At 69.4% G+C, this 57,671-nt stretch carries 47 protein-coding genes, 1 pseudogene and 1 riboswitch (1 of these 49 running past the window's edge); of the genes and pseudogenes, 29 read left to right on the top strand and 19 right to left on the bottom strand.

Translation table 11 applies throughout. The features are described from left to right. Both aqpZ and N803_RS15295 read left to right on the top strand, forming a co-directional pair. On the top strand, window positions 1–751 hold the 3' portion of the coding sequence (aqpZ, locus tag N803_RS15300; RefSeq protein ID WP_156969815.1) for an aquaporin Z. It extends 83 nt beyond the left edge of the window; 751 of the gene's 834 nt are visible here — the last part of the coding sequence; its start codon lies off the left edge, out of view; it ends in the stop codon at window positions 749–751. 176 nt (window positions 752–927) lie between these two features. Then, on the top strand, window positions 928–3,138 hold the full coding sequence (locus tag N803_RS15295; RefSeq protein ID WP_035906908.1) for an NADP-dependent isocitrate dehydrogenase: 2,211 nt from the start codon (window positions 928–930) through the stop codon (window positions 3,136–3,138). 154 nt (window positions 3,139–3,292) lie between these two features. Here N803_RS15295 and N803_RS15290 read toward each other — a convergent pair whose 3' ends face one another. Then, window positions 3,293–3,766, bottom strand: coding sequence for a GNAT family N-acetyltransferase (locus N803_RS15290; protein ID WP_245617318.1), 474 nt, complete (start codon window positions 3,764–3,766; stop codon window positions 3,293–3,295). Further along, window positions 3,763–4,776: a UDP-glucose 4-epimerase GalE gene (gene galE / locus N803_RS15285; protein ID WP_035906907.1), complete on the bottom strand. Its 1,014-nt coding sequence runs from the start codon at window positions 4,774–4,776 to the stop codon at window positions 3,763–3,765. The genes N803_RS15290 and galE overlap by 4 nt, the downstream gene beginning before the upstream one ends. Window positions 4,777–4,882: 106 nt before the next feature. On the opposite strand from galE, the gene N803_RS15280 reads away from it, so the two are divergent. Beyond that, window positions 4,883–5,872 carry a malate dehydrogenase gene (locus tag N803_RS15280; RefSeq protein ID WP_035906906.1) on the top strand — a complete coding sequence of 330 codons (990 nt, stop codon included), beginning with the start codon at window positions 4,883–4,885 and terminating at the stop codon, window positions 5,870–5,872. Window positions 5,873–6,119: 247 nt separating this feature from the next. On the opposite strand, the gene N803_RS15275 is transcribed toward N803_RS15280, so the two are convergent. The 4 genes from N803_RS15275 to N803_RS15260 all read right to left on the bottom strand — a co-directional run bounded on the left by N803_RS15275 (window position 6,120) and on the right by N803_RS15260 (window position 10,711). Continuing rightward, on the bottom strand, window positions 6,120–6,986 hold the full coding sequence (locus N803_RS15275; RefSeq protein ID WP_035906904.1) for a bifunctional methylenetetrahydrofolate dehydrogenase/methenyltetrahydrofolate cyclohydrolase: 867 nt from the start codon (window positions 6,984–6,986) through the stop codon (window positions 6,120–6,122). A gap of 109 nt (window positions 6,987–7,095) precedes the next feature. Then, window positions 7,096–8,526 (bottom strand): YlbE family protein, encoded by a 1,431-nt coding sequence (locus N803_RS15270; protein ID WP_211253530.1) that lies wholly within the window; start codon window positions 8,524–8,526, stop codon window positions 7,096–7,098. Further along, complete coding sequence (locus N803_RS15265; protein WP_035906903.1) at window positions 8,523–10,019, bottom strand: AllF/FdrA family protein; 1,497 nt, start codon at window positions 10,017–10,019, stop codon at window positions 8,523–8,525. Before N803_RS15265 ends, N803_RS15270 begins: the two co-directional genes overlap by 4 nt. Further along, window positions 10,016–10,711: an oxamate carbamoyltransferase subunit AllH family protein gene (locus tag N803_RS15260; protein WP_084764594.1), complete on the bottom strand. Its 696-nt coding sequence runs from the start codon at window positions 10,709–10,711 to the stop codon at window positions 10,016–10,018. The genes N803_RS15265 and N803_RS15260 overlap by 4 nt, the downstream gene beginning before the upstream one ends. A 35-nt stretch (window positions 10,712–10,746) precedes the next feature. Between N803_RS15260 and N803_RS15255 the strand changes: the two genes are divergently transcribed. Next, entirely contained in the window at window positions 10,747–12,174 is a 1,428-nt protein-coding gene (locus N803_RS15255) for a PucR family transcriptional regulator (protein ID WP_035906900.1), read from the top strand. 101 nt (window positions 12,175–12,275) lie between these two features. Further along, a complete protein-coding gene (locus N803_RS15250; RefSeq protein WP_245617316.1) occupies window positions 12,276–13,586 on the top strand; it encodes an ArsB/NhaD family transporter in 1,311 nt (436 codons plus the stop codon). 12 nt (window positions 13,587–13,598) lie between these two features. On the opposite strand, the gene N803_RS15245 is transcribed toward N803_RS15250, so the two are convergent. After that, window positions 13,599–14,246 carry a response regulator gene (locus tag N803_RS15245; RefSeq protein ID WP_035906897.1) on the bottom strand — a complete coding sequence of 216 codons (648 nt, stop codon included), beginning with the start codon at window positions 14,244–14,246 and terminating at the stop codon, window positions 13,599–13,601. Further along, entirely contained in the window at window positions 14,243–15,217 is a 975-nt protein-coding gene (locus tag N803_RS15240; RefSeq protein WP_211253529.1) for a sensor histidine kinase, read from the bottom strand. The genes N803_RS15245 and N803_RS15240 overlap by 4 nt, the downstream gene beginning before the upstream one ends. A 184-nt stretch (window positions 15,218–15,401) precedes the next feature. Here N803_RS15240 and N803_RS17670 point away from each other — a divergent pair, with 184 nt between their 5' ends. Both N803_RS17670 and N803_RS15230 read left to right on the top strand, forming a co-directional pair. Beyond that, window positions 15,402–15,977 (top strand): SPFH domain-containing protein, encoded by a 576-nt coding sequence (locus N803_RS17670; RefSeq protein ID WP_052112355.1) that lies wholly within the window; start codon window positions 15,402–15,404, stop codon window positions 15,975–15,977. Beyond that, window positions 15,974–17,623 (top strand): potassium/proton antiporter, encoded by a 1,650-nt coding sequence (locus N803_RS15230; RefSeq protein WP_084764591.1) that lies wholly within the window; start codon window positions 15,974–15,976, stop codon window positions 17,621–17,623. The genes N803_RS17670 and N803_RS15230 overlap by 4 nt, the downstream gene beginning before the upstream one ends. On the opposite strand, the gene N803_RS15225 is transcribed toward N803_RS15230, so the two are convergent. Continuing rightward, window positions 17,542–18,828 (bottom strand): DUF1479 domain-containing protein, encoded by a 1,287-nt coding sequence (locus N803_RS15225; protein WP_035906895.1) that lies wholly within the window; start codon window positions 18,826–18,828, stop codon window positions 17,542–17,544. The two genes, N803_RS15230 and N803_RS15225, sit on opposite strands and share 82 nt — an antisense overlap. A 106-nt stretch (window positions 18,829–18,934) precedes the next feature. Between N803_RS15225 and N803_RS15220 the strand changes: the two genes are divergently transcribed. The 11 genes from N803_RS15220 to N803_RS15170 all read left to right on the top strand — a co-directional run bounded on the left by N803_RS15220 (window position 18,935) and on the right by N803_RS15170 (window position 32,827). After that, window positions 18,935–20,089: an ROK family transcriptional regulator gene (locus tag N803_RS15220; RefSeq protein WP_035906892.1), complete on the top strand. Its 1,155-nt coding sequence runs from the start codon at window positions 18,935–18,937 to the stop codon at window positions 20,087–20,089. Between the two features lie 158 nt (window positions 20,090–20,247). Further along, on the top strand, window positions 20,248–21,714 hold the full coding sequence (locus tag N803_RS15215) for a uracil-xanthine permease family protein (protein WP_035906890.1): 1,467 nt from the start codon (window positions 20,248–20,250) through the stop codon (window positions 21,712–21,714). Window positions 21,715–21,742: 28 nt separating this feature from the next. Then, window positions 21,743–22,609 (top strand): FAD binding domain-containing protein, encoded by an 867-nt coding sequence (locus N803_RS15210; RefSeq protein ID WP_035906888.1) that lies wholly within the window; start codon window positions 21,743–21,745, stop codon window positions 22,607–22,609. Beyond that, complete coding sequence (locus N803_RS15205; protein WP_035906886.1) at window positions 22,609–23,127, top strand: (2Fe-2S)-binding protein; 519 nt, start codon at window positions 22,609–22,611, stop codon at window positions 23,125–23,127. Before N803_RS15210 ends, N803_RS15205 begins: the two co-directional genes overlap by 1 nt. Further along, a complete protein-coding gene (cutA, locus tag N803_RS15200; protein ID WP_035906885.1) occupies window positions 23,124–25,547 on the top strand; it encodes an aerobic carbon-monoxide dehydrogenase large subunit in 2,424 nt (807 codons plus the stop codon). The genes N803_RS15205 and cutA overlap by 4 nt, the downstream gene beginning before the upstream one ends. Further along, window positions 25,544–26,215, top strand: a complete 672-nt coding sequence (locus tag N803_RS15195; protein WP_035906884.1) for an SRPBCC family protein — start codon at window positions 25,544–25,546, stop codon at window positions 26,213–26,215. Before cutA ends, N803_RS15195 begins: the two co-directional genes overlap by 4 nt. Next, a complete protein-coding gene (locus N803_RS15190) occupies window positions 26,215–27,147 on the top strand; it encodes a carbon-nitrogen hydrolase family protein (protein ID WP_035906882.1) in 933 nt (310 codons plus the stop codon). Before N803_RS15195 ends, N803_RS15190 begins: the two co-directional genes overlap by 1 nt. Window positions 27,148–27,320: 173 nt before the next feature. After that, entirely contained in the window at window positions 27,321–29,471 is a 2,151-nt protein-coding gene (locus N803_RS15185; RefSeq protein ID WP_035906880.1) for a hydantoinase/oxoprolinase family protein, read from the top strand. After that, window positions 29,468–31,423 (top strand): hydantoinase B/oxoprolinase family protein, encoded by a 1,956-nt coding sequence (locus N803_RS15180; protein ID WP_035906878.1) that lies wholly within the window; start codon window positions 29,468–29,470, stop codon window positions 31,421–31,423. The genes N803_RS15185 and N803_RS15180 overlap by 4 nt, the downstream gene beginning before the upstream one ends. Window positions 31,424–31,427: 4 nt before the next feature. Continuing rightward, on the top strand, window positions 31,428–32,258 hold the full coding sequence (locus N803_RS15175; RefSeq protein WP_035906877.1) for an NmrA family NAD(P)-binding protein: 831 nt from the start codon (window positions 31,428–31,430) through the stop codon (window positions 32,256–32,258). A gap of 71 nt (window positions 32,259–32,329) precedes the next feature. Continuing rightward, complete coding sequence (locus N803_RS15170; RefSeq protein ID WP_035906876.1) at window positions 32,330–32,827, top strand: hypothetical protein; 498 nt, start codon at window positions 32,330–32,332, stop codon at window positions 32,825–32,827. 198 nt (window positions 32,828–33,025) lie between these two features. Here N803_RS15170 and N803_RS15165 read toward each other — a convergent pair whose 3' ends face one another. Continuing rightward, window positions 33,026–33,661, bottom strand: a complete 636-nt coding sequence (locus N803_RS15165) for a hypothetical protein (RefSeq protein ID WP_052112353.1) — start codon at window positions 33,659–33,661, stop codon at window positions 33,026–33,028. Between the two features lie 196 nt (window positions 33,662–33,857). Between N803_RS15165 and N803_RS15160 the strand changes: the two genes are divergently transcribed. The 6 genes and pseudogenes from N803_RS15160 (at window position 33,858) to bar (ending at window position 40,869) form a co-directional block, all read left to right on the top strand. Then, window positions 33,858–35,033 (top strand): CaiB/BaiF CoA transferase family protein, encoded by a 1,176-nt coding sequence (locus N803_RS15160; RefSeq protein ID WP_035906875.1) that lies wholly within the window; start codon window positions 33,858–33,860, stop codon window positions 35,031–35,033. Then, entirely contained in the window at window positions 35,030–36,559 is a 1,530-nt protein-coding gene (locus tag N803_RS15155) for an acetyl-coenzyme A carboxylase carboxyl transferase subunits beta/alpha (RefSeq protein ID WP_035906874.1), read from the top strand. The genes N803_RS15160 and N803_RS15155 overlap by 4 nt, the downstream gene beginning before the upstream one ends. Further along, the gene (locus N803_RS15150) at window positions 36,549–37,643 is read left to right on the top strand and encodes an alpha/beta fold hydrolase (protein WP_035906872.1); all 1,095 of its coding nucleotides are present in this window, start codon (window positions 36,549–36,551) and stop codon (window positions 37,641–37,643) included. The genes N803_RS15155 and N803_RS15150 overlap by 11 nt, the downstream gene beginning before the upstream one ends. A gap of 144 nt (window positions 37,644–37,787) precedes the next feature. Further along, window positions 37,788–38,633: a class I SAM-dependent methyltransferase gene (locus tag N803_RS15145; RefSeq protein ID WP_035906870.1), complete on the top strand. Its 846-nt coding sequence runs from the start codon at window positions 37,788–37,790 to the stop codon at window positions 38,631–38,633. 125 nt (window positions 38,634–38,758) lie between these two features. Beyond that, window positions 38,759–39,700 (top strand): carbamate kinase, encoded by a 942-nt coding sequence (locus N803_RS15140; RefSeq protein ID WP_211253528.1) that lies wholly within the window; start codon window positions 38,759–38,761, stop codon window positions 39,698–39,700. Window positions 39,701–39,724: 24 nt separating this feature from the next. Further along, a pseudogene (gene bar / locus N803_RS15135) lies at window positions 39,725–40,869 on the top strand (barbiturase). 212 nt (window positions 40,870–41,081) lie between these two features. On the opposite strand, the gene purH reads toward bar, so the two are convergent. From purH to N803_RS15120, 3 genes are all read right to left on the bottom strand, one after another. Beyond that, complete coding sequence (purH, locus tag N803_RS15130; RefSeq protein WP_035906867.1) at window positions 41,082–42,737, bottom strand: bifunctional phosphoribosylaminoimidazolecarboxamide formyltransferase/IMP cyclohydrolase; 1,656 nt, start codon at window positions 42,735–42,737, stop codon at window positions 41,082–41,084. Window positions 42,738–42,791: 54 nt separating this feature from the next. Next, window positions 42,792–42,870, bottom strand: a riboswitch (ZMP/ZTP riboswitch). Between the two features lies 1 nt (window position 42,871). Then, a complete protein-coding gene (gene purN, locus N803_RS15125; protein ID WP_035906943.1) occupies window positions 42,872–43,471 on the bottom strand; it encodes a phosphoribosylglycinamide formyltransferase in 600 nt (199 codons plus the stop codon). A 14-nt stretch (window positions 43,472–43,485) separates the two neighbouring features. Then, window positions 43,486–44,745: a cell division protein PerM gene (locus N803_RS15120; RefSeq protein WP_169743107.1), complete on the bottom strand. Its 1,260-nt coding sequence runs from the start codon at window positions 44,743–44,745 to the stop codon at window positions 43,486–43,488. 127 nt (window positions 44,746–44,872) lie between these two features. Between N803_RS15120 and N803_RS15115 the strand changes: the two genes are divergently transcribed. Together N803_RS15115 and N803_RS15110 are read left to right on the top strand one after the other, a co-directional pair. After that, window positions 44,873–45,406 (top strand): RNA polymerase sigma factor, encoded by a 534-nt coding sequence (locus N803_RS15115; protein ID WP_035906864.1) that lies wholly within the window; start codon window positions 44,873–44,875, stop codon window positions 45,404–45,406. After that, complete coding sequence (locus N803_RS15110; RefSeq protein WP_035906862.1) at window positions 45,399–46,412, top strand: hypothetical protein; 1,014 nt, start codon at window positions 45,399–45,401, stop codon at window positions 46,410–46,412. Before N803_RS15115 ends, N803_RS15110 begins: the two co-directional genes overlap by 8 nt. 104 nt (window positions 46,413–46,516) lie before the next feature. On the opposite strand, the gene sucD is transcribed toward N803_RS15110, so the two are convergent. Both sucD and sucC read right to left on the bottom strand, forming a co-directional pair. Beyond that, window positions 46,517–47,407 (bottom strand): succinate--CoA ligase subunit alpha, encoded by an 891-nt coding sequence (sucD, locus tag N803_RS15105; protein WP_035906861.1) that lies wholly within the window; start codon window positions 47,405–47,407, stop codon window positions 46,517–46,519. Between the two features lie 39 nt (window positions 47,408–47,446). After that, window positions 47,447–48,622 (bottom strand): ADP-forming succinate--CoA ligase subunit beta, encoded by a 1,176-nt coding sequence (gene sucC / locus N803_RS15100; protein WP_035906859.1) that lies wholly within the window; start codon window positions 48,620–48,622, stop codon window positions 47,447–47,449. A 204-nt stretch (window positions 48,623–48,826) separates the two neighbouring features. Here sucC and N803_RS15095 point away from each other — a divergent pair, with 204 nt between their 5' ends. Both N803_RS15095 and N803_RS15090 read left to right on the top strand, forming a co-directional pair. Continuing rightward, window positions 48,827–49,780, top strand: coding sequence for an esterase/lipase family protein (locus tag N803_RS15095; RefSeq protein WP_052112361.1), 954 nt, complete (start codon window positions 48,827–48,829; stop codon window positions 49,778–49,780). Between the two features lie 261 nt (window positions 49,781–50,041). Next, window positions 50,042–50,740 (top strand): M23 family metallopeptidase, encoded by a 699-nt coding sequence (locus tag N803_RS15090; protein ID WP_052112352.1) that lies wholly within the window; start codon window positions 50,042–50,044, stop codon window positions 50,738–50,740. Between the two features lie 193 nt (window positions 50,741–50,933). Here N803_RS15090 and pcrA read toward each other — a convergent pair whose 3' ends face one another. From pcrA to N803_RS15070, 4 genes are all read right to left on the bottom strand, one after another. After that, window positions 50,934–53,453, bottom strand: coding sequence for a DNA helicase PcrA (gene pcrA, locus N803_RS15085; RefSeq protein ID WP_035906856.1), 2,520 nt, complete (start codon window positions 53,451–53,453; stop codon window positions 50,934–50,936). Between the two features lie 63 nt (window positions 53,454–53,516). Beyond that, entirely contained in the window at window positions 53,517–55,103 is a 1,587-nt protein-coding gene (locus N803_RS15080) for an ABC-F family ATP-binding cassette domain-containing protein (protein WP_035906854.1), read from the bottom strand. Window positions 55,104–55,196: 93 nt separating this feature from the next. Next, window positions 55,197–55,817, bottom strand: a complete 621-nt coding sequence (locus N803_RS15075) for a hypothetical protein (protein WP_156969813.1) — start codon at window positions 55,815–55,817, stop codon at window positions 55,197–55,199. Between the two features lie 61 nt (window positions 55,818–55,878). Next, window positions 55,879–56,226 (bottom strand): PadR family transcriptional regulator, encoded by a 348-nt coding sequence (locus tag N803_RS15070; protein WP_035906851.1) that lies wholly within the window; start codon window positions 56,224–56,226, stop codon window positions 55,879–55,881. Between the two features lie 323 nt (window positions 56,227–56,549). Between N803_RS15070 and N803_RS15065 the strand changes: the two genes are divergently transcribed. Next, the coding region (locus N803_RS15065) for a DUF222 domain-containing protein (protein ID WP_035906849.1) at window positions 56,550–57,671 on the top strand (1,122 nt) is incomplete at its 3' end.

Here is a 57,671-nt window from a genome sequence, read left to right as displayed (position 1 = left end):
TGGCGCCGCGATCTTCGCCGCCGGCTTCCTGTCGACGCCGACGCTCGGCTCGGGGTCCCCGGTTCACCTCGGCATCGGCTTCCTCGGTGTTGCGCTCGCCTTCGGTCTGACCGTCGTGACGATGGCGTATGCCGTGGGGCACGTTTCCGGTGCCCACTTCAACCCGGCCGTGACGATCGGCGTGACCATCGCCCGGCGCTTCGAGTGGAAGGACGTCCCCGGCTACGTCGTCGCCCAGGTCCTCGGTGGTCTGGCTGCCGGTGGCGCGCTGTGGGCCATCGCGGGCGGCCGCGAACTCTTCGACGCGACGGGCAACATGGCGGCCAATGGCTACGGCGCGCACTCCCCCGGCGGCTACTCGCTCGTGGCGGTGCTCTGCGCCGAGGTGCTGCTGACGATGTTCTTCGTCTACGTCATCCTGGGCGTGACCCGCGACAGTGCTCCGACCGGCTTCGCACCTCTCGCCATCGGTCTCTGCCTCACCCTCATCCACCTCATCTCCATCCCGATCTCCAACACGTCGGTCAACCCTGCCCGCTCGACCGGTGTGGCCTTCTTCAACGGCAACGGCGCCCCGGGCCAGCTGTGGCTCTTCTGGCTCGCCCCGATCATCGGTGCCGCCATCGCCGGAGCGACGTTCCACCTCATCACCGGCGTCGACCGTCGTGACCGCGACATCACCGGCCAGGTGCGTGCCGAGGACGAGCTCGTCCCGGACGGCGTCGACCCCGACGCCCCCCGCCCCGCCTGAGAGCGGACCGACCGCCCCAACATTTGCTCCCCATGAGGGAACCTGAAGGGTCCGGAGGCTTATGTGCCCTCCGGACCCTTCATCTTTCCTCCGGTGCCAACGACCACCGCGCGGCTCCCGCGGACGGTGAGCGGGCGGCATACGGGATGTTCGTCGACGTTCGATAGATTTCGCCCATGGCGAAGATCATCTACACCCTCACGGACGAGGCTCCCCTCCTCGCGACCTACTCCTTCCTCCCGGTGATCGAGGCCTTCGCCTCCACCGCTGGCGTCGACGTCGAGACCCGCGACATCTCCGTCGCCGCGCGCATCCTGGCGGCGTTCGCGGACCAGCTCCCGCAGGACCAGCAGACGGCTGACGCACTGGCCGAGCTCGGCGAACTGGCCAAGACGCCCGAGGCCAACATCATCAAGCTCCCCAACATCAGCGCCTCCGTCCCGCAGCTCAAGGCCGCGATCAAGGAGCTGCGTGCGCAGGGCTTCGACCTGCCGGACTACTCCGACGAGCCGACGACGGACGCCGAGAAGGACGCCAACGCCCGCTACGACAAGGTCAAGGGCAGCGCCGTCAACCCGGTCCTGCGCGAGGGCAACTCCGACCGCCGTGCACCCGCCTCGGTCAAGAACTACGCCAAGGCCCACCCGCACTCGATGGGCGCCTGGAGCGCCGACAGCAAGACGAACGTCGCGACCATGGGCCACGACGACTTCGCGAGCAACGAGCAGTCCGTCGTCCTTCCGTCCGACGACACCCTGACCATCCAGCTCGTCACGGACAACGGCACGACCGTCCTCAAGGACGGCCTCGCGGTCCTCGAGGGCGAGGTCGTCGACGCGACCGCCATGCGTGCCGCGGCCCTCGACGCGTTCCTCGCGGAGCAGGTCGCTCGCGCCAAGTCCGAGGGCGTCCTCTTCTCGGTCCACCTCAAGGCGACCATGATGAAGGTCTCCGACCCGATCATCTTCGGCCACGTCGTCCGCGCCTTCCTGCCCGAGGTCTTCGAGAAGCACGGCGCCGCCCTCGACGCCGCCGGCCTCTCCCCCAACAACGGTCTGGGCGCCATCCTCGACGGCCTGACGGCCCTCCCCAACGGTGACGAGATCAAGGCCGACATCGAGGCCGGGCTCGCCGCCGGTCCCGAACTGGCGATGGTCAACTCCGACAAGGGCATCACCAACCTGCACGTCCCGAGCGACGTCATCATCGATGCGTCGATGCCGGCGATGATCCGCACGTCCGGCCACATGTGGGGCCCGGACGGCGAGGAGGCCGACACGCTCGCCGTGATCCCGGACAGCTCCTACGCCGGGGTCTACCAGGCCGTCATCGACGACTGCCGCGCGAACGGCGCCTACGACCCGACGACGATGGGCTCGGTCCCCAACGTGGGCCTCATGGCGCAGAAGGCCGAGGAGTACGGCTCGCACGACAAGACCTTCGAGATCGCCGAGGCAGGCCGAGTCCAGGTCGTGAACTCCGCTGGTGACGTCCTCATGGAGCACGAGGTCGCCCCCGGTGACATCTGGCGCGCCTGCCAGACCAAGGACGCCCCGATCCGCGACTGGGTCAAGCTGGCCGTCACCCGCGCCCGCGCCTCGCAGACGCCCGCGATCTTCTGGCTCGACGAGAAGCGCGCCCACGACGCCAACCTCATCGCCAAGGTCAACACCTACCTGGCCGATGAGGACACCGACGGTCTCGACATCCAGATCCTCAGCCCGGTCGAGGCCACCAAGGTCTCCATCGAGCGCATCCGCAAGGGTGAGGACACGATCTCGGTCACCGGCAACGTCCTGCGTGACTACAACACCGACCTCTTCCCGATCCTCGAGCTCGGCACCTCCGCCAAGATGCTCTCGGTCGTGCCGCTCATGAACGGTGGTGGCCTCTTCGAGACCGGCGCCGGCGGCTCCGCACCGAAGCACGTGCAGCAGCTCATCGAGGAGAACTACCTGCGCTGGGACAGCCTCGGTGAGTTCATGGCACTGGCCGAGAGCTTCCGCCACCTCGCGACGTCGACGGGCAACGCGAAGGCCCAGGTCCTCGCCGACACCCTCGACAAGGCCACCGAGACCCTCCTCCAGGAGAACAAGGGCCCGGCGCGCAAGGTCGGACAGATCGACAACCGTGGCAGCCACTTCTTCCTCGCGCTCTACTGGGCGCAGGAGCTGGCCAAGCAGACCGACGACGCCGACCTGGCTGCGGCCTTCGCGGGTGTCGCCGAGAAGCTCACCGCCGACGAGCAGAAGATCAACGACGAGCTCATCGGCGTCCAGGGTTCGCCGGTCGACATCGGCGGCTACTACCGCCCCGACGCCGAGAAGACCGGCGCCGTGATGCGTCCGTCGGCGACCTTCAACGAGGCCCTCGCCAGCCTGCGCTGACCCCAGCACCTGCGGCGCCATCCCGTATGCCGTCCGCTCGCCTCCTGAGGTGAGCGGACGGCATACGCGTTCTCACGGCCGACAGGCCGACCTCTTGGCCCGTTGGGACACGCGAGCGCCAGCGAGCCCGTCCCAACGGGGCAAGAAGTCGAAGTCAGAGGGGAAGCTTCATCCCGGCGTGGGTCGCCACGAAGCCGAGGCGCTCATAGAAGCGGTGCGCTCCCTCGCGACTGAGGTCCGTTGTCAGCTGCACGATGACGGCACCACGACGCCGCGACTCGTCGATGGCCCACCGGAACAGGAACTCGCCCAGCCCTGCGCCACGCCGGCTCGACGCGACGCGCACCGCCTCGATCTGCGCTCGAAGCGCACCACCGCGCGAGAGGCCGGGGAGGATCGTCAGCTGGAGGGTGCCAACGATCTCACCACCGTCGTCGAGAACGACGAGGTCGTGTGCCGGGTCGGAGTCGATCGCCTCAAAAGCCGTGAGGTATGCCGTGTCGTCGGCGCCCGTCTCCCGGGTCGCCCCGAGCGGGTCGTCCGTCAGCAGCGCGACGATCGCCGGGACGTCATCCCGGGTGGCCGTGCGGACGGTGACGCCCTGCGGCGAGGTCGCGCCGGCGATCACGGGTAGCCGGCGGGGTTGTTGCTCTGCCAACGCCACGTGTCGGCGCACATGTCGTCGATGCTGCGGGTCGCCTTCCAGCCGAGGTCGGCCTCGGCGCGACGGGGGTCGGCGTAGGACGCGGCGATGTCACCGGGGCGGCGGTCGACGATCTCGTAGGGCAGTTCGCGCCCGACGGCGCGCTCGAAGGCGTGCAGCAGCTCGAGCACCGACGTGCCCCGCCCCGTGCCGAGGTTCCACGTGCTGACCGGCTCGTCGGTGGCACCGAGGCGGTTGAGCGCGGCAACGTGCCCGGCCGCGAGGTCCTCGACGTGGATGTAGTCGCGCACGCCCGTGCCGTCGGGCGTCGGGTAATCGTCACCGAAGACCGAGAGCTTCTCGCGCCGACCCACCGCCACCTGCGCCAGGAAGGGCATGAGGTTGTTGGGGTAGTCGCTCGGGTCCTCGCCAATGGTGCCGCTCTCGTGGGCGCCGACCGGGTTGAAATAGCGGAGGAGCGCGATGCGCCACGTCGGGTCGGCGACGGCCATGTCCCGCAGCACCTGCTCGTTCATGACCTTGGTCCAGCCATAGGGGTTCGTCGCCGACGTGGGCGCGTCCTCCGTCATCGGCACGACCGGCTCGGCCCCATAGACCGTCGCGGAGCTCGAGAAGACGAGCTTGCGAACGCCGTGGCGGTCCATCGCCCGCAGCAGCGACATCGTCGTGTCGAGGTTGTTCTCGTAATAGCTGAGCGGCTTGTCCACGCTCTCCCCCACGGCCTTGAACCCGGCGAAGTGGATGACGGCGTCGATGGGGGTGTCGACGAACGTCGCCTCGGTCTTGTCCCGGTCGGTGAGGTCGAAGGAGCGCACGTCGAGGGGCTTGCCCGTCAGGGCCTCGAGGCGGCCCACGACCGACGGCTTGGCGTTGGCGAACGAGTCCACCACCGTGACGTCGTGCCCCGCCGCGACGAGCTGGACGACGGTGTGGGATCCGATGTAGCCGGCACCGCCGGAGACGAGAACGCGCATCCCCCCACCCTAGGGCGCACACCTCGTGGGCTGTTGTCCGCCCGCTGTGCCCGCGCTGATAGCGTCACGATCGACCAACACTGCCCCGCACGAAGAGGTATCCATCGTGAGCCAGACCCCCGTCAAGGTGGCCGTGACCGGCGCCGCCGGTCAGATCGGCTACAGCCTGCTGTTCCGCATCGCTTCCGGAGCCCTCCTCGGCCCCGACACCCCCGTCGAGTTGCGACTGCTCGAGATCACCCCGGCGCTCAAGGCCCTCGAGGGCGTCGTCATGGAGCTCGACGACTGCGCCTTCCCGACCCTGGCCGGTGTCCAGATCGGTGACGACGCCGAGAAAGTCTTCGACGGTGTCAACCACGCCCTCCTCGTCGGCGCCCGTCCCCGTGGCCCGGGCATGGAGCGCGGTGACCTCCTCGAGGCCAACGGCGGCATCTTCGCCCCGCAGGGCAAGGCCCTGAACAAGGTTGCGGCCGACGACGTGCGCATCACCGTCACCGGCAACCCGGCCAACACCAACGCGCTCATCGCGATGAGCAACGCGCCCGACATCCCCACCGAGCGCTTCTCCGCGCTGACGCGCCTCGACCACAACCGCGCGATCAGCCAGCTCGCGGCCAAGCTCCAGGTGCCCGTCACCGAGATCCGCAAGATGACGATCTGGGGCAACCACTCCGCGACGCAGTACCCCGACCTCTTCCACGCCGAGGTCTCCGGCAAGAACGCTGCCGAGACGGTGAACGACCAGGAGTGGCTGGCCAACACCTTCATCCCGACCGTCGCCAAGCGCGGCGCGGCCATCATCGAGGCGCGCGGTGCGTCCTCGGCCGCGTCCGCCGCCTCCGCGACGATCGACCACGCCCGCACCTGGGTCGAGGGCACGGCCGACGGCGACTGGGTCTCCATGGCGGTCCGCTCCGACGGCTCCTACGGCGTCGAGGAGGGGCTCATCAGCTCCTTCCCCGTCACCGTCAAGGACGGCCAGTGGAGCATCGTCCAGGGCCTCGACATCGACGAGTTCTCCCGCGGCAAGATCGACGCCTCCGTGGCCGAGCTCGCCGAGGAGCGCGACGCGGTCAAGGGCCTCGGTTTGATCTGAGCCTCATCCGAGGCGAGCGCACAGCGCTCGGTGAGCACCCGGCATACCAACTTTCGGTATGCCGGGTGCTCCCGTTTCCGGGACACGTCACCGTCACGAAGGTATGGACTTCACAAAATTCTGTGCAGAACCATGGACGACACCGAACGTCGCTGGCAGGGTGCTCCGGAGAGGTGTGATCCATCCGGATCGACGAGGCCCGTGTCCCCTCCCTGGGGGACACGGGCCGTGTCGATGGCGGCGCGGCTCAGCGCAGGCCGGCCTGCTTCTCGGCGATCTCGACGACGTTAGTCAGGAGCATGGCGCGGGTCATCGGACCGACGCCTCCGGGGTTGGGGCTGACCCAACCCGCGACGTCGGCCACATCGGCCGCGACGTCGCCGGCAATGACCGACCGGCCGTCGTCCTCGACCACGCGACTCACACCGACGTCGAGGACCGCGGCGCCGGGCTTGATCATGTTGCCCGTGATGAGACCGGGGACGCCCGCGGCAGCGATGACGATGTCGGCGCGACGGACCTCGGCCGCGAGGTCAACCGTGCCGGTGTGGCACTGGACGACCGTGGCGTTCTCCGAGCGTCGGGTGAGGATGAGCGACAGCGGGCGTCCCACGGTGATGCCGCGGCCCACGACGACGACGCGAGCACCGGCGATCGGCACGTCGAAGCGACGGAGCAGCTCGATGCACCCCACGGGCGTGCACGGCAGCGGCGCCTCCTGACCGAGCACGAGCCAGCCGAGGTTGGTCGGGTGGAGTCCGTCGACGTCCTTGGCCGGGTCGACGGTCGCCAGGATCTGGTTCTCGTCGAGTCCGGTGGGCTGCTGGACGAGGAAGCCGGTGCATGCCGGGTCCTCGTTGAGTTCGCGCACGACGGTGAGGACGTCGTCGAGCGTCGACGTGCCGGGCAGGTCGCGGCGGATGCTCGCGATGCCGATCTCGGCGCAGTCCTTGTGCTTGGCGTTGACATACCAGGTGCTGCCCGGGTCGTCCCCGACGAGAACGGTGCCGAGTCCGGGGGTGATGCCCCGCTCGGCGAGAGCTGCGACGCGTCCGCGCAGCTCCTCCTTGATCGTCGCGAGAATCGCCTTGCCGTCGAGAATCTGAGCCGTCACGGGCCAATCCTCCCAGACGCGCTTCCGACTTCTTGCCCCGCTGGGACAGCGAGCGCCAGCGAGTTGTCCCAGCGGGGCAAGAAGTCGGAGGGTGTGGGCAGGGAGCCGCTCAGGTGCGCTCGGGGACGGCCGCGGCGAGAGCGGCCAACGCCGCCGGGAAGCACTCCGCCGGTGGGGTCACGAGTCCCGCACCGACCTGGCCCGTCCCCGCAACACGTCCGGCCATACCGGTGTTGATCTGCGGCAGGATCCCGGTGCGCACCACCGAAACGACATCGATGCCGGTCGGGGTGCCCCGGAAGTCGAGGATGGGGACCTGGAACATGGGGTGTTCCCCCGACGTGATCTCATACATCCGCTGCGTCGCCTGAAGCGCAAAGGCCACGTCACCGCCGACGAACTTCACGATCGCCGGCGCGGCAGCCATCGCGAAACCACCGATGCCACCGGTCTCCGTGATCGCCGAGTCACCGATGTCGGGGTTGGCGTCCTCCGGACCGTAGTCGCCGAGGAACAGCCCCTCAGGGGTGTTGGCCGGGCCGGTGAACCACTGGTCGCCCGTCCCGGACACGCGGATCCCGAAGTCGGTGCCGTTGCGCGCCATCGTCGTCACGACCGACGACCCGGGTACCCCGTGGGCAGCCATCGTCGCGAGCTTGCACGCCGGCATACCGAGGTTGAGGAAGAAGTGCTCGTTCGCGCCCGAGAAGCGCACCGCCTCGGCGATGTCACTCGACGGCGCATCGGCGGTGATCATCCCCGGCAGGAGTTCGCGCAGCAACATCAACGAACCGGCTCGGTTGCGGTTGTGCCCCTCGTCGCCCATCTGCAGCATCTGGGCGAGGATCGTCTTGATGTCGAACGGGCCCGTTGCCCGCACCGACTGCTGGAGGATCGGCCCGAGGACGTCGGTCATCCAGTGCAGCCGGTCGACCACCTCGGGCCCGTAGGCGCCGTAACGCAGCACCTTGCCCAGCCCCTCGTTGAGCGAGCACCAGGACCACGCGTCGTGGACCTCGTCGCGCAGGCCGTACATCCACATCGACGGCGACACCACACCGGCCATCGGCCCAACGGCATCCCTGTGGTGGCACGGCTCGAACGCGAACTGCCCTGCAGCGAGGGCCTTTTCGGCCGCTTCGGCGTTGTCGGCCAACCCTTCGAAGAGGACCGCACCGATGAGCGCGCCCTTGAGCGGCCCGGACATGCGCTCCCACTCGATGGGCGGCCCGGCGTGCAGGAAGGTGCCGCGCTCGAGGCCGAGAGCGTCCTTGGCCTGCTTCACGTCACAGAGCTCGGCTCCCGCCGCCGTCATGCGCGCGTATGCCGTCGCGTTGGCTTCCGCTCGTCGGACGTCCGCCATGACCGCGGCCAGGTGGGCCTCGGTGCCTTCCATGGGTGGCTGCCAGTCGGCTTCGACGACCGTCACGGCCTGCTCCCGAAGGGCGTCGGCGAAGAGCTGAACGCCAGCAGTCGCGACGGCCGGAGACTCGGCCGAGAGGAGGCCGCGGAGAGGGCTGCTGCTGGTCATCTCGCTCATGAGGCACTCCCGAGGAAGCTCAGTGCGTGCCGGGTGGCATCGCGATTGGACAGGAACACCGATGCGTCGGCCGCGGCCAGCGTCTCGGCCGTGCGGGTCAACCCCTGTGGGTCGCCCTCCGTGCCGGTGAGGGACACCACGACCGGCAGCTCACGGCCTGCGGTGCGCGCGGACTGCTTCGCCGCACGGATCGCCTCGGCCAGCTCGCCGGCGGGGTCCTGGTGTGCACCGAACCCGAGCACGAGGTCGAGGAGGAGCACGCCACAGGTGGGGTCGAGAGCCTCGGCGGCGATCCGCTCCATCCGCAGCGTCGGGTCGATCATGGGGTGGGCGCGCCCCTGGGTGAGTCCGTCGTCACCGAAGTCGATGACGAGGTGCCCGTCGTGCTTCAGTCCGGGGCCGAGAGCGAGGTCGTCGCGCAGCGGGATGTTGGAGCGGATGTCACCGAGGGCGTCGGCCGCGAGCAGCATTGCGTCGTCCGCGAGGGTCCCGCCGCAGAAGAGTCCGCGGAGGCTGCCTGCGATCGACCCGGCCTCAGGATCGTTGTCGGACAGCCACTTCGGCCACTCGGGAACTGCGTGACCCTCCGCCTCGAGCACCGCTTCCAGAGCCGTCGTCAGGTCGGGACGACCGGCACCGAGTGTGGCCCAACGGACGGGGAGACCGAGCCCACCGGCATACGCCTCGAGGTCGACGAGGACCTCCTCGTCCGGCGGCTTCGACACGACGACGATCGACGACGTCGCCTCGTCGGCAGCGAGGGCCGCCAGCGCCTGTCGGGTCGAGCGAGCACCGACGGCCGACTTGAGGTCGCGTCCACCGACGCCGAGACAGTTCGAGATGCCGACTCCGGCGGCGTCGAGCAGACACATGATCTGCTGCGCGCCCGTACCCGAGGCTGCGACCATCCCTATGGGACCCGCGCTCACGACGTTGGCGAAACCGAGCGCCACTCCCCCGATCACGGCGGTGCCGCAGTCCGGGCCCATGACGAGGACATCGGCCTGCGCCGCAGCGTCCTTGAGCAGGACCTCGTCCTCGACGGACACGTTGTCCGAGAACAGCATGACGCTCGCGCCCGCCGCAATGGCGTCGAGTGCCTCGGCCGTGGCGAAGCGTCCCGGCACCGAAATCATCGCCACCTCGGTGGACCCGGACCGGACGGCCGAACCGGTGGTGCGCGGAGGTGGGGCCTCACCGAACCCGCCGGCAGAGCCCTTCGAGGTGGCCGAGAGTTCGGCATCCGCCTTGGCCAGCCCGGCGGCAACCGCAGCGTCGTCGTCTCCACGCACCGCGACGACGAGGTCGTTGGGCCCGGCCGTGTCGGGGATGTCGAAGCCCATGCTCGTGAGCACCTCGACGTTGAGCTCGGTTGCCATCGCGACCTGCGCGGCAGAGACACCCGGTGTCCCCGCGACGGTGCGCGAGACCTGGAGCAGGGTCACGGAGTCATGGTAGGCGCCCTTGCGCACATCGATCTTGGTGACGGTCACGATGAAACTCCTTGTGCCACAGGGCTATTGACATGGTTCAGGACGAGATCGATCCCCTCGAGCAGACCAGCGCCCGAGGTGTGGCCGATGGCGAGGACGCACTCGCGCGTGACCTCGCGTTCGGGTGAGCCGGCCACAGCGTGGGTGACGTGGTCGACGACGGAGGACACGGCATACCCGGCGTGGGCGGCGACGAGAAGGGACGCCGACAGGCTCGTCGTGCGTTCCACGGGTAGCGCCTCCGGACGGGCGACTCCCCGGGCGCGGGCGGCGAGGAGGGCCCCGCACAGGACGTCGTCGGCCCGGGGCGTGAGGCCCTCGCCGCGGCCGATCTCGGCGAGGAGCGGGGCCCAGTCGAACGGCGTTGCGTTGGCTGCGCCCGTCGCGACCCGTCGGGGGCGCCACGACCTGACGACGTGTATGCCGCGGCTCGGCAATGCGACCGCGCCACCTCCCACGGTCACGACGTCTCCACCGGCCACGCCCCAGTCGAACGGACCGGACGCGGCGAGGCGCAGGGCAGTCGGCAGGACGAGCGCATCGCTCGTGACGACCGGCAGCACCTCGGCGTGCGCCTCAAACCCGAGGTAGAGGGCCGTGGGGAAGGCGGCCAGCACGACGGCCCGTCGGTGCGCGCCCGCCACGAGATCCCGCGCCAGGGGGGACGCCGCAGCCGGGATTCTCGATTGCACGGTTCGACGCTAGTCAGCGCGACTAGGGTGGCCTGATGGTAAATGTTGCCAACGATCTGGGTCGCAAGGACCAGCAGTTGCCAGCCGACGGCCCCGGGGTCGTCGAAGACGGATCCACCGTCGCGTCGCTGCGTCGTGTCGTCGACCACCAGGCCGAACTGCTGCGCCGCGAGGACGAGGTCAATCGGATCCTCGTCCAGACCGTTCTCGCCGGTGGTTCCCTTGCCGACCTCTGCCGGGCCCTCGTCGAACTCTTCCCCGGCGTGGCCCTCGTGACAACCACCGACGGTCGCATCGTCGCCACGGCGGGATCCGAAGCGGACGTCGCGCAGGCGATGGCACTCGAATGCTTCGACCGCACCGGACGGCTCATCGTCGAGGACGAACCAGTGGGCGTCCGCACCCCGGGCGCGACGAAGTCCGAACGAACCATGGTGCGGATCGTGGCGGGCACCTCCGACCACGGACTGCTCGCCGTCTTCACGCCGGGTCGGGTGCTCACCACGACCGACGTCCACGGCCTGGAGCGCGCCTCCGCGGTGGCGGCCCTCGCGATCACCAAGGAACAGGCCGTGTCGGCGGTCGAGGGCAAGTACCGCGCCGAGTTCCTCCGCGACACCCTCGTCGGGCGCGCCGGCGCCCCGGAGGAGGCCATCGCCCACGCTGCATCGCTCGGCTGGAACCTCGACCGCCGCATGGTTGTCGTCGTTGCCGAGACCGACGAGGACGACTCACGCACGAGCCGCGACGCCGAGGAATTGCGTTCTCTCCAGGAGCGATTCGTACGCGCCTGGGTCCAGGCCGTCCGCACCCGCGAGCCCAACGCACCCGTGGCCGGCTTCTCCCAGGAGGTCGTCGCCCTGCTGCCCGCGCCCTGCGCGCCGGGGACGGGCGAGCCGGGTACGACCGGCACGACCGGCACAGCCGACACGTCCGACGCCAACGGCGAGCGGGGCAGCGTCATGCGATCCGTCGGCGAGATCGTCAAGGTCGTGCGTGGCGACGGCGGCGGCGGACGGCGCACGTTCTCCACCGGCGTCTCCCGACCGGTCGAGTCCGTCGCCGACATCCCCCGCGCCTATGCCGAGGCTCTGCGGGCCGTGGCGGTGGGGCGGCAGATGCAGGGCGAGTCCGCCGTCATGCACTTCGACGGCCTCGGCATCTATCGACTCCTGTCCCTCATCCCCGACAGTGCCGACCTGCGCGCCTTCGTCGACGAGGCGTTGTGCGAGCTCGCGACCGACGACCAGCCGTCATACGCAGACCTGCGCCAGACCCTGCAGGTCCTGCTCGACACGAACCTCAACGTCGCCGAGACCGCCCGCATCCTCTTCTTCCACTACAACACGCTCCGCTATCGCATCACCAAACTCGAGCAGATGCTCGGCCCGTTCACGACCGACCCGCAATTGCGGCTCACGCTCGCGCTGGCCCTGCGGATCCGGCAGATGCGCGGAGTCTGAGGACCGAGGAGCCCAGAACTTGGGTGGTGGCACGGATGCCGCCCGCGTGGGGTGCCGCTGCACAGTGACGGCATGTCGACGCGACCTCCGTGGGGCCGCCCGTGAGCGCCCCGCCTGCGGTGCTCGCCGTTGCCGTCTTCGTGGCGACGTACTTCCTCATCGCCACGGAGCGGATCCACCGCGTTGCGGCCGCGGTCGGCGGGGTCGCCCTCATGGCGATCCTCGGGATCGTCGACACCGAGACAGCCTTCTATTCGGAGCGCTCCGGCATCGACTGGAACGTCATCTTCCTGCTCTTCGGGATGATGATCGTCGTCTCGATCCTCAAGCAGACCGGGCTCTTCGACTACCTCGCGGTGTGGGCTGCCCAACGCTCACGTGGTCGGCCGTTCCGCCTCATGGCGCTGCTCATGACGGTCACCGCGACCGCCTCGGCACTGCTCGACAACGTCACGACAGTCCTCCTCATGGCACCCGTCGCGCTCATGGTGTGCCGACGGCTCGGGCTCGACCCCGTGCCCTACCTCATCACCCTGGCGTTCTCGTCGAACGTGGGCGGCGCAGCAACCCTCATCGGTGACCCGCCCAACATCATCATCGCAAGCCGAGCAGGCCTGTCCTTCAACGACTTCCTCGTCCACATGACACCCATCGTCATCGTCATGCAGGTCCTGCTGCTGGGGCTGGCGTGGCTGCTCTTCCGCCGACGCCTGGACGCGCGCGCCGGCCGCGCCGGCGACCTCGCCGACACGATCTGCGACCTCTCCCCCGGCGATGAGATCCGCGACCGGCGCATGCTGCGACGCTGCCTCGTCGTCCTGGCGCTCGTCATGGTCGGCTTCTCGCTGCACTCGGTCCTCCATGTGCAGCCCTCGCTCATCGCCCTCCTCGGCGCCTGGCTGATGGTGCTCGTGTCCGGCGCACATCCAGCTCAGTTCCTCGAGGAGGTCGAATGGCCCACCCTCGCGTTCTTCATGGCGCTGTTCGTCCTCGTCGGCGGGCTCGTGGAGACCGGCGTCATCGGAAACCTCGGTGAGGCTGCCGTCGCGGCCACCGGCGACCAGAGCTTCGCCGCTGCTTCCTTCCTGCTCTTCGGGTCCGCGGTGCTCGGCGCCTTTGTCGACAACATCCCCTACACGACGGCGATGGCCCCGGTCGTCCAGGACCTCGTGGCGTCGCTGCCGGCCGCCGAGGGACAGTCGCTCTGGTGGGCGTTCGCCTTGGGTGCCGACCTCGGCGGCAACACGACGGCCGTCGCCGCCGGCGCCAACGTCGTCATCATCGGCATCGCCGCCCGCAACGGCACGCCGGTGAGCTTCTGGGAATTCACCCGCTACGGGCTCATCGTCACGGCCATGACCCTGGTCGTGGCGTGGGCCTATGTGTGGGCGCGCTACTTCGCCTTCGCCTGAGCGCGCACCACGTCACGGCTCGACGAGCCCCGCCCGGATGGCGTAGCGCGTCAACTGCGTCCGGTCCCGCATCCCCAACTTCGCGAGGATGTTGGACCGGTGCCGCTCGACCGTCTTGAGACTGATCGTCAGCGCCTCGGCGATCTCGTTCGACGGATACCCCTCGGCGATGAGTTTGATGACTTCGCTCTCCCGCGGTGTGAGACCTCCGGCCTGGACGCGTTCACCGCGCCGCACCCGCTCGAGGTAGTTGCGCACCAACGTGCTCGTCACCCCCGGATAGAGGAACGACTCGCCGCGCATCGCCGCACGGCACGCCTCGACGAGGTCCTGGTCCGCGACCGACTTGAGCACGTAGCCGGACGCACCCGCCTTGAGCGACTCGAAGAAGTACTGCTCGTTGTCGTGCATCGACAGCATGAGGATGCGTGGCGCGTCCCGTCGTCGACTGAGCTCGCGCGCCGCCTGGAGTCCCGTCATCCGGGGCATCGACACGTCGAGCACGGCGAGGTCGATCTCCTGCTCGCGGACGATCGCGACGGCTTCTGCCCCGTCGGCTGCCTGCGCCACGACCTCGAGGTCCGGCTCGGCATCGAGGATGAGTCGCACTCCCTGCCGCACCAGCGCATGGTCCTCGGCGAGGAGGATCCGAATCGTCATGGGTCAGCGTCCTCCTTGATGGGCACGACGAGGCGCACCTCGGTTCCCCCTTCGGGGCGTGGGCGGACGGTGAGGTCGGCGCCGACGAGTCGGGCGCGTTCCTTCATTCCGCGTATGCCGGCGCCCTCCTGCAGTCCCGAGGTTCCCCTTCCGTTGTCCGCCACGAGCAGGGCGACGTTGTCGCCCTGACGGCTCAGCGACAGCCAGACCGTGTCCGCGTCCGAGTGGCGGGCGATGTTGGTCATCGCCTCCTGCGCGACGCGATAGACGACGAGTTCGGCGTCGGGTCCCAGGTCGGGCAGGCCCGAGGCCAGCCCGCGCTCGACGTGGATCCGGCTGTGGGTGGACAGGTCGGTCGCGGAGGCCGCGAGCGCACTGAGCAGACCAAGGTCCTCGAGCACACCGGGACGGAGCCGCCGGGCCACCTGACGCACTTCCTCGAGGCTGCCGCGGGCCGCCTGCTGCACCAGCTCGAGGTCGCCACGGACCTCGTCCGGGGCACGGTCGATGGCCCGCTTGAGGCCGAGCAGCATGGCGGTCAGGCCCTGCCCGATCTCGTCGTGGAGTTCGCGGGCGATGCGGTGACGTTCTGCCTCCTGCGCCGCGAGGGCTCGGGCGGTGCTGGCGCTGCGCTCGGCCTCGAGTCGCTCCAGCATGGCGTTGAAGGCTTCGACCAGCTCGGCCACGGGACCGGCACCGGTCTCGGGGAGCCGCTCACCCGGCATACGCAGATCGACCCGCTCCATGAGCCGGACGGCACGGTCGAGCGGTCGCAGCGTGGAGCGCAGGAGCAGGGCGTTGACGACGAGGATCGCAGTCAGGCCCACCGCGAGCACGACGGCCTCCGAGGCGAGAACGCGCGCGGAGACGGTGACGGGCGCCAGCGCCAGGGCCACCGTGCCGAGCACGAAGACGACCGCGTTGATGACGACGACCCGCCAATAGAGCGGCATCCGCCAGAGAAGCCTCACCTCCCCACCTTCGCGCATCGGTGCGAGGACCGTCCACGGGCACACCGGGGCGCGTGCAGGTCGGCACAAATGTGGGTGGTGGCCCCGATACCGTCCCATGGCACCGCGGGAGAGTCTGGGTGGGCGGCGGGAGTGCACTCGCAGGGGCCTCCCGCCGCACCAGCCGTCGGACGGGAGGTGCTGCGTGGAGACCGGCCTCGTCTCGTGGCTCCCCGTGCCCGTCGCCGCGCTCGTCGTGGGTGCCGTCGCATCCGTGCGCATCATCGGCGAGCAGCAGCGAGGGGTCGTCACGCGTCTGGGCCGCACCCATCGCGTCGTCGGGCCGGGAGTGTCGCTGCACCTGCCCCTGGTCGAGCGGGTCGCGACGGTGTCCCTGCGGCCCGAGCATGTCGTCCTCTCCGTGCCTGCCGTGACGTGCGACGGTGCCACCGTCCACATCGTCGGGATGGCCACGGTCGTCATCACCGACCCGGAGCAGGCCACCACCGCCGCCCCGGACCCCGCGTCGGCCGCCGTCGTGGCCCTCGAGGACGGCGTGGCCCGCGCGGTCGCCCGCCTCGCCCTGGCCGAGGTCCTCCCCGCGCGCGAGCGCCTCGAGTCGGACGTGCTCGAGGAGGTGAACGACACGATGGCCGCTCGGGGGACGCGGGTCGCAACGCTCGACCTGCGGGACTTCGAGACCCGGCTGACCGCGGGCCTGCTCGCGAGTGCCCGCCTCCCAGGCGACGACCGCCCGATGGGCAGCAGGACCGAACGGTGAACGCCGCGGACCTCAACGTCGTCGTCCTCGTGACGACGCTCGTGCTCCTCCTCGGCGTGGCAGCGGTGCGCGTGTCGAGCCGGGTCGGACTCCCGAGCCTCCTGCTCTATCTCGCCATCGGGCTGGCCCTGGGACAGTCCGGGTTGGGGCTGGGCTTCGAGGACTTCAACCTCACGATGATCCTCGGGTCGCTGGCCCTCGCGATCATCCTGGCCGAGGGCGGGTTCTCGACCCAGTGGGCGGTGGTGCGACCGGTCGCGAAGCTGTCGTTCGTCCTGGCCACCGTGGCGGTCGGGATCAGCGTGGCCGTCACGGCATCGCTGGTTCATCTCGTCCTCGACGTCGACCTGCGCACGGCATTGCTGCTCGGCGCAGTCGCCTCGTCGACGGACGCCGCGGCCGTCTTCTCGGTGCTGCGCGCGATGCCGCTGCAGCGGCGACTCCGGGCGGCGCTGGAGGCGGAGTCCGGCTTCAACGATCCACCGGTGATCATCCTCGTGTCGGTCGTCGCTTCCGACGCCTGGGGCGAGTCCGGCGTGGTGAGCATCGGGACGGCGATGCTCGTCCAACTGGTGCTGGGCGCGGGACTCGGGCTCGTCGTCGCCCGGGCCGGGCAGTGGGTGCTCGCCCGCAGCGCGCTGCCCTCGGCCGGGCTCTATCCGTTGGCCACGATCGCCATCGCGATGCTCGCCTTCGCCGTGTCGGGCGTGGCCGGGGGAAGCCCGTTCCTCGCCGTCTATGTCGCGGGACTCTGGCTGGGCAACGCTGCGCTGCCGCACCGACGCACGACGACGAGCTTCGCCGAGGGGCTCGCGTGGCTCGCCCAGATCGGGCTCTTCATCATGCTGGGGCTGCTCGCTTCACCGAGTCGGCTCGTGGACGCGATCATCCCGGCGCTCGTCGTCGGCGCTGCCCTGACGTTCGTCGCCAGACCCATCTCGGTGTTCCTGTGTGCCACGCCCTTCAGGGTTCCCTGGCGAGAACAGGCGTTCATGTCCTGGGCCGGGTTGCGCGGAGCGGTCCCCATCGTGCTTGCGACGATTCCCATGACGCGCGGGCTACCGGCCGCCGACCGAATCTTCGACGTCGTCTTCCTGCTCGTCATCGTCTTCACGCTCGTGCAGGGGCCGACGCTGCCCGGGCTGGCTCGGCGCCTCGGGGTCACCGAGGTGGAGGCGACGCGCGAGGTCGACATCGATGCCGCCCCACTGGAGGAGATGGACGTCAGCCTGCTCCAGTTCGACCTGCCACCGCGATCACGCCTGGCGGGGGTGGCGGTCTTCGAGCTCGCACTGCCGGCGGAGAGCGCCGTCACGATGATCGTGCGCAACGGGCGAATCTTCGTCCCGAACGCGAACACCGTTCTGCGCAGCCATGATCGACTGCTCCTTGCTACCTCCAACTCAGAGCGCGAGCGCACCGAACGTCGACTGCGGGCAGTGAGCCGGGCAGGTCGCCTGGCGGAGTGGCGCGGCGAGCACGGCGACCCCGTCCCGGCACCCGCATCGGCGCACGCCCCGGCGTCCGGCACGGCACCCGCCTCGGCGTCCGCCGCCCACGGGGATCAGTCGGTCATGCCGAGACCGCGACGACCGATCTCGTTGAGCTGGTCCGGCTGGAAGCGCCCCTCCCAGTCGCGCTCGTAGTGCTCCTCCGGGAAGTCGCCCGGGCTGGAACCGGTGAGGAACGCCTCCCGCACGCTCACGGCATACGCCTCATTGCGGGGACACCACGGTGCGGCGGGGATGTACATGACGTTGCCCCAGCCCACCTGGTCCTCGACCTCGGCGACGGAGTGGATGAGGTCGCAGTGCCACCACACGGTGTCGCCGGCCCGCACGTCCGGGATGCCGGAGACGGCCTCCATGAGGAGCGGGTGCCACTTCCACGAGATGGGGAAGGTCTGGTTGTGCGCGATGCCGCAGAGCTCGTCCTCGGGGACGTCGTCGAGCAGCGGCCGGAGCATGAGGTAGGCCATCGCCTCCGGAATCGGAACCGTGTGGAGGACGCCCTGGTCGTGCCCCATGTCGGAGAGGGCCGTCCAGCCCTGGAAGGTGCGGAACGCCGAGCACATCGTCGACGCCGGGTAGTTCACCGCATCGGTCCGGTGCGCGGCATCCCACGGGTCGTAGCTCTCGACGTCACCGGAGAAGAGATGCCGGAAGACCTGCTGGTAGCCCTCCGTCATGAAGAGGTCGATCGAGCCGGTGTCGAGGTGCGTCCCCAGGCCGGCCGAGTCGGTGCCCGGCGGGCGGCGGCGGATGCGGTCGGGATAGAGGGAGTCGCGGTGGGGGTCGAACCACTGGCGGCCCTCGGACTCGAACGTCCACTGGCTGTTGAGGAAGCCCTGGACGGCCGCCATCCGCGGGCTCTGGCGCGCCTCCATCTGGGGCTGCGACCAATAGATCGGGTAGATCTCGGGGGTGCTCTCGACGCTGGCGAAGAAGTCGTCGGCGGGGCCCGTGTAGTTCTCGAAGAAGTGGTTGCGCTCGACGTAGTCGACGATGTCCTGGTCCCACTGGAGCGCCTGCTCGTGTGGGAACGTGCCCCGGACGACGGCGCAGCCGCGCTGCTTGACCTTGGCGACGAGTTCGGCGGGGACCGTGCCGGCCTCGATGTCGGCGAAGTCGATGACGGGCCACACCTGTTCGCCCGCCTCGCGCTCGGCCTTGATCTGCTCCACGCGCTGAGAGATGCGGGCCTCGAGGTCGGCGAAGTGCTGCTCGACGGTCCGGCCGCTCTCCGCGATGCGGGAACGGAGTGCCCGCTTGATCTCGAAGATGGCGCCGGAGACGTCCTCGGGCTTGGACTCCCAGTGCGGGAGGGGCTGTGCTGCAACGTTCGCGGTCATCGTCGACCACTCCTTCGTTTTGGTTAGGAGTCCTCACTTGATTCGTGGAGGCGATCGTAGCGGCGCCCTCTGGTATTTTGCAAGGAGTCCTAACGAAAGGCCCCCGGTGACCGTCGACCTTCCCTCGCTCGGCCTGCTCCGCTCGCTCAGCGACCGGCACGTCCTGTCCGTCGTCGCCAGCGCGGGGCAGCTCACCCGCGCGGCAGCAGCCAGCGCCACCGGCCTCTCGAAGCCCACCGTCTCGCAGAGCGTCGCCCGACTCCTCGAGTCCGGCGTCCTCGTGGAGGGCGAACGGACCTCCGGTGGACGCGGGCGTGCCGGCACGTACCTGACCGTCAACGACGCCGCCGGCTGCGCCCTCGCGATCCAGGCCGGCCCCACCGGGGTGGTCGGCGAGACTCTCGCCCTCGACGGTCGGGTCCTCGCGACCCGCCGCAGGACGGTTCCCGTGCCCGTCACCGGCGGCGCACTGGGCTCGGCACTGCGGAAGGTATGCCGGTCACTCACCTCCGCCTCGCCCGGACCGATCCGCGCCGTGACCCTTTCGGTCGCCGACCCCGTCGACCGGCGCACGGGCAGAGTGGTCGAATTCCCGGCCAGCCCCTTCCTCGTGGGCGAGCTGGACCCCGTGGGCATCCTCGCCCCACTGCTCCCGGCCGAGGTGCACCCCGTCATCGACAACGACGTGAGCTGGGCCCTGCTCGCCGAGCGCACCCATGGCGTGGCCGCCGACACCGACGACGTCCTCCAGCTCTATCTCGACGAGGGCATGGGAGCCGCCATGTGGGTCGGTGGCCGCCCGCTCCACGGAGCCCGCGGCCTCGCAGGGGAGATCGCCTACGCACGCACGAGCACGACCGGCCGAGCCACGACGACGCCGACGAGCGGGACCCTCATGGACGCCGTCGAGGCCCTCGGCTACCTGCGTGAGGGAACCCGAGCCATCGACGTCGACGAGCTCATCGACGACCTCGACCGCGCCACCGGACAGTCTCGTCGCCTCGCCACCGCCATCGCCGAGATCACCGTGGCCCACGCCTATCTTCTCGACCCCGAACTGGTGGTGCTCAGCGGACGGTGGGGACGGCATACCGAAGTCGTCAACGCCGTGACCACCGCGATCGGCGACGCCGGCGGGGTCCAGGCCCGAGTCGCCACCGCGGAGGTGACCGAGGACGCCGCCCTCGTGGGAGCGCGGACAGCCGCACTCGGCGAGTTGCTCCGGACTTGGACTCCGGAGCCGCGGGCCGTGCCACGATGACCGAAGTGACAACGGTGTGACGCGGGCCACGTCGAGTTGCCAAGGCCCCTGCCGCTCCCCTGTCACGAATTGCCGAATGTCCACGGGGACACCGCGATTAGCGTCCTCGTATCCCTGACGACGTGTCCCTGCACGTCCCCCACTGAGGAAGGCACAACATGGCTCTCGGTCTTGGCTGGAAGGTGAAGGAGGGTGCGCTCGGTCTCGATGAGGTCGTGGCGCCCGACGAACGACTCGACTGGGGCCGCACCATCGGCCTCGGTGCGCAGCACGTCGTCGCGATGTTCGGGGCGACATTCGTCTTCCCGCTCGTCATGGGACTCAACCCGCAGCTCGCCATCATGATGAGCGGCATCGCGACCATCGCGTTCCTCCTCATCGTCCAGGGCCGCGTCCCGAGCTACCTCGGCACCTCGGCAGCCTTCGTCGGTGGAGTCGCGGCGATCCGCGCCCAGGGCGGCGACAGCAAGGAGGTCACCGGGGCGATCCTCGTGGCCGGCCTCGTCCTCGCCCTCGTCGGCCTGGCGATCCACTTCCTCGGCTCGGCCGTGCTGCACAAGGTGCTGCCGCCCGTCGTGACCGGCGCCGTCGTCATGCTCATCGGCTTCAACCTCGCACCGGTCGTCGCCAACATCTACTGGCCGCAGGACCAGTGGGTCGCGCTGTTGACGATGCTCTTCACGATCGTGTGCGCCGTGGCGTTCAAGGGCTTCATCAGCCGCATCGCCATCTTCCTCGCCCTGATCTTCGGCACCGCACTGTCGTGGGTCCTCGACAAGACCGCCGGCCAGATCAACTCCGTCCTCGGCGGCGCCACCGAGGCGACCGACCACTTCCGCTGGAACACGGCCGGCATCGGGGACGCTGCGTGGTTCGGCTTCCCGGCCAAGTCGATCTTCAACGCCGACGGCACCGAGGTCCCCGGCTGGCACACGCCGAGCTTCTCGACCGCCGCGATCCTGCTCGTCCTCCCCGCCGTCATCGCGCTCATCGCGGAGAACACCGGCCACGTCAAGGCCGTCGCCGAGATGACCGGCGCCGACCTCGACAAGGACATGGGCAAGGCCATCGCCGCTGACGGTGTCGGCACCGTGATCGCCTCGTCGGTCGGTGGGTCACCCACCACGACCTACGCCGAGAACATCGGCGTCATGGCCGCGACCCGCGTCTACTCGACCGCCGCCTACTACGTCGCCGCGATCGTCGCGATCCTCTTCGGCCTCTCGCCGAAATTCGGTGCCCTCGTGGCGTCCGTCCCCGGCGGCGTCCTCGGCGGCATCACCGTCGTCCTCTACGGCATGATCGGCCTGCTCGGCGCCAAGATCTGGAAGGAGAACGGGGTCGACTTCGCGAACCCGATCAACCTCGTCCCGGTGGCGGCCGGCATCGTCATCGGCATCGGCGACGTCAAGATGAAGTTCTCCGACGACTTCACGCTCAGCGGCATCGCCCTGGGCACGATCGTCGCCATCGGCGCCTACCACCTCGCCCGCGCCATCGCACCGGCCGACCTCCGCGACCGCGCGGACGGCTCCGGCGGCATCGGTGGCACGGCCATCGCCACGGGCGACCGTGTCTATGGCGACGAGGACGGCATCGACGACCTCTACCAAGACAAGCGCTGACCGACCGCTGAGGAGCTGACCCCCCGCCGTGAAGCCCGCCCCGTTCGTCCACCACTCCCCCCGCACCCTCGACGAAACCGTCGCAACCCTGGGTGAAGTGGGGCACGACGGCAAGGTTCTCGCCGGGGGGCAGAGCCTCATCCCCGTGCTCAACATGCGCCTGGCCCAACCGGCGCATCTCGTCGACATCAACCGGGTCGACGGTCTGGACGCCGTGACCGTCGCGGACGACTTCGTCCGCGTCGGCGCGACCGTCCGTCACGCTGCGCTCGAGAGAAACGACGACGCGTATGCCGTCCTGCCGCTTCTCCGTCAGGCGTTGCGGAACGTGGCCCACCCGGCCATCAGGAACCGCGGCACGACCGTCGGTTCGATCGCCCACGCCGACGCCTCCGGCGAGATGCCCTCGATCGCGGTGCTCACGAACGCCGTCATGGAGGTCGTCGGCCCGCGCGGTCGGCGTGAGGTCGCCGCCACCGACTTCTTCGAGGGTCCGCTCCAGACCGTGCTCGAGGCCGATGAGCTGCTCGAGGCGGTGCGCTTCGGCCGGTTCACCCCAGGGACTCGCACCGCGTTCCTCGAGTCGGCCCGACGACACGGCGATTACGCGTTGGCCGGAGTCGCTGTCGCCGTGGACGTGAGCGGAGACGGAGGTGACGCGGTCGTGGAGCGCGCGCGAGCGGCATACGTGTCCGTCACCGACGTGCCCGTCGTCATCGATCTCTCCGAAGCCGTTGCGGGACAGTCGATCTCGTCAACCTGGGACGCCGTCGAGGACCTCGTGCAGAGCGGAATCGCGCCCGAGGCCGACATCCATGCGAGCAGTGACTATCGCCGGATGCTCGCCGCCGAACTCACCCGCAGAGCGCTGGCCACGGCCGTGAAGGAGGCGTGATGACCACCATCGACGAGACCCTTCGGGTGCCCGTGACGCTCACCGTCAACGGCGTCGCCCACACCCGCACCGTCGAGCCCCGACGGCTTCTCTCCGACTTCCTGCGCCACGACCTGCGGCTCACCGGCACCCACGTCGGCTGCGAGCACGGCGTCTGCGGTGCGTGCACCGTCCTCGTCGACGGCGACCCCATGCGGTCCTGCCTGATGTTCGCCGTGTCCGCGCAGGGACACGAGATCACCACGACCGAAGGCCTCGGCACCCAGGAGGACATGGGCCCCGTGCAGCAGGCCTTCGTCGAGTGCCACGGACTCCAGTGCGGGTTCTGCACACCGGGATTCATCACGACGATCACCGCATTCATCGAGGAGAACCCCGACCCCACCGAGGCCGAGGCGCGCGAGGCCATCTCCGGCAACCTCTGCCGCTGCACCGGCTACCAGAACATCTGCAAGGCCGTCCTGCGCGCCGCCGAGATCCGCCGCCAAGGCGCGACCGAGGGCGGTGACGTACCGTGACCACCCGCCAGTTCGGCGCGCCCGTCAAGCGCAAAGAAGACCCCCGCCTCGTCACCGGCAACGGCCGCTACGTCGACGACCTCGGCCATGACGCCTGGGAGGCCGCCTTCGTGCGCAGCCCCCACGCCCACGCCCGCATCGTCGACATCGACGTGGACGGCGCGGTCGACGTCGACGGAGTCATCGCCGTCTTCACCCACGAGGACCTCGACGGCCCGGCCGGCGACCGCCTGCCACTGCTCATCCCCCACCCGTCGATCGAGGCCGGCCGCACCGGCTACGCCCTGGCCAAGGACGAGGTCAACCACGTCGGCGAGGCCATCGTCATGGTCGTCGCCCGGGACCGCTACATCGCCGAGGACGCCGCCCAGCGCATCGTCGTCACCTACGAGTTCCTCACGCCTGTCGTCGGCATCGCCACCTCGCGCGACGGCTCCGACCTCGTCCACGACGACGCGCCCGGGAACGTCGCAGCGCACCTCCTCCAGGAGGTCGGGAACGTCGAACCCGCGATGGCCGCCGCACCGCACACCCTGACCCTCGACCTCGAGATCGAACGCAGCGCCTGCATGCCCATGGAGGGCAAGGGTGTCCACGCGCACTGGGACTCCGACGAGCAGCGGATGCGCATCCACTCCTCCACCCAGACGTCCACCGGTGTCCGCGCCGCCGTCGCCGCCAAGCTCGAACTCCCCCTCGCGCAGGTCGAGTGCATCGCCCCTGACGTGGGCGGTGGCTTCGGCGTCAAGATCATGCACCCCTGGCCAGAGGAGGTCCTCGTCCCGTGGGCCGCCCGGCGACTCGATCACGACGTCAAGTGGACCGAGGACCGACGCGAGCACTTCACCTCGAGCGCCCACGAACGTGGGCAGCTCCAGAAGGTCACCGTCGGCTTCGACGACGACGGGCGGCTCCTCGCCCTCGACGTGAAGTTCTGGCACGACAACGGCGCCTACCTCCCCTACGGCGTCATCGTCCCGATCATCACGGCCACCCAGCTGCTCGGCCCCTACAAGCCACAGAACTATCGCGTCGAGTTCTGGTCGATGTACACCAACACCGTTCTCGTGACGCCCTATCGGGGCGCCGGGCGACCGCAGGGCTGCTACGCGATGGAGCGCACGATGGACGCCATCGCCGCCGAGCTCGGCATCGACCGCGCCGAGGTCCGCTCCCGCAACTTCATCCAACCGGAGGAGATGCCCTACGACCAGGGCCTGCTCTTCCAGGACGGTCGCCCGCTCAAGTACGACTCCGGTGACTTTCCCGCAAGCCTGGCCAAGCTCAAGGCTCTCGTGGGCTGGGACGACTTCGCGGCATACAAGAAGGAAGCCGAAGCGCAGGGCCGCAAAGTGGGCCTTGGCATCGGCTGCTACGTCGAGGGCACGGGTGTCGGCCCCTACGAAGGTGGGCACGTCCATGTCGAGACGAGCGGACGGGTCAACGTCGCCACCGGCCTCACGACCCAGGGGCAGGGCCACCAGACGATCCTCGCGCAGATCGTCGCCGACGAACTCGGCGTGTCGATCGACGACGTCCACGTCACGACCGGCGACACCCGGCGCATGCCGTATGCCGTGGGGACGTTCGCGTCGCGCGGCGCCGTGATGTCCGGCAACGCCGTGGCACTCGCCGCCCGTGCCGTGCGCGCCAAGGCCCTGCGCATCGCAGCCGACGCGCTCGAGGTGAGCGAGGACGACCTCCAGATCGAGGACGGCACAATCAGCGTCAAGGGCGCTCCCAACGCCTCGATCGCCCTCTCGACCGTCGCGGTCATGTCCAACCCGTTGCGCTACGCCTTCGACGAATCAGCAAAAGCCGCAACGCAATTCGCGGGCGCGTTCGACCCCGACAAGCCTCCCGTCGCCGATGACGACGAGCCAGGGCTCGAGGGCAAGGACTTCTACTCCCCCACCCAGGCGACCTTCGCCAACGGCATGCACGCGGCCATCGTCGAGACCGACCCGGTGACGGCCGAGATCAGGATCCTGCGCTACTGCGTCATCCACGACTGCGGCACCGTCGTCAACCCGATGATCGTCGAGGGACAGGTGCACGGCGGAGTCGCCCAGGGCATCGGCGGCGCCCTCTACGAGCGGATGGTCTACGACGAGAGCGGCCAGTTGCTCAACGCCTCGTTCATGGACTTCCTCATGCCCTATGCCTCCGAGGTGCCGCACATCGAGACCGACCACCTCGAGACACCGTCGCCGCTGAATCCGTTGGGAATCAAGGGCGCTGGCGAGGCCGGCACCATTCCGGTCACAGCGGTCATCGCGTCCGCGATCGAGGACGCCGAGGGATTCCCGATCCGTTCCATGCCGATCAGCCCGACCGAACTGTGGGACCTGAGGCGCCAGCACGCGCACGCAGGCGCATCCCCGACCAGCCAGACCAGCACCACCGAGGAGTCCGCATGAAGATCAACGGCACCGCGACGATGAAGGCGTCCCCGGATCAGGTGTGGGCGGCGGTTCACGACCCGGGCGTCCTCGCCCGCAGCATCCCGGGCTGCCAGTCGTTGCGCGAGATCTCCCCCGGACGCTACGCGATGACGGTCATGGCCGGGGTCGCCGCGATCAAGGGGTCCTACGACGGCGAGGTCGCCATCACCGACGTCTCCGAACCCGACCGCTTCACGATGAAGGCCGACGGCGCAGGTGCACCGGGGACGATCTCGACGACCGTCGACGTCAATCTCGCTCCCGCTGAGGGAGGCGGGACGCAGATCAGCTATGAGGCGGACGCTCTCGTCGGTGGTCCGATCGGCGGAGTCGGTCAACGGATGCTCGCCGGGGTCGCCCGCAAGATGGCCGGCCAGATGTTCACGGCGCTGGACGCCGACATCGCGGGTGAACGCGCGGCCGCAGCGCCGGTCGGCGCCGCCGGTTCGCCTCCCGAAGCAGGGGAAATGGCCGGTTCCTCCACGGGAGCCGCGGCAGAGACAGCCGGGCGCGTGTATGCCGGGTCGGCCGCTTCCGCTGCCGGCTCCGGCTCCAGCGGGCCGGGGTTCGTCCCGGGTGCCCTGTTCGGTGCCGGGGTCGCCCTCGTCGGCGTCGTCGTCGGCTGGCTCATCGGAGGTCGCTGATGCGCGCCTTCACCGCGGCCGCGATCCAGGTGGCGCCCGTGCGCGGCTCGCTCACCCCCCAGGTCGTCGACGCCAACATCGAGCGCTGTGTGGACTTCGTGCGCCGGTGTGTCGCCGAGACCGGCGCCGAACTCGTGGTCCTGCCGGAGTCGGCGACGACCGGATTCACCCCGGACTGCTCCACCGAGCAGTTGTGGGACCTCGTGAGCGAGTTGCCCGGCGCGATGTCGCAGCCGTTCCAGGACCTCGCCGAGGAACTCGGGATCGTGCTGTGCGTGGGCACCTACGAACGCGGCCCCGAGCGCGGCGTGGTCTACAACGCCTCGATCCTGTGCGACACCGACGGCGCCCTGCTGGGTGTCTATCGCAAGACCCACCCGTTCTGCACGGAGGCGGTGTCCGGCGGTGGCTGGGTGACCCCTGGTGACACGGTTGCGTTGTGCGACACCGCAATTGGGCGCATCGGGATGATCATCTGCTTCGACGGCGACTACCCGGAGCTGTCGCGCATCCAGGCCGTCCAGGGTGCTGAGGTCATCTGCCGGCCGTCGGCGCTGCTGCGCTCCGCCGACATCTGGGAGCTCACCTCGAGGGCTCGCGCCTACGACAACCACGTCTTCGTCATCGGCGCCAACGCGACAGGGATCGACCCCGCTGGCGTCATCTACTTCGGCAACAGCCACATCGTCACGCCCAACGCGACGATCGTGGCCAAGGCGGCTTCGCACGAGGGTTGGGTGACGGCCCGGCTCGACCCCGATACGGCGCTCTCGTCACTCACGCCGGGCTCGAACATCGCCCAGGGCTTCGACCACCTGCGCGACCGCAACCTCGATCTCATCCGCCGCCACCGCGAGGAGCTGGAGGCACCGGCGAAGACGTCGTTCCCCCACGGCGGGCCGCGCCCGGACCACGTCCCCGAAGGCGACTGACCCCGAGCCCTCGCTCTCCACTTCTTGCGCTGGTGAGACACGACGTCGCGGCCGCGTTGTCCCAGCAGCGCAAGAAGTCGTGGGCTGATTGGCGGGTTCTGAGGCGACCACGCCGATCCGTTGGCACTCATTGCCAAGGCGAGCGGACGGCATACCCCGCTTGAATCTCTGACATGGCTCAGCGACGCATCAGGATCGGGATCGACACCGGCGGCACGTTCACGGACGTGGTGGCATTCGACGAGGACACGGGGGAGCTCGTCACGACGAAGACGCCGAGCACGCCCAGCAATCCCGCCGACGGATTCATCAACGGCATCGAGAAGGTTCTCGGCCTCATGGAAGCGTCCGGCGACGACATCACCGCCGTCTGCCACGGCACCACCGTCGCCACGAACAAGCTCCTCGAGGGCAAGGTCGAGCAGCTCGGCTTCATCACGACCGAGGGCTACGAGTTCATGCTCGAGATCGCCCGCCAGGCGGTGCCCGACGGCTACGGCAACTCCTACTTCTGGGTCAAGCCGCCGCGCATCGTGTCGGCCGACGCGGTCCGGACGGTCGGCGGCCGCATGGACTTCGAGGGCAACGAGATCCGGCCCTTCGACGAGGAGAGCGCCGTCGCCGCAGCGCGCTGGTTCAAGGAGCAGGGCATCACGACGATCGGCGTCTGCTTCCTCCACTCCTACGCCAACGACGCCCACGAGTTGCGGATGCGCGAGATCCTGCGCGCCGAGCACCCCGAGGCGATCGTGTCGATCTCGAGCGAGGTGCTGCGCGAGTATCGCGAGTACGAGCGGTCGATGACCACCCTCGTCGACGCCGCGGTCAAGCCCAACGTGTCCCGCTACGTCACGAACATCCACGAGCGACTCGGGCAGTTCGCGACGAAGGAGCCTGAACTGGCCGAAACGGGAGGGCGCGCGAGCGGAGCGAGCTCAACGGCGTTGCCGTTCTACATCATGAAGTCCAACGGCGGTGTCCTGTCGGCGGACGAGGTCGTGCACCAGCCGATCACGACGACGATGTCCGGCCCGGCGGCCGGCGCACTCGGTGCGGCCCTCATTGCGCAGAAGGCCGGCTTCGACAAGATCCTCACCTGTGACGGTGGCGGGACGTCCACCGACGTCTCCGTCGTCCTCGACGGCGAGCCCACGCTCACGACCGAGGGAACGGTCGGCGCCTACCCCAGCAAGATCCCGATGATCGATGTCGTCACCGTGGGTGCCGGCGGAGGCTCCATCGCCTGGGTGTCTCCCGAGGGGGCGCTCAAGGTCGGACCGCAGTCGGCCGGCGCCGACCCGGGCCCGCTCTGCTACGGCAAGGGCGGGACCCAGCCCACGATCACCGACGCCCACGTCACCCTCGGACGCATCCCCCCGCACCTGCTCGGCGGCGAGATCCCGCTCGACGTCGACGCCGCCCGCAAGGGCATCACGGAGCTCGCTGCTGAGCTCGGACTCGACTACGAGCGGTGTGCCACAGGCATTCTCGAGATCTCCGCGTGGAACCAGGCCAACGCGCTGCGTCAGGTGTCGGTGAAGCGTGGACTCGACGTCCGCGACTTCATGCTCACGACGTTCGGTGGTTCCGGGTCGCTCCTCGCCTGCCGCCTCGTCGACATCCTCGACCTCGCCGGCGTCGTCGTCCCGCCGAACCCGGGCAACGTCAGCGCCTTCGGCCTGCTCACCGTCGACGTGAAGAACGACTACGTCCAGACCCAGGTCGCCAAGCAGTCCGCTCTCGACCACGCCGCCATCGACGCGACCTTTGCCTCCCTCACGGAGAAGGCCGCGGCGGCCCTGTCCAAGGAGGGCTTCGCGGCCGACACCCACCAGTTCACCCGCACGGTGGACCTGCGCTACTTCGGCCAGGCCTACGAGGTTCGCGTCACCGCACCCTCTGGTCAGGTTGTCGACGACGCGTATGCCGGTCAGGTCGCCGAGGCGTTCCACGACGCTCACCACCAGCTCTACGGCTACGACTTCCGGAACGATCCGAGCCAGCAGGTCGAGTGGGTCAACCTGCGCGTCACCGGCGTCGGACCGATCACGCGACCGGAGCTTCAGGAATACGAATCCGCCTCTGCCACAGGGGGTTCCGTCGAGGACCGGGCCCGCCGCTCGACCCGCAAGGTGTGCTTCGACGCCGACGAGGGCTACGTCGAGACCGGAGTCTGGTGGCGACCCGACCTGCGGGCCGGGGACACGGTCCAGGGTCCGGCGATCATCGAGGAGTTCGGCTCCACGGTTCCCGTCCACCCGGGCTTCGTCGTCCGCGTCGACACCTACGGCAACCTCGTCATCACCAAGGAGGACGCGAAGTGACCACCACCGAAGCCGCCCCGAACCCCGCAGGTCTCCCCACGGCATACGAGCACGGAAAGCGGCTCACCGCGGCCGGAACCAAGGTCGATCCCATCCTCGTCGAGATCGTCCAGGGCACCCTGGCGAGCGTCGAGATGGAGGTCGAGACGGCCATCGCGCGCACCTCGCGCTCCCCCATGATCCGCGACGCGCACGACTTCCGCGCCGGCATCCACGACCGGCAGCTCCGCAAGCTCACGGGTCGTTCCTACTCGGCGCTCGTGCACCCGATCGTGCGGGACTACCCGCTCGACGAGATGCACGAGGGCGACGTCTTCTTCCACAACGACGTCTACGAGTCCGAGGGCGGCATCGGCCACCTGCCCGACCTGTGCGTCACGGTCCCGGTCTTCCACGACGGCAAGGTCGTTGCCTTCGTGCAGGCCTTCGGGCACCACGACGACATCGGCGGCGCGGTCCCCGGCTCCATGCCGAGCAACGCGACCAGCGTCCACGAGGAGGGCCTCTCCGTCCCGCCGATCAAGCTGTGGGAGAAGGGTGTTCCCAACAAGGCGGCCCTGCGGATCATGACCCGCAACTCGCGCATGCCCGACAGCCTGGCCGCGGACCTCGACGCCGAGTGCTCCGCCTGCCTCATGGGCGCCCGCCGTCTGTCGGACCTCTTCGCCCGCTACGGCCGCGACGACATCGAGGCCGCCTTCGACGCAATCCTCGACAGCACGACCGAGACCTACCGTCGCGAGATCCTGTCCAAGATCCCCGCCGGAACCTACGTGTGGGAGGACTACGCCGAGCACGACGGCGTCGACGAGCCCAAGTTGCACACACAGCGCATCACGCTCACCAAGGTCGACGACGCTCCGGCCGACCCGGAGACGAACTTCCCTGGTGGCGCCCGCCTCATCGTCGACTTCACCGGCACGGCACCCCAGGCCAAGGGGCCGATCAACCACTGCGGCGACTACGTCGGCGGCAACTTCCTCAAGAAGTGGCTCGCGCCCATCCTGCGCAACCTCGCCGACACTCCCGAGCGCATGGCCGAACTCGACGTCAACGAGGGCATCGTGCCGCTCATCGAGATGCGCTTCCCGGAGAAGGGCACGCTCCTCACACCGATCTACCCGGCACCGACGAACGCGCGCACGTTCGTCATCCTCCGACTCCTCGGTGTCCTTGCCGGTGTCGTCGCCAAGGCTGTCGACGGGCAGATGCCGGCGGACCAGGAGACGATCCGCTACACCGGCGTCTACGGCAAGGACCGCGACGGCAACGACTACCTCATGCGTGAGGTGCTCGGCGGTGGGTCCGGCGGGCGCTACTACGCCGACGGCGAGGACACGATCCACGTCGTGCCCGACTCCCGGAACCTGCCGACCGAGTTCACCGAGTCACGCTTCCCGTTCATCGTCGAGCGCCTCGGCCTCGCGGTGGATTCCGGTGGGGCGGGCCGCTATCGGGGCGGCCTCGGCTACGAGAAGCACATCCGGATGCTCGAGGACGCGCACTTCATGTCCATCGCCGACCGTTCGATCCTCGCCTGCTGGGGCGTCAAGGGTGGCAAGGCCGGCCGGCCGTTCGAGGTCACCATCGACGTCGGTGGTCCGGACGAACGCATCGTCGATGCCCTCGCCGACGCCGAGGCGGTCAAGGCGGGTCAGGTCATTCGGATCCGCACGACCGGTGGCGGCGGTTGGGGCGACCCGCTCGAGCGCCCCCTCGAGGAGGTCGAACGCGACCTGCGTTGGGGCAAGGTGTCCCTCGACGGTGCGCGGACGGCATACGGTGTCGTGGCGTCCGGCGACCGCGACACGGCGACAGTCGACGTGGAGGCGAGTGAGGCCTTGCGTGCGCAGCTGCGCGAGGAGCGTTCTGACGAGCCGTTCTTCGACCGCGGACCCGGCTATGCGCAACTCGCCGAGGGTGCGCAGGCCAGCGAGTACGACTGGCTCTGACCTCGTGCCCGAGGTCCTCGTCATCGGCGCGGCCGGCAAGACCGGCCGCGCCGTGACGCGTGCCCTGGCGTCCCGTGGGGTTCGCGTCCGCGCCGCTGTCCGCCCCGGGTCGACCAGCCCGGTGTATGCCGGTCCGCTGGCTCGCGCTGTCCCGCTCGACCTCGAGACGGGGGCGGGTCTGGCCGAGGCGATGGCGGGCGTCGATGGCGTCCACCACCTCGCTCCGAACGTCCATCCCGGCGAGGTGGCGATGGCGCGTCGAGTGGCTGATGCCGCTGTGGCACAGGGTGTTTCACGGTTCGTGTTCCACTCAGTGCTGCATCCCGAGGATGCGTCGATGCCGCACCACCTGCGCAAGGCGGAGGCCGAAAAGGTGGTGCGGGAGCGGATCGCGTCGGCGACGATCCTTCGCCCGGCGGCCTACCTCCAGAACCTCGAGGGCGGCGTGCGAGCCGGTCTTCTCGAGGTGCCCTACTCGCTCGACTCCCGGTTCACCAACGTCGACCTCGACGACGTCGCCGAGGTCGCGGCGCACGCATTCATCCAGGACGGCTACGAGGGCGCCACCCTCGATCTCGCCGGGCCCGAGACCATGACCATGCGCGAGATGGCCGCCGTGGCGACCGAGGCGCTCGGGCATCCCGTCGAGGCACGCGAACTGCCGCTCGATGCCTGGCTCGCCGGTGCCGGATCCGGCCTCCCTGAGCAGGCCCGCAACGACCTCGCCGCGATGTTCCGCAGCTACGACCGCGGCGGGCTCGTCGGCGACTGCACCACCCTGCGGAGCCTGCTCGGGCGGGCACCCCGCACCTGGCGCGAGCTGCTGGCGTCCTGACCTGACTGGGCCATGGGCGCGTGCGCCCCGGGGCGCTAGCGTGGCCCAATCCAGTGATCGGGAGGCTCGGCATGGATGTGTCGACGTTCTACGCGCTCTTTTCCGCGACGTGCTTCACGCTCGTCGGCCTCTGGTGGACCGTCGTCCAGAAGCACGAGGCATGGCTGCGCTCGCGTGCCGGTCGGCGAGACATCGGCGGCATCTACCTCTCCTTCCTGCTGCCCGCACTCATGGGCCTCTTCGCGCAGGTCGGAGGGACGACGAACCCGCTCATCTGGCGGGTCAGCTTTGTCGCCGTCGCGCTCATCGGTTGCTGGTCGACGCTCCGCCTGCTGCAACGCTCGCGCGCCGATGGTGACGCCGGCACGTTCGCCCGACACCGCTGGATCGCGGTGGTCATCTACGCCGTCATTGCCGTACTCGGCGTCGTCCCCGAGATCGTCAAGCCCATCGGGGTCACGCCCCTCCAGGCCGAGGCCACTTTGCTCATCCTGCTCGTCGCCCTCGCCCACTGGCTCGTGTGGGAGTTCATGACCCACGGCGAGCCCGCGCCCGACCCCCGGACGTAGCACCTCGAGGCCCCGCTGCCGCCGGACGCATCGGACGAGGACGTACGCCGCGTCCTCACCGAGCTCGGCTCGCCCCAATCCGTTGCCGACGAGGCGAATGCCGGTCGGCCCGCGACCGTCGTCGCCGCGCCGCCGCGCGTTGTCCGGCAGCGTGTCCCAGCGCGAGTTCTCGGTCGCGCTGAGACACACATCCGGGAGTCAGTCCTGCGGAGTGATGACACCGCACAGGGCCGGGTCCGTCGCCTCGGTCGGCAGTGACGGGTCGAGATCGCTTCCGACCGTGCCGCTGTAGACGCCGTCATGGTTGTGGTCGACGCCGTGGATGACGATGACACCCAGCCCGTCCGCGACGGCCTTGGCGACGTCCTGGGTGACCTTGATGTGCCCGCGCTCGTAGCTGAGCTCACCACCGGGGGCGGTGTCGAACCGATCGATGGCCAGTGCGCTCGCGGGGCTCGTGTCGCCTGACTTGGTGAGGGAGACGCGGACCGGTCCGTAGGCCGGAGCGCCCTCGGTCGTGTTGAGGGTGCCGCTGCCATCGGAGTCGTCGGTCGCCGAGGGGCACTCGTGGCGCGCGTCGGCGCCGAAGTGGATGTGCGCAGCGTGTGGAGCGTCCGCGAGGAGCCCGGAGGCGACCATCGCGATGTCGATGCGGGTCCCGCGGACGGACACAAGGGCGGTGCCGCCGCCGTCGACGCCGTTCAGGACCGCGGGCTCGAGGGACGCGGAGAGATCGGCACTGTTGGCCGTGGCCGTGCTGGCAATGACGCCCATGGACGTGACGAGGACTCCGGCCGCCAGGACGGCCTTGGTGGTACGACTGATCGTTGGCATGACAACTCCCAGGGGGTGGTCGCGGACTCGTCGTTGGGCCCGCTGTACGCCCACTGTTCGGAGCGACGTCCACCGTCGGATTGCCGATCGCCGACGGGGCCGATCCCTCGCTTTGGCAGAAGGTGACACGGTGTGACGTTCGTCTTGCCACGAACTCACCGAGCCTTTGCGCGGGCGCTCTCCCTAGGCTCGATCCATGAGCGGACCCCTTGAGGACATCGTCGTCGTCGACCTGTCGCGCGCCCTCGCCGGGCCGCACGCCGCAATGATGCTGGGCGACATGGGCGCCCGCGTCATCAAGGTCGAGACGCCCGGCGCCGGCGACGACACGCGCGGGTGGGGGCCGCCCTTCGTCGGGCCCGAGGACGACCCCATCTCGACCTACTACCTGAGCGCCAACCGCAACAAGGAGTCGATCACCCTCGACCTGAAGTCCGACGACGGTCGCGATGTCCTTACGCGACTCGTCCGACGCGCCGACGTCCTCATCGAGAACTTCCGCCCGGGAGTCATGGACCGGCTCGGCTTCGGCAACGACGCACTGCACGACCTCAACCCGCGCCTCGTCGTCCTGTCCATCAGTGGCTTCGGCCATGACGGGCCGCAAGGAGGTCGCGCGGGATACGACCAGATCGCCCAGGGCGAGGCCGGGCTCATGTCACTGACCGGCTCCGCGCCGGACGACCCCCAGCGCGTGGGCGTGCCCATCGGCGACCTCCTCGCGGGGATGTACGGCGCGTTCGGCATCGTCTCCGCCCTTCACGAGCGCACGACAACGGGACGCGGTCAGGTGGTGCGAACGAGCCTGCTTGCGGCCGTCGTCGCGTCGCACGCCATGCATGGCACGGCCTACACCGTGGCGGGCCAGGTGGGTCGCGCCCAGGGCAACCACCACCCGAGCATCACCCCCTATGGCCTGTTCCACTGCGCCGACGGCGATGTCCAGGTCGCGTGCGGCAGCGAGGCGTTGTGGGTCAAGCTCGCGGAGGGCTTCGGCATCGACCCGGCCGCGCCCGGCATGGCCACGAACCGGGAGCGCATGGCCCACCGCGACGACGTCATCGCCACCCTCAACGAGGCCTTCTCCACGTGGCGTCTGGACGACCTCCTCCCCCGTCTCGCCGAGCTCGGCGTTCCCTCCGGAGAGGTGCGCACGATCGACCGGGTCTACGACTGGGACCAGACCCGCTCTCAGGGGCTCGTGCTCGACATCGACCACCCGGTCCTCGGGTCGATCGAGATCCCGGGACCACCGATTCGGCTGGGCGACAACGCTTTTGCCGGAGGTCGCGAGGAGCACCTGGCACCGCCCGCTCTCGGCCAGCACAACGACAGCATCCGCGCCTGGCTCGCGGAGGAGGACACCGAGTGAGCGACAAGCCCAACCGCCCCACGTCCAGTGAGCTCATTGCCGCCGTCCTCGACGACGGGTCGTGGCAGTCCTGGGACACCACCCCTCTCGCGGTGGCCGAGGAGGGCAGCTCGTATGCCGTTGAGCTCGCCGCCGCTGCCGAGAAGGCCGGCACTGACGAGTCGATCGTCACCGGCGAGGGCACGATCAACGGCCACCGGGTCGCTGTCATCGCCGGTGAGTTCCGCTTCCTCGCCGGCTCCATCGGCGTCGCGGCGGCCGAGCGCATCGTCCTGGCCTTCGAGCGGGCGACGCAGGAGCGGCTGCCCCTCTTCGCGGCCCCCGCATCGGGTGGCACGCGCATGCAGGAGGGCACGCCTGCGTTCGTCACGATGGTGAAGATCTCGGCGGCGGTGGCGGCCTACAAGCAGGAGCACCTGCCCTACATCACCTACCTGCGCCACCCCACCACCGGTGGCGTCTTCGCGTCATGGGGTTCGACCGGCCACGTGACGGTCGGCGAGCCGGGAGCGACGATCGGCTTCCTCGGAGCCCGCGTCTATGAAGCGCTCTACGGGCAGCCCTTCCCCGAGGGGGTCCAGACGGCCGAGAACCTCTTCGCCCACGGCCTGCTCGACGCGGTTCTTCCCGTCGAACTCCTCACCCAGACGGCGGCCCGCTTCCTCGACCTCGTCCTCGCCCCGCACGACTCGACACCGGCGCCCGACGTGCCGCGCGAGCCGCTACCGGACATCCCCGCGTGGGATTCGATCCTGCTGTCCCGCAAGCCTTCTCGTCCGGGAGTGCGCGCTCTGCTCAAGCTCGGCGCCACCGACGTCCTCCCGCTCTTCGGGACCGGAGCGGGCGAGTGGGACTCCTCCCTCTTCCTCGCCCTGGCCCGCTTCGAGGGCACACCGTGCGTCGTCCTCGGCCAGGACCGTCGTGGAGAGCAGACCGAGGCACCGCTCGGCCCGTCGGGCCTGCGCGTCGCCCGCCGCGGCATGAAGCTCGCCACCGAGCTCAACCTCCCACTCGTGAGCATCATCGACACCGCCGGCGCAGCACTGTCCAAGGAGGCCGAGGAGGGCGGCATGGCCGGGGAGATCGCACGCTGCCTCGCCGACCTCGTCGTCCTTGACGTCCCCACCGTCTGCGTCCTTCTCGGTCAGGGCACGGGTGGTGGCGCCCTCGCACTCATGCCCGCGGACCGCGTCATCAGCGCCCAGCACTCGTGGCTGTCGCCGCTCCCACCCGAGGGCGCCTCGGCGATCCTCTACCGCACCCCCGACCGCGCTCCCGAACTCGCCGAGCGCCAGCGCGTCCGCTCCCTCGATCTCCTCGAGGACGGCATCATCGATCGCATCGTCGCCGAGCACCCGGACGCCTCGCAGGAGCCGGAGGAGTTCTGCCGACGCATGGCCCAGGCGATCCGCCACGAACTCGCGGACCTCTCCACGCTCGAGCGAATGGAGCGCCTCGCCGCACGACACTCTCGATACCGCCTCCTCGGACGGGCCGGAAAATCTACGATGAAGGGTGGTCTCTGACCGGCAGGCTCCTCCGACACCGCGGCAGGACATCCGATTCACGCGGTCGGTCGACGGTGTGCAGATCGCCTATGCCGTCCACGGGTCCGGCCCGCCCCTGCTCGTCGACGCGTGTTGGTTGAGCCACCTGCAATACGACTGGTCCTCACCGGTCTGGCGGCACTACCTGACCTTCTGGGGAACCCGGCACACCGTTGTCAGGTTCGACGAGCGGGGCCACGGATTGTCTGACCGCGGCGTCACCGACCACAGCCCCGAACTGCGCCTCGCCGACCTCGAAGCGGTTGCCGATGACGCCGGTCTGGACCGGTTCGACCTTCTCGCCATGGCGCAGGGCGGACCCATCGCCATTGCGTATGCCGTCCGCCATCCAGAGCGAGTTTCGCGGCTCGCGTTCTACGGCAGCTATTCGGGCCAGCAGGGACGGGATCCGAAGGATGCCGAGCTCAACGACGCCCTCGACGCGCTCATCAAGGTCGGTTGGGCGCGGCCCGACTCGGCGTTCCGCCGCGTCTTCACCTCGCTGATGATCCCGGAGGGCACCGAGGAGCAGCACGTGTGGCTCGACGAACTCCAGCGTAATGCCACCGACACCGCGACCGCTCTGACGGCTCGCCGACAGAGGCTCGTCGCCGACGCGTCGCACCTCCTGGGTCGGGTCGCCGCACCCACCCTCGTCCTCCACTCCACCGGGGACCGCATGAACAACTTCTCCGAGGCCCGCTACCTCGCTTCGCACATCACCGATGCCCGCCTCGTTGCCCTGGAGAGCGACAACCACATCGTGTTGGAGGACGAGCCGGCGTGGCAGACCTTCACCCGCGAGCTCGACGCTTTCCTCGACGAACCTCCTGCCGCACAACACAATTCAGCAACTCATCCCTCCCCACTCGACAGGCTGTCCCCACGCGAGGAGGAGATTCTCGGCCTCGCCGCGCGCGGCCTCGACAATGACGCCATCGCCGGCGAACTCGTCCTCAGTGGCCGGACCGTGGAACGCCACCTGAGCAACGTCTACGCCAAGCTCGACCTCCACGGGAGATCGGCGCGCACGGCAGCAGTGGCGGCCTACCTCACGAGGTGAGGGGACGGCATACAGGCACCTACGTGTAGGCCGTCATCCCCCATTCACGGAGCACCTCACCGTTGCGTGTTGGCGCCGATGTGTCGACGCCTCGCCCGTTCCTACGTTTGGTGGCAGTACCCCACCCACCGGAAGGCCGCTGCCATGAACACCACCTCCACCCAGGCCGACCCCGCCTCTGCCGACACCGAGCTCAAGGCGAAGCACCGCGCCATGTGGGCCCTTGGCAATTACCCCGCGGTGGCGTCGGACGTCATCTCCTCCCTGGGTCCGATCCTCGTCGAAGCCGCGAACATCGGTGCGGGACAACGTATCCACGACGTCGCGGCGGGGTCGGGAAACGTCGCCCTCCCCGCGGCGCGCACCGGAGCCCACGTCACCGCGACCGACCTCACGCCCGAACTGCTCGACGTCGGACGAGCCCACGCCGAGGCGGAGGGTCTCGAGGTCAGGTGGGTCGTGGCCGACGCCGAGAACCTCCCGTGCGACGACGGCGAGTTCGACGCGACCGTGTCGTGCGTGGGCGTCATGTTCGCTCCGCACCACCAGGCCGTGGCCGACCAACTCGTCCGCATCACACGACCCGGCGGCACCATCGGCCTCCTGAGCTGGACGCCGGAGGGCTTCATCGGCCAGATGTTCGCGACGATGAAGCCCTACGCCCCGCCGCCGCCTCCCGGTGCGCAGCCGCCGCCGTTGTGGGGCCATGTCGACCACGTCCGAGAGCTCTTCGGCGACCGCGTCCAGATCGGCCATGCCTCACAGCAGGATCTGGTCGTCGACGTCTTTCCGACGTCAGAGGACTTCCTCGAGTTCTTCAAGCTGAACTACGGCCCGACGATCGCGGTCTACCGCTTCATCGCCGACGACCCCGAGCGAGTCGCTGCCCTCGACGCCGAGCTCATCGCCCTCGCGGACCGGTACGACCGCGGCGACGGCCATCTCATCCTCGACTGGGAGTACCTCCTCCTCACCGCCACCCGCACCTGAGCAGACCTGACAAACAGAGGGGCTTCGCCTGTCAGGTGATGCCAACGCCGCACCGCAGCCGCCTCCCTAGGCTCGCCGCAACGGCATACCAACGGGGTATGCCGGCCGGTCAGGGAGGTGGGTGCGTGCGCGTTCTCGTCGCGCTGGGAGGCAACGCCATGACCTCCGCGGATGGGTCGGCCGACCCGGGTGCCCAGGTCCGGGCGATCACCGAGGCCATGGAGCACGTCGCCGAACTCGTCGCTGCCGGCCACGACGTCGTCCTCACCCACGGCAACGGGCCCCAGGTGGGCAACCTGCTCGTCAAGAACGAGCTGGCCGCCTCGGTCGTCCCGCCCGTCCCGCTCGACTGGTGCGGTGCGCAGACGCAGGGGACCATCGGGTTCACCGTCCTCGACGCCCTCGAGCCGGCGTTGGCCCGACACGGAGCGGACAGGTCTGTCGCAGCGCTCGTGACCCGCACCCTCGTCGACGCCGCAGACCCGCACTTCGCCGAACCGACCAAGCCGATCGGCCGCTACCTCCCGGCCGCCGAGGCGCAGCAGATGATCGACCACGGGCAGCAATGGGAGGACCGTGGCGACAAGGGATGGCGACGGGTCGTCGCCTCCCCGGAACCGATCGAGGTCCTCGACCTCCCAGCGATCCGCGCGCTCATCGACGCCGGCCAGGTCGTCGTTGCCGCGGGCGGCGGCGGGATCCCGGTGGTCCGAGACGCCGACGGCACGCTGCGCGGCGTCGAGGCCGTCATCGACAAAGACCTCACTGCCGCCCTGCTCGCCCGGGCCCTCGAGTGCGACATCCTCATCATCGCCACCGACGTCGACCACGCCATGGTCGATTACGGCACCCCGGACGAGCGACCGCTCGGATTCACCTCGCTCGCCCAGATGAAGGCGCACGCCGCCGACGGTCAGTTCACGTCCGGCTCGATGGGTCCCAAGGTCGATGCCGCGATGCGGTTCGCCGAGTCCGGTGGCCGCTCGATCATCACGTCGCTCGCCCACATCACCGATGCCGTCGAGCGCGAGTTCGGCACGGTCATCGACACCAGTCCCGAGGACTAAGTCCCAACAAAGAGAGGTTCAGCCGTGCCAGAAGCCATTGAGGTCCGCAAGGTTCCGATCCACAGCGTCGCCGACGCCTCCGAGCTGGCCAAGCTCATCGACGACGGCGTGATGGAAGCCCGCCGCGTCATCGCCATCATCGGCAAGACGGAGGGCAACGGTGGGGTCAACGACTACACCCGCATCATCGCCGACCGCGCCTTCCGTGAAGTCCTCGTCGCCAAGGGCGCACCCGCCGACCAGGTCAAGCAGGTTCCGATCGTCTGGTCGGGTGGCACGGACGGCATCATCAGCCCGCACGCCACGATCTTCGCCACGGTCCCCGAGGACAAGGTCGAGCCGAGCGACGACCTGCGGCTCACCGTCGGCTTCGCCATGAGTGAGCCGATCAAGCCCGAGGAGATTGGCTACACCGGCATGATCTCCAAGGTCGCCGACGCCGTGAAGGTCGCCATGGAGCGGGCCGGCATCACCGACCCGGCCGACGTGCACTACGTCCAGACGAAGACCCGCTCCTGACGATCCACACGATCCGCGACGCCGAGTCACGCGGCCAGAAGGTCTGGACCCACCACACGCACGAATCGATGGACCTCTCCAACGGCACGACCGGCCTCGGCATCGCCGTGGCCCTCGGCGAGATCGAGATGCCGACCGATGCCGACGTCATGAACAACCGCGACCTCTACTCGTCGGTGGCGTCCTGCTCCTCCGGCGTCGAGCTCGACCAGGCGCAGGTCGTCGTCGTTGGCAACGCCCGCGGAGTCGGCGGCCGCTACCGCATCGGCCACTCCGTCATGCGCGACGCCCTCGACGCCGACGGCATCTGGGCGGCCATCAAGGACGCGGGTCTCGAGCTCCCTGAGCGCCCGCACACCTCCGACATCCAGGGCCGCCTCGTCAACGTCTTCCTCAAGTGCGAGGTCAGCCAGGACGGCCAGGTCCGCGGTCGGCGCAACGCGATGCTTGACGATTCCGACGTGCACTGGCACCGCCAGATCAAGTCGTGCGTCGGCGGTGTCACGGCGTCGGTGACCGGCGACCCCGCCGTGTTCGTCTCCGTGTCGGCGGCCCACCAGGGACCCGACGGTGGTGGCCCGGTGGCCGCGATCGTCGACCTCGGCTCGGGTGAGCCCACCGGCTACGCAGCTCCCGGAGCCCCCGCCTGACAGTGCTCTTTGTGCCCTGCACGGACACGCCAGCCCCGTCCTTGTGCCCTGCACGGACATGCGAGCCAGCGACGTACGTCCGTGCAGGGCACAGGGACGATGCGCGGCGGGTCAGCGCGGGTGGCCCGTCCCTCTAGAGTCCCGGGCTGCCCATGGTCGGCAGGGACTGGGCCCGCTGTTGTCGTGATGAACCAGCAGGGCAAAAGACTGGGTCAGTGGGCGAAGTGGCGGGTCCCCGTGAAGTAGAGCGTCACCCCGGCCGCCTGCGCCGCCTCGATGACCTCGCCGTCGCGCATGGACCCACCGGGCGCCACGACCGCGCGAACGCCTGCGTCGATGAGCACCTGCAGGCCGTCGGCGAACGGGAAGAACGCGTCCGACGACGCCACCGCGCCACGCGCCCGCTCGACCACCGCACCATCCGCGCCGGCCCCGGAGTTCGCGCGCGACACGGCGAGGTGGCACGAGTCCACCCGATTGACCTGCCCCATGCCGATGCCGACGGACGCGCCATCGGACGCGAGCAGGATCGCGTTGGACTTCACCGCACGCACCGAACGCCACGCGAACTGCAGGTCCGCGAGCGTCGCCTCGTCGGCAGCCGAACCCGACACGAGCCGCCAGTTCGCGGCGTCGTCGCCACCGACGACCTCGCCGGACTCGTCACGCACGACGGCGTCGAGCGCGTCGCGCTGCTGCATGAGCAGGCCACCCGAGATCGGCCGGATCTCCGCGCCACCGCGTGATGGTGCGGCTGCCTCGAGGAGGCGGATGTTCTTCTTCGCGGTGAGCACCTCGAGCGCGTCGTCGTCGAAGCTCGGGGCCACGACGACCTCGGTGAAGATGTCGGCGACCGTGCGCGCCATCTCGACGGTCACAGGACGGTTCGTCGCGATGATGCCGCCGAACGCCGACACGGGGTCGCACGCGTGGGCACGACGGTGCGCCTCGGCCACGTCGGCACCGACGGCGATCCCACACGGGTTGGCGTGCTTGATGATCGCGACGGTCGGCTGGTCGCCGTGGTCGTACGCCGCCCGCACCGCAGCGTCCGCGTCGACGTAGTTGTTGTAGGACATCTCCTTGCCGTGCAGCTGCTTGGCCTGCGCGAGACCCGGCTGCGGAGCAAAGCCGCTCGCATACAGCGCCGCGCTCTGGTGGGGGTTCTCGCCGTAGCGCAGCACCGCAGTCTTGTTCCACGTCGCACCGACCCACGCCGGGAAGCCCGTCCCCTCGGAGCTGTCGACGTAGGCATTGCCCATCCACGACGCGACGTGCGTGTCGTAGGTCGCCGTGTGCACGAACGCCTTCGCCGCGAGCGCCTTGCGCTCCTCGAACGTGAAGCCCTCGCCCTGCGCTGCGGCAAGGACCTCGGCGTATGCCGTGGGGTCGACGACCACGGCCACGCTGGGGTGGTTCTTGGCGGCCGCACGAACCATCGAGGGCCCGCCGATGTCGATGTTCTCGACGATGTCGTCGGCACCGGCGCCGGACGCCACCGTGTCCGCGAACGGGTAGAGGTTCACGACGACGAGGTCGAACGGCTCGACGCCGAGCTCACCGAGCTGCTCGACATGGTCGGGCTTGCGGGTGTCGGCGAGGATGCCGGCGTGCACCATCGGGTGCAGCGTCTTGACGCGCCCCTCGAGGCACTCGGGGAAGCCGGTGAGGTCGGCGACCTCGGTCACCGGGATGCCGAGTCCCTCGATGAGCTTGGCCGATCCACCCGTCGACACGATCGAGACACCGGCCTCATGCAGGCCACGGGCCAAGTCCTCCAGGCCGGTCTTGTCGAAGACCGAGATGAGCGCCCGGCGGAGGGGGCGGCGATCCTGGGTGGGTCCGGGCTTGCTGACGGAAACGGCCATGGTGGTGGCTCCAAATCATGAGAGTGCAGGGTGTGCGGTCGTTCAATGAACTGCCGGGTGCACCCAGGCGGGCGATGCAACTCCCATGTGACTCCCCGGTGGTGGTCCACCTGCGCCAGTCGTCACTCCGGATTCTAGCGGCCCGGGAGCGTCAGCTCGTCACGCCCCAGACGCCCGACGAGCTCGACGAGGAGCTCCCGCTCCTGCACCTTGATCCGCTCGTGCAACGTCTCCTCGGTGTCGTCGTCGAGCACGTCGACGGCGCGCTGCGCGAGGATCCGGCCGGTGTCCACCCCCGCGTCGACCAAGTGTGCGGTCGTACCGGTGATCTTCACGCCGTGGGCCAGCGCGTCGCGCACGCCGTGCGCTCCGGGGAAGCTCGGGAGCAGAGCGGGGTGCGTGTTGAGGATGACCCGGTCCGCGAGCGTCTCCGGTCCGAGGATCTTCATGAATCCCGCCGTGACGACGAACTTCGGTGTGCGAGAAGCGATCTCGGCAGCCAGCCCGGCATCCCAGGCGACGCGGTCGGAGAAGTCGGCCACCCGGCATACAAAGGTGTCGATGCCGGCGCGCTCCGCGCGACGTAGTCCTTCGATGTCGTCCCGGTCCGCTCCCACGGCCAGGATCCGAACCCCGTATGCCGGGTCGAGACTCGCGTCGATGAGCGCCTGGAGCAGCGTGCCCGAGCCCGAGACGAGGACGACGATGCCGGTGGGTTCGTTCACGCCGAGCACCCTATCGAGTGGGATCAGCGGCGCAGTCGCCACGCGTCCCAGGCGACGACCGCCAGGGCACCTGCGGCGAGTTCGAGCCCGAGCGTCAGGGCCATCCTGAGCGCCGGCGCACCGATGTCGGCGAGGCGATAGGCCCCGAGCGAGCCTCCACCGAGACCGTCGAGGATGGCGAGGCCCACGGCCACGAAAGCACACGCCATGAGCGCCACAGAGGCCTTGGTCCGCAGCGACGACAGCCGTGCCACGGAGGCCAGCGACCGCCGCCCGATGTAGCCGCCGACGAGGACGGGCACGAGGACGAACAGCCACGCCGCCCAGGGATAGGTCCCCGGCTCCGGCACGGCACCGAAGACCGGCACGAGCGGCATGAGTCCGCTCTCCGTGCCGGACAGGGACGTGTGCGCCCCGTCGACGACGGAGAAGCCGGGACCGGCGAACACCGACACGACCCAGAGAGCCAGGTTGGGCAATGACGCGAGCTGGGCGCCCGCGAGGAGCACGCCACCGAGGAAACCGGCGCCCACTTCGGCATGCAGGCTCGAGACCGAGTGCCAGGACAGCACGACGGCAACGGCGACACCCACAGCACCGAGTCCGAGGACGAGCCCCAGACCGCGAAGGGCAGGGCCCCACGCTCGCCGCGCGGCCTCGGGCGTCACGACCGCCTCGAGGCGCGGCCCGAGGACGTGTCCCTCCCGGGCGAGGCGCCGGATTGCGATCGCGAGCGCCAGAACCGGAACGACGAGGATCGGCACGACGAGGGTGGGCCACCGCAGCGGCAACGACCCCACCAACGTGAGCAGGGACGCGAGGACGAGGGCGACGGCATACCCGAGCCACCACCGACCGGAGATCCCGACAACGGAACGCGGCAGCAGATCGGCCACGAAGTCGTCGTCGACGTCGGCGGTCTCGAGAGCCCGACTCGCCCCACGAGCCGCGCCCCAGACGACGAGCGCACCGAGCATGAGCGGAACGAACGCCACCGACGTCGCCCCGGCACCGAGGTGAGCGCCGTGGAGCAGCAGCCAGAACGCGGCCGCGGCCCCGAGTGGGTCACCGAACGATCCGCCGGGTCGGGGGTCGAGCATCCATCCGAGGACGGTGGGAACGAGGACGACGAGCAGCGAGATCAGTCCGGTGACGAGGCCGATGACCACGTCGCGCGCGGAGTCGGACAGCCACGCGGGACCACCGGCGCGGGGCGCGTCGTCGCCCTCACCCTCGGTGTCCTCGGAGGGGCGCATTCCCCGGAGCAAATCCATGACTGTCATCGCGCCCCAGTGTCCCCCGCAGCCACGGCCGAGTCGTGGAGCACACGCCCGACGTGATGCAACCTTCCTCGCCCCCGGCGCGTCTGCTCCCATGACAGGCTGGACACGACGGGCAAAGGGGTGGGCGATGAAGGACCGCGACACGGCGGCGTTCGACGACTTCTATCGGGCGACCGCGCCCCGCGTCATCCACCTCGTGTATGCCGTGACCGGTGACCTCACGCTCGCCCAGGACGCCACTCAGGAGGCGTTCGCCAAGGCATGGAGCGACTGGGCCCGGGTGTCGACCCACGACGACCCGCTGGCATGGGTCCGCACCGTAGCCCGGCGCATCGCGATCTCACAGTGGCGTCGCGGTCAGGCACGGGACCGGGCGTACACGCGGCACGGGTCCGTCGCGGCGCAGGCGCCGCCCGACGAGAGCCGCGTGGCCGTCGTCGCCGCGCTGCGCCAGTTGAGCCCGGTGTTGCGCGAAACGGTCGCCCTGCACTACCTGGCCGACCGCAGCATCGCGCAGATCGCAGCCGAGCTCGACGTCCCACCCGGCACCGTCAAGGCCCGCCTCCACCGCGGCCGGGCCCAACTCGCCGACCTGCTCCGCGGCACCACCCAACCCGACCATCCAGCCACTCTCGCGAGGAAGGAGAACCGTCATGGATGACCTTCGCAGCACCACCCCATGGTCCCCCGAGGACGACGCACTTCTCCGCGGCGCCCTGCTCTCCCTTCGTGACGACGTGATGGCCACCCCGATCCCCGAGCCGGCCTTTGTCCGGGCCCGTGGTGACCGCGGCCGTCGCCGTCGGATGCTCGCCGTCACCGCCGGAGTCGCAGCAGCGGTCGCGATCGTGGCCGCCGTCGGCTTCCGCGGCCTCGCCCGAGAGGACGCCGCTCCCCCGCCGCTCCCGGCCACGCCGACACCCACCGTCGCGACAACCACCCCGAGCACGACGCCCACCACGACCCCGACGCAGGCGCCGACGGGCACACCCACCGCTTCGGCCACAGTGCGGCCGACCAACACCGGCACTGCCACGCCGAGTTCAACCCCGCGACCGACCTCCTCCACAGGTGGGTCCACGGGCGGCCCGAGCCCGAGCGCCCCCGCCGGCAATGGCGCCCCGCCGCAGATCCTGTCCAAGGGCAACCCCGCGATCCCGGCCACGGCCTTCCTCAGTGCCCAGGACTGGCAGGACGCCACACCCTTTGCCATGACCATCGGATCGTGGGTGCCCGAAGAGGCCACCGTCGGTGCCGTCGTGCCCTGCGACCCCAACGCCGAGGCAACCCCCGCGTCCATCGCCTGGATGCGCGACACCGGCGAGAGCAACTGGACCGGTGCCGAACGGATCCAGAAGAGCAACCTCCAGTCAGATGGTTCCTCCAACGCCTCCGAGCCGGCTGCGATCGTGCGCGCCATGCTCAACGACACCACCTGCAAGGAGTCGAGCGATCCGGCGGTCACCCTCAAGCAGGGCCCGCGGACCGGAACCATCCTCGTCACGGCGACCTATCCGGACGGCAACGGGCCGCACAGCTATCTCGTCGGCGCGGTGGCGCTTCGGGACGGACTTCGCACGGCCACCTTCGTCCTGGCCGACACCCGCGTCAACGACGACGCCTGGGCCTTCTTGGGCAACCTCATGGACGCCGCCGCGAAGAAGTGAAACGCGACTGAACCCGGGAACGCGAGCGGGCGGCATACCGAAAAATTCTCGGTATGCCGCCCGCTCGCCGTGCGCTGTGGGGCTCAGCCCCGCGTCCGCTGGAGTCAGAGGCTCCGCATGATCTCGCGCATGAGCTCGGCCGTCTCGGACGGCGTCTTGCCGACCTTGACCCCGGCGGCCTCGAGGGCCTCCTTCTTGGCCTGGGCCGTGCCCGACGAGCCGGAGACGATGGCGCCGGCGTGGCCCATGGTCTTGCCCTCGGGGGCGGTGAAGCCGGCGACGTAGCCGACGACCGGCTTCGTGACGTGCTCCTTGATGTAGGCCGCGGCGCGCTCCTCGGCGTCGCCACCGATCTCGCCGATCATGACGATCGCCTTGGTCTCGGGGTCGGCCTCGAACGCCTCGAGAGCGTCGATGTGGGTGGTGCCGATGATCGGGTCACCGCCGATGCCGATGGCCGTCGTGAAGCCGTAGTCACGCAGCTCGTACATCATCTGGTAGGTCAGGGTGCCCGACTTGGAGACGAGACCGATCGGGCCCTTGCCCGCGATGGTGTGCGGCGTGATGCCGGCGAGCGACTCCTCCGGCGTGATGATGCCGGGGCAGTTCGGGCCGATGATGCGCGTCTTCTTGCCATCCTTCGAAGCCGCGTAGTTGTAGAACTCGGCAGTATCTCTGACCGGGATGCCCTCGGTGATGACGACGAGCAGCGGGATCTCGGCGTCGATGGCCTCGATGGCGGCGTCCTTGGCGAAGGCCGGCGGGACGAAGGCGACGGAGACGTTGGCGCCGGTGGCCTCCATGGCCTCCTTGACGGAGCCGAAGACGGGCAGCTCCTTGCCACCGATCTCGGCGGTCGTGCCGGCCTTGCGGGCGTTGACACCACCGACGATGTTGGAGCCGGCGTCGAGCATGAGGGCGGTGTGCTTGGAGCCCATGCCACCGGTCATGCCCTGGACGATGATCTTGCTGTCAGCGTTGAGGTAGATCGACATGTGTTGTGCGTTCCTTTGTGTTCGTCAGCTGTCAGCGGGTCACTTGGAGGCGGCGAGCTCGGCGGCCTTGGCCGCGGCGCCGTCCATGGTGTCGACCTGGGTGACGAGCGGGTGGTTCAGCTCGTTGAGGATCGCGCGGCCGGCATCGACGTTGTTGCCGTCGAGGCGGACGACGAGCGGCTTGGTCGCGTGGTCGCCGAGGATCTCGAGGGCGCCCTTGATGCCGTTGGCGACCTCGTCACACGCGGTGATGCCACCGAAGACGTTGACGAAGACCGAGCGGACCTGCTCGTCGCCGAGGATGACGTCGAGGCCGTCGGCCATGACCTGCGCGTTGGCGCCGCCACCGATGTCGAGGAAGTTCGCCGGCTTCACGCCGTGCGCCTCACCGGCGTAGGCGACGACGTCAAGGGTGCTCATGACGAGACCCGCGCCGTTGCCGATGATGCCGACCTCGCCGTCGAGCTTGACGTAGTTGAGGCCCTTCTCCTTGGCCTTGGCCTCGAGCGGGTCGGCCGCGGCCTTGTCCTCGAGCGCGGCGTGGTCCTCGTGACGGAACTCGGCGTTCTCGTCGAGCGTGACCTTGCCGTCCAGCGCCACGATGTTGCCGTCGTTGTCCTTGACGAGCGGGTTGACCTCGACGAGGGTCGCGTCCTCGTCGCGGTAGACCTTCCAGAGCGTCTCGAGGACGGGGGCGATCTTCGCGCCGGTCTCGGCGTCGAAGCCCGCGGCGTCGACGATCTCCTGGGCCTTGGCCGCGTCGATTCCGACATTGGGGTCGACGGCGATGCGGGCGAGGGCCTCGGGGCGCTCGACGGCGAGCTGCTCGATGTCCATGCCGCCCTCCTTGCTGCACATCGCAAGGTAGGTGCGGTTCGTGCGGTCGAGCAGGATGGAGAAGTAGTACTCCTCGGCGATCTGCGCGCCCTGGGCGATCATCACCTGGTGGACCGTGTGGCCCTTGATGTCCATCCCGAGGATCTGCCCGGCCAGCTGCTCGGCCTCGTCGGTCGACTTGGCGACCTTGACGCCGCCGGCCTTGCCTCGGCCACCGGTCTTGACCTGGGCCTTGACGACGGTGACGCCGCCGCTCTTGGCTCCGATGGTCTCGGCGGCCGCGCGGGCCTCCTCAGGGGTGGTGGCGACTGCGCCAGCCAGCACGGGTACACCGTGCTTCTCGAACACGTCGCGTGCCTGGTACTCGAAAAGGTCCACGGATTCTTTCCGTCCTCACATGATCGATTGACCGACCCGGCTCTCGCCACGGGTCTGTTCCGGGGCGAGCCTAGCCCCGCGCGGGTCGGCACGACGAGGTCGGTTGCATTTCCGGACACGGATTGGCAGAGATCCCGATGACATCGGGCACCTCGCAGCCGCGCCGGGATACGGTGCAATCACCATGGACATCGGATCTCAATGTTGAGCCGCGCGCGCCGGGTCGCCTCGTCCGGGGCGGACCTTGCCCGCGGAGTCGGCACGCTCTTCACCCCCCGGGCCCTCATCGGAATGGCCATCGAGGGAGCGTGGATCTCGACGCACCTTGCGACCTATCCGCTCGGGATCTTCCAGGAGCGCACCGAAGGGTTGCGGGGCTACCGCATCGAGCACCTCGCCCCCGTCCAGCGCGGGCTCATCATTTCGCACCTGGAGGCGTCGGGCACGCCGATCCTGCTCGTCCACGGCTTCATCGACAACCGCTCGATCTTCACGCTGCTGCGGCGCGGGCTCACTCGTCGCGGGTTCGGCGCGGTCTATGCCATGAACTATTCGTCGGTCACCAAGGACGTGCGCACGGCGGCTGCCCAGCTCGGCGAGGAGATCGAAGCGATCGTGGCCGAGACCGGCTACGGGAAGATCCACATCGTCGGCCACAGCCTCGGCGGGCTCATCGCCCGCTACTACGTCACCCGGCTCGGGGGTGACGCCCACGTGCACACCCTCGTCACGCTCGGAACGCCGCACCAGGGCACCTACACGGCATACACCCTCCCGACCCGGCTCGCCGGGCAGATGCGCCCGGACAGTGCTCTCATCGCCGAACTCGACGAACCGGCGCCCGGCTGCACGACCCGCTTCATCTGCTACTGGTCCGACACGGACGTCGTGATCGTCCCGCAGGGCAACGGCGCCCTGCGCCATCCCGACCTCTCCGTTCGCAACATCCGGCTCCACGGCGTCGGCCACATCTCGCTGCCGATCGTCGGCGACGTCGTGCACGGCATCTCGACGGCTCTGGCCGAACTCGACCAGGACGGTGGCACCCTCACCGCCGGCGTCACCCAGATCGCGGCCAGGCAACGCGCCGAGGCCGAGTCGAGGGCGCGTAGTCGCCGTTCCGGTGGCGCTCACCCGAGCCTGCACGCCCGAACGTGACTCACCTCACATCCCCTCGGCGTGTCGCTGGGGCCTGAGCACGGACTGCGCGGCCCTCGCCGTGGCCCATCGGCGAAAGTCCGAATTTGATTCCCCACAAAAGTTTGTATAACGGGGAGGTCACGGTACGGTGGTTGCTCCCGTGTCCCCTGCACGTGAGGTATCCCTGTTTTGACTTCCCCTTATCAGGGGCGCCATCGAGGCCGGCATCGCAAACCTGCGACCACCACCCGAGTCTCGCGCGCCCTGCACCCGGGCTTCGTGTTGCCCACCGCCGCTGCTGCGGCGTTGGTCGTCACGGCTACCGGTGCCACCGTTGCCGAGTCCGCCCCGCTGACCCTTGACCTGACGGCTGCCCAGGCGCAGACCGCTCGGGACCAGGCCGCGACCGAGGTCGCCCAGCAGGCCGACCTCTCCACCCGCCGCCAGCAGGTCGCGATCCAGACGGCGATGCTGCAGGGTCGCGTGACCGAGCAGCAGCGCGTCGCCCGCGACAAGGCTCGCGTGGCTGCCGTCGCGAAGGCGAAGGCCGCCGCCGAGGCCGCCGAGAAGGCGCGCCTCGAGCGCGAGGGCAAGAAGTGGGTCATGCCCATTGCCGGTGCCACGTTCACGTCGGGCTACGGCATGCGCTGGGGACGCATGCACTGGGGCAACGACTTCGGCACGGCCGTCGGCACCCCGCTGCGCGCCATGTCCCGTGGAACGGTCGTCTTCGTCGGCTACCACGGCAACATGGGCAAGCTCGTGCGGATCAAGTACTGGGAGGGCACCGAGTCCTACTACGCCCACATGTCGTCGTACTCGGCGTTCGTGGGCCAGGAGGTCATGCCCGGCGACATCGTCGGCTACACCGGCAACACCGGACGCTCGACGGGCCCCCACCTCCACCTCGAGATCCACCCGGACGGCGGCGGAGCGGTCAACCCGGCACCGTGGCTGGCCAAGAAGGGCCTGCAGTGAGCTGAGCGCCTCGTGCGCGAACTCCTGCACCAACGCCGAAGGGCGGCACCCCGCGTGGGTGCCGCCCTTCGGCGTTGGTGCTGACGCGTCGCCGCAGCGGCTCGGGAGCCGGGTGCAGACTCCAGAGCCCGATTGATGAGGCTCTGGACCTGAGACCCGGCTCCCGAGCCGGATCGGTCACCCGGCATGCGCCTCAGAGCTTTTCGAGGGGCGCGAAACGGAGCAGGAAGCGCTTGACGCCCGTCTCGCCGCCGAAGTCGACCTCGGCCTGGGTCTTGTCGCCCTCCCCCATCGTGCGCACGACGCTGCCCATGCCGAAGGTGTCGTGGGTGACCTTGTCACCGGGTGACAGCGGGATGATCGGTCGGTTGCCGGGCGAGCGGACGCCGGGTCGGGCGGCGAGCGAGGCCACAGCCGGCCGCTGACCACGGTGTCCGACGGCGGCCGCTCCACTGAGTTCACGCTCCCACTCGACGAGGTCGTCGGGGATCTCACCGAGGAACCGGCTCGGCGGGTTGTATTGCGGCGCACCCCACGCCGACCTCACCGCGGCCCGCGACAGGTGGAGGCGTTCGCGAGCCCGGGTGATGCCCACGTAGGCCAGACGCCGCTCCTCCTCGAGTTCCTTGGGGTCGCCGAGCGAGCGCAGGTGAGGGAACGTCCCGTCCTCGAGCCCGGTGAGGAACACGACGGGGAACTCGAGACCCTTGGCGGTGTGGAGGGTCATGAGGGTGACCACGCCCTGCTCCTCCGCCTCGGCCGAGTCGGGGATCTCGTCGGCGTCGGCGACGAGTGAGACCTGCTCCAGGAAGTCCTCGAGGTTGTTGACCTCACCGGTCTCGGCCCGCGCCTCGTCGAACTCGCGCGCGACGGCGACGAGCTCGTGGAGGTTTTCGATGCGGGTCTCGTCCTGGGGGTCGTGGCTGGCGCGCAGCTCGGCGAGGTAGCCGGACTGCTCGATGATGGCCTCGAGCAGATCGGCAACGCCGGCCTCGTCGTCGTCGCGCACCTTGCCCAGCTCCTCGAGGAGGGCGGTGAAGGCCTTGATCGAGGTGACCGACCGGGTGGCGATGCCGGGTGCGTCCTCGGGGCGGCCCAGAGCCTCGATGAAGGTGATGCGCTCGCGCTCAGCCAGCGCTCCGACGACGGCCTCGGCCCGGTCGCCGATGCCGCGCTTGGGGACGTTGAGGATGCGCCGCAGGTTGACGCTGTCGGCAGGGTTGGACAGGACCCGCAGGTAGGCCAGCGCGTCCTTGACTTCGCGCCGCTCGTAGAACCGTGTGCCGCCGACAACCTTGTAGGGCAGGCCGACACGGACGAAGACTTCCTCCAGGGCACGCGACTGCGCGTTGGTCCGATAGAAGACCGCGACGTCTCCCGGCTTCACCCCGTGCTGGTCGCCGAGCTTGTCGATCGAGCGCGCGACGAAGGACGCCTCGTCGTGCTCGTTGTCACCGACGTAACCGACGATCGGCGCACCCGAACCGGAGTCGGTCCAGAGGTTCTTCTTGCGCCGGGTCTCGTTGCGGGCGATGACCGCATTGGCGGCGGTGAGGATCGTCTGGGTCGAGCGGTAGTTGCGTTCGAGCAGGATCGTCCGCGCGTCGGGGTAGTCCTCCTCGAACTCGATGATGTTGCGGATCGTCGCGCCTCGGAACGCATAGATCGACTGGTCCGCATCACCGACGACGACGAGCTCGCTCGGCTCGACCGAGTGCTCACCGCGGTTGTCGCCGTGCCCGACGAGCTCGCGGATCAACTGGTACTGCGCGTGGTTCGTGTCCTGGTACTCGTCGACCATGATGTGCCGGAATCGGCGCCGGTAGTGCTCGGCCACGTCCGGGAACGCCTGGAGCATGTGGACCGTGAGCATGATGATGTCGTCGAAGTCGAGGGCGTTCGCCTGCCGCAAACGGCGTTGGTATGCCGTGTAGGCCTGTGCCAGCAGCCGTTCCGTATGGGTGCCACCCGGGTTCTCGGCGCTGGGCTCCCCACCCACGCGGCCGGCATACGTCTCCTCGTCGATGAGCTCGTTCTTGAGGTTGGAGACCTGGTGGCCGAACGTGCGCGGGTTGTAGCGCTTGGGGTCGAGGTCCATGTCGCGGAGGACCATGGCCATGAGGCGCTGGCTGTCGGCGGCGTCGTAGATCGAGAAGGTCGACTTCATGCCGAGCTTGTCGGCCTCACGCCGGAGGATGCGGACGCACGCGCTGTGGAACGTCATGACCCACATCGCCTTGGCCCGCGGCCCGACCAGTTGCGCGACCCGCTCGCGCATCTCGGCGGCGGCCTTGTTGGTGAACGTGATCGCGAGGATCTGACCGGGCTGCACGTTGCGTGCCGCCAGGAGGTGGGCGATGCGGTGCGTGAGGACGCGGGTCTTGCCCGAGCCGGCGCCGGCGATGATGAGGAGTGGACTGCCGGCGTGCAGGACGGCTTCGCGCTGCTCCTCGTTGAGGCCCTCGAGCAGCGCGTCCGGGTCGATCATCGGCGCGGCCGTCGCGCCCCAGGCGGGCTCGCTGGGCACGGCCGCGTCACCGTCCACCGCCCACGACGGCACGCCGGCGGCGTTGACCATCGCCGCATGCGCGCTGTCATGCGTGTTGTGGTCCGTTGTGGGTGCGGTGTCCGCGCCGGGTGTCGTGTCGCTCCTCCCGGAGCCACTGGCGCCGAGGGCGTCGCCGAAATCCATGCCGTCAAAAAGGGTGCTCATCTTGCGTCCAACCCTACGTCGTGGCACCCACAGTCACGGCGTCGTCCACAGGCAGCGGACCGGTCAGCCGATGGCGTGCCTCGGACCGGTCCACCGCTCGCGCAGCCACCGATCGTGACTCGCCACGACGACCGTGACGGGAGTGCGCACCAGTGCCTCCTCGACCTCCTCGACGAGCGCGAGGCTGAGGTGGTTCGTGGGCTCGTCGAGGAGGAGCAGGTCGGGCTGCTCGCCGATGACGATGGCGAGGGCGAGGCGACGCTGCTGCCCCTCGCTGAGCAGGCCGACGGGGCGATCGACGTCGCGCGGGTGCACGAGGCCGAGTTCGCCGAGGAGCACCTCGGAGCCGGTGGCACGGTAGGTCTCGCGGACGGTCCGGGCCGGGTCCACGAAGTCGACGTCCTGCCCGAGCAGCCCGATCCTCCGTGCCGATACCTGCACGTCGCCCGCGTCGGGAGCCAGGCGGCCGGCGAGGACGTGGAGCAGCGTCGACTTGCCCGAGCCGTTCGCCCCCTCGATCAGCACGTGCTCCCCTGCCGCGACATCGAACCTCGGGACCCGCACGCGCCCCTGAACGACGAGGTCGCGCACGCGCACGGAGCCTGCACCGCGACCGTTGCTCGCGAACCGTCCGGTGAAGCGCAGCGGCGGGCGGGGCTTCGGCACCTGCTCCCGCTCGAGCACCTCGATCCGCTGTTGCGCGTCCTTCGCCCTCCGGGTCGCCGACTTCTGCACCCGGGCGCCCTTGAACGCGTGGATGAACTTGTCGTTGTCCCGCGGCCCCCGGTTGTGCGCCACGTCGCTCGTGGAGGTGCGCGCCGCGGACCGCAGGTCGGCCAGCTCGGCCTGCTGGACGGCATACGCCTCCTCCCAGCGGCGCTGGGACTCGAGACGAAATTCCCGGTATGCCGTGTAGTCGCCGCTGAACCGCCGCCCGCCTTCGCCGTCGGTCCCGAAGTGGGAGGGGTCGAGGTCGACGACGGCGGTGCAGACCCGGTCGAGGAACACACGGTCGTGGCTCGCGACGAGGAGGGCTCCAGGGAGCTGGACGAGTTCGGATTCCAGGTGGTCGAGTGCGGCGTCGTCGAGGTGGTTGGTGGGTTCGTCGAGGACGAGGCATTCCGGTCGACGGGTGAGGAGGGCTGCGAGGGCGAGGCGACTTCGTTGGCCTCCGCTGAGTTGGGCGATGCGCGTGTCACGGTCGAGTTCAGCGAGGCCGAGGCGCTGTGCGGAGAGCGTCGCGCGACGGTCCGCATCCCAGGCGTCGTGGTGGGTTGCCCACGTGAGGAGGTCGTCATAGGCCTGTGCCGCAACGGGATTCGTGAGGTCGTGGGCGAGCTTCTCGAGGTGGGCAACAGCGTCGTGGAGGGGCGCCAAGGCTTTGGTGAGGACATCGCCCACCGTGTCGCGGGGATCGAGTCCGCTGTCCTGAGCGAGGTAGCCGAGGTCCTGCGGCGTCGTGATCGTCCCGTGGGTGGGTTCTTCGAGGCCGGCCACGAGACGGATGAGCGTCGACTTGCCCGCACCGTTCTCGCCGATGAGTCCGACGCGTTGGCCGGGCGCAACGGTGAGATCGACGCCGTCGAGGATCGTGCGCCCGTCGTAGGTGTGCGTGACGTCGCGCAGCGTGAGAGCAGTGGGGTGGGTCATGGAACTCCAGCGAGGGTGAGTCGTGGCACGCGCGGGCATGGTGGCCTCTGGCGCGGGCTGGGTCGCTGGTCAGTTCTTCATGATGCGATGAGGTTAGCGGTTGAGGAACGTACGGCGCATCCTCGATTTCCATGACGGCTCGTGGCCCGCCGGACCCGGTGGCCGAGGGTGACTGTCCATCCCCGGATGTGGTCCGGCCAGAAACAGGATGGGAAGCGTGGCCAGCCCGAGGGCAAGCAGAAGCCATCGAGGCGCCATGAAGAGCGTCCCGTCCGAGGGCTCGCCGAGAATCCAGACTGCCCCGGACACCGCTGCGCCGATCCCGAGAATCGCGGCCCACCTGAGGGGCCACTCAAGTCCCGGGGCGCTCTGTCCGAGACGGGAGGCGCGGCGGCGGCTGAGGAACAGGTCGACAGTCCAGGGCAGGACTCCCAGGAGCGCGACGAACACGCCGAACGTGGGCAGGTCGTCGAACGTCACAGGCGTCGGATCAGCCCAGGCCCGATCGACGGAGACGGCCTTGATGACGCCCATGATTCCGGCGGCCAGCACGACTCCCAGGAGGAACTGGGTCAACAGGTGGCGGCCGCTGAGTGGCTGCCACTGGGCGGCATAGTCCACCGGCTGCCCAAAGGCTTCGACGGGATCCTCGCCCGTCATCCTCGTGTGAGCCTCGACCTGGGCGACGATCTCGCGCACCTTGGGCTCAGCCACCCCGTTGATTCGCAGTTGCTCCGCCAGAGACTTCGCGTACTCCCACCTTGATGTCGCCATCTCACCCCTCCAGTGCTGTTGTCATCGTGCTGGAGAACGCTCGCCAACCGTCGCGGCCGGCCGCGAGCTCGGCGCGCCCCGCCGGCGTGAGCCAGAAGTATTTGCGCGGTGGACCGGCATCACCCGTGACCCACTCGCTCTTCACCAGTCCGTCGTCCTCCAATCGGCTCAGGAGCGGATAGATCGTGCCGCCCTTGATGCCATCGAGGCCAGACTCGGCGAGCGACGCCATGAGCGTGTAGCCGTAGGCCGACTTCTCACGCGACAGCGCGGCCAGCACCGCAAGGTCGAGGACGCCCTTGAGCCACTGGCTCTGGCGGTCCTCTCGCGCCTTGCGGCTCCTCGGCATGGCTAGATGGTTGTGCACACTAGATAGGAAAGTCAACTAGCTCGGGCCCCTACTGGCCAGCCGGCTTGGTTCGGGGCTGGCTCCACGTTGGGTCCGAGGGCTCGGCACGGCGGCTCGGCTCGCTCGGCCCGATCGCATCGGTGCTTCGAGCGGGTGTCAGTGGTGGTGTCTAGGTTGGGTTGTGGCGGGGGTTGACGACCGGCCTTGTCGTGGTGCCGTCGCGCACGAGTGGTGGTGAATTCGGTTGTGCCAGTTCACAATTCAGCCATCAGCGTAACCCGAAACCCTTGACTCTCGAACTCCAGTTCGACTAGCTTGGAGTCATGAACACCACCGCAGCGACCGCGACCCTGGAGGGTCGGTTCGCTGCGCTGCGTGCCGGCGCGCACGAACTGTCGATGGAGGAGTTGCTCGACGTCATCGAGCTCGCGCAACGAGAGAAAGACGCCGCCTCGGCGCGGCAGGCGATCGCGTTGGCGCACCTGTCCGCGTGGGACACCCACCGGCAAGAAGACGGCTCCGTCACCGAGATCCACCACGGCCTGGGGCATCAACGCTTGGACGCACCCGAGCTGGCCGCGCCCCGGTTGGGGTGTTCGGTGCACGTCGCGGAGAACCGGATCCTGGACGCGATCCGGCAAATGACCCGCACCCCGGCCGTGGTCGAGGCGATGGCTTCCGGGGTGCTGGATGAGCAGCGGGCGCGGGTCGTGACCGAAGAAACCGAGTACCTGTCGCCCGAGTCCGCCGCCGAAGTCGTCGAACGAATCCAGGACGTGTGGGGACAGTTGACCACCGGCCCACTGCGGCGACTGCTGGTCCGGACCGCAGCGCAGGTCGACCCCGAAGCCGTCGCCGAACATGCCGCAGCCGAACGGGAACGCCGCGGACTCACCCGCCGAGCCGGCGTCAACGGCACCGATCACTGGCGTGGTGACTTCCGCGTCGAAGACGCCCGAGCAGCATGGGCTGCGGTCACCGAACGCGCCCGCGAACTCGTGCGTGCCGGCCACGCCGACAACCTCGCCATGGCCCGCTCGGACGCGATGATGGAACTCATCCTCGAACACTGCGACGTCTCCGTGGTCGTCCACGCCACCCGCGCCGCCGACCCCAACGGAGAAGCGCACGACAGTCACGGGGACCCCGACCCCACCGGCGACGGCACCGGCGGTGACAGCAACCCCGCCGGCGGTGACGGCGACAGCGGCATCCCTGCGGCGCCGACGAACCCCACGGACGCGGACGAGCCCGTGTCGAGCTCACGGGACGCCACATCGACGCCCCAGACCTCAGGCTCCGCGCAGAATGCCGACCCAGCCACGCCTTCGTCGGCTGCGTCCGGCGCCTCATCATTCGCGGGATCCGGTTCGTCGTCGCGCTCGGGTTCAGCGTCGCCGGGGTCGGGTTCGCTGCCGGGGCAGCGTGGTGGGGAGGATCTGGTC

It is taken from the genome of Knoellia subterranea KCTC 19937, assembly GCF_000768685.1.
Taxonomy (GTDB): Bacteria; Actinomycetota; Actinomycetes; order Actinomycetales; family Dermatophilaceae; genus Knoellia; species Knoellia subterranea.
This window is presented reverse-complemented; position numbering and strand designations above follow the sequence as displayed.

Coding starts and splice junctions, on each gene's coding strand:
- galE (WP_035906907.1), bottom strand. CDS start 4,776: ATGCGCGTTCTCGTCTCCGGCGGTGCCGGCTACATCGGATCCCACACC.
- N803_RS15195 (WP_035906884.1), top strand. CDS start 25,544: ATGAAGATCAACGGCACCGCGACGATGAAGGCGTCCCCGGATCAGGTG.
- N803_RS15165 (WP_052112353.1), bottom strand. CDS start 33,661: ATGCCAACGATCAGTCGTACCACCAAGGCCGTCCTGGCGGCCGGAGTC.
- N803_RS15215 (WP_035906890.1), top strand. CDS start 20,248: ATGGCTCTCGGTCTTGGCTGGAAGGTGAAGGAGGGTGCGCTCGGTCTC.
- N803_RS15070 (WP_035906851.1), bottom strand. CDS start 56,226: ATGCCGAGGAGCCGCAAGGCGCGAGAGGACCGCCAGAGCCAGTGGCTC.
- N803_RS15190 (WP_035906882.1), top strand. CDS start 26,215: ATGCGCGCCTTCACCGCGGCCGCGATCCAGGTGGCGCCCGTGCGCGGC.
- N803_RS15120 (WP_169743107.1), bottom strand. CDS start 44,745: ATGACAGTCATGGATTTGCTCCGGGGAATGCGCCCCTCCGAGGACACC.
- N803_RS15270 (WP_211253530.1), bottom strand. CDS start 8,526: ATGAGCGAGATGACCAGCAGCAGCCCTCTCCGCGGCCTCCTCTCGGCC.
- N803_RS15205 (WP_035906886.1), top strand. CDS start 22,609: ATGACCACCATCGACGAGACCCTTCGGGTGCCCGTGACGCTCACCGTC.
- N803_RS15110 (WP_035906862.1), top strand. CDS start 45,399: ATGGATGACCTTCGCAGCACCACCCCATGGTCCCCCGAGGACGACGCA.
- purH (WP_035906867.1), bottom strand. CDS start 42,737: ATGGCCGTTTCCGTCAGCAAGCCCGGACCCACCCAGGATCGCCGCCCC.
- sucD (WP_035906861.1), bottom strand. CDS start 47,407: ATGTCGATCTACCTCAACGCTGACAGCAAGATCATCGTCCAGGGCATG.
- pcrA (WP_035906856.1), bottom strand. CDS start 53,453: ATGAGCACCCTTTTTGACGGCATGGATTTCGGCGACGCCCTCGGCGCC.
- N803_RS15080 (WP_035906854.1), bottom strand. CDS start 55,103: ATGACCCACCCCACTGCTCTCACGCTGCGCGACGTCACGCACACCTAC.
- N803_RS15115 (WP_035906864.1), top strand. CDS start 44,873: ATGAAGGACCGCGACACGGCGGCGTTCGACGACTTCTATCGGGCGACC.
- N803_RS15170 (WP_035906876.1), top strand. CDS start 32,330: ATGGATGTGTCGACGTTCTACGCGCTCTTTTCCGCGACGTGCTTCACG.
- N803_RS15145 (WP_035906870.1), top strand. CDS start 37,788: ATGAACACCACCTCCACCCAGGCCGACCCCGCCTCTGCCGACACCGAG.
- N803_RS15295 (WP_035906908.1), top strand. CDS start 928: ATGGCGAAGATCATCTACACCCTCACGGACGAGGCTCCCCTCCTCGCG.
- N803_RS15245 (WP_035906897.1), bottom strand. CDS start 14,246: ATGACGATTCGGATCCTCCTCGCCGAGGACCATGCGCTGGTGCGGCAG.
- N803_RS15255 (WP_035906900.1), top strand. CDS start 10,747: ATGGTAAATGTTGCCAACGATCTGGGTCGCAAGGACCAGCAGTTGCCA.
- N803_RS15160 (WP_035906875.1), top strand. CDS start 33,858: ATGAGCGGACCCCTTGAGGACATCGTCGTCGTCGACCTGTCGCGCGCC.
- N803_RS15225 (WP_035906895.1), bottom strand. CDS start 18,828: ATGACCGCGAACGTTGCAGCACAGCCCCTCCCGCACTGGGAGTCCAAG.
- N803_RS15185 (WP_035906880.1), top strand. CDS start 27,321: ATGGCTCAGCGACGCATCAGGATCGGGATCGACACCGGCGGCACGTTC.